Here is a 57,671-nt window from a genome sequence, read left to right on the forward strand (position 1 = left end):
AGCCCGACGATTTCAAAGTAGTGTTTTTTGAAGAACAGGAAGTTGAAGAATTTGTTACCGATTTTACTTTCCTCCACCAAACGATGATCAACAATGAAAGCCCGGTTAATAAACCACTTTCATTGCGTTTTGCTCTGGAAGAAGAATACATAGGCATGGGAACTGTTGAAACAAAAGCCATTTGCGGCATTTCAATGGAATCGATCGCCGCTGAGTACGACAACGACCTGGAGTCTGATCTCATGCAATTTGCCTTCGATAATTTCTGCTGTGAAGGACATAAGATCGGCGGTTTCGCCTATTTTACTCAAACAGATCCCCGCGAGTACAGAGAAGCGTTCCGGGATTACGTGTTGCTGCTTCAGATAGATTCCGATAAAAATATTATGTGGGGAGATGTTGGTGTTGGCAACTTCTTCATACATCCCGATGATCTCGCTAAAAAAGATTTCTCCAAAGTAATGTACAACTGGGACTGCAGCTAGGCAGGTCTGTCTGCAAAGTTCTTTTATTTTACAAGTTCTTTAAATGCGTGCAAATCAACCTGCGCCTGCATTATCTGTTTCTTGATTTCGGTAACCTGCTTTTGCAGTTGTGCCCGCTTGTTGAGAATATGTTGTTTCTGTTGCATCAGGTTTCCGTAGGAAGCTCTGATCTCCTGCTCTACCTGCAATTTCAATTTATCTGCCTCTTCGATAATATTCAGAAAAGAACGATTGAGCAGATTGTTGTCGGGATGATACACAAACTGCGATGCCATCTGCCGCTGCCAGGAAAACAATGCCTGTTCATACTTCGGTCCGATACCCTGCACTTTGATGCCCGATAGTTTTGAGATATCGGAAGCATTGTAGATCCCTGCATTTTGCAAAGTTTGCCTGCGGGCTGCGCCAACGCCGGCAATGGCGTGATCTTTCAGCAGAAACTGTTGCAGAAACCCATGCAGTTGCTGGTTGTAATGTCTTTCTTCTTCCGTTCTTTTCTTCAGCTGAATATCTTTCGGGATTGTTGTGTACTTGCTCACCAACTGCGCTATTCTCTTTCCCTGCTGTGCATAATTTTCAGCGTCCTGCGGGCTGCGATACAATGCCACTGCCTGTTGCAGTTGCTGATTGAGCTGCTGATATCGGTCTTTTCTTTTCTTCAGTTCTTTGTCGATGGCGTGTTTCCAGGGCATCACCAGAAAAAGGATGGCAGACACAACAATGCCGGTTACCCCGGCTGCAACACTGAAACAGAATAACAGGGCGCTGATAACAAGCAGCACCACCGTGGCAATATGCTGGTACTTTCTGAACTGTTTGTATTGTCCGCTTAGCGGAGAAGGTTTGAACGATTGTTGCGGAGGGGATGATAAATCCAGTTCCGGAATAAACAACGGATCAATTCTGAATCCCTGCACAAACCTGTCAAAGTCTTTGCTGATGCTGGCTTCAGCCGCTGAGCCATCGTCGAGGAAATAAAGAATATTGCGCTGGCTTTTGAACTGACACCACGGGCAGGAGGCGAGCTGTTTCGGATAGCTGTGCAACTTGCTTCTGTTGCAGGTGGTCATCTGCTGCAGCAGTTGTCTGGTTTCTTTGATCCACTCTGCAGGAAGCGGCCGTTTGTCGGTTGTCTCGAAGCTGAGATGGAATAATTGAATCAACCCATCGGGGAGGCTGCGGATTTCAAAACTGTCTTTCGGCGGAGTAAGCAGTTTCTGGTTGCTGCGGATCGAGTAGGCAAACAGTTTTCTTTGAATGGCTGCTTCTTCGCTGATATCTTCATTGGTATGATTGATGCCTGCAAAAGGATGGCGTCCGAGAAAGAGTAACTGAAAAATCAGGATAGACATCGAAAAAGAATCCGTGGACGTGGTTCTTTCCACATTCTCAAAAGAGTGTAATTGCAACAGTTCCGGAGGGGTGTATCGGGGAACACCAACCTCGCAATAGTAGGTGGTGTTTGCGTCGGAGAGTTGAAATGAATCGCAATCGATGAATGCCACCATACCCTGATTGTTCACCAGCAGGTTCCCTTCGTTCACATCTCCCACTACCAGGCCGGCCGCATGAAGAGAATGAAAAGCCGATGCGATATTTCCTGCCACATGCACCAGAAAATTATAGCCTTTGTCCGGAAAAATTTTCTTGCGATCCATCGGACTGAAGAGCATGTGTAGCGGCACATAGCTATCGAGCTTTTTCATTACAAAGCCGCAGGGTTTTCCACGTTTATCCGTTACCAGATCGATGGGCCAGGCGGCGTAAGTCTGCAATGCATCTGAAGATCGTTGCACCATCAGCTCCAGCTTGCGTGCTTTGGTTGCAGTGAGTGGTTCGGAATAAATCTTCAACACTTGTCCGGGATGATCTTTCAGCTCATACACTTCTCCTTCGCCTCCTTTGCCGAGGAGGCGGGACGTGATGTATTGATCTTTCCTTCCGGAAAACTGCTGATGGATCATATCAGATACGGGTTGCGAGGAATAAGGTTTTATCGTCGTCGGTTCTGCTGTTGATGAGATCGCTGTTCAGATACTCGCCGAGCTTTCGGTTGAGCACAGCAAGATGCTCTGCTTCCGTTGCTTTGCGCAACCACTTGAACAGATCGGCAAAGAAGGGTTGATGCACGCTCATGCTTTCGTTGTTGAGCGTGAGCAGTTGCAGCCCGTCTGTAAGAATGGCAATTTCTCTGATGCTTTCCTGCAGGGTGGTGATTCTGAGGTGGCTCATATTCGCATCATCCACCAGAAATGAGGTAGAGTTGGAGTACTCGCCATTCTGCGGCCACCATATGGGTGCATATCCATCATTATTGTCTTCTCTGATGAGTGCGCCGTCTCCTACCTGAAAGAAGATGGCTTTTTGTGAAGTGATCACAGCGCCGAGCAATGTGCAGGAATACTCATTGATATTTTCTTCGGCTGCTTCGGCCAGTTGCAACAACTGGTCGTACACAGATTCCAGAATGGTGAGCAGTTGCGCTTCGTCAACTTCAATGCCCGATTGCATCAGGCTGCCTAACTCAGCACAGGTCTGCGTTGTAGCCAGCTTCGAGGCCGCTGCTGCATGTTTTGCGCTTCCTGCCCCGTCGCTTACGCAACAGATCAATGCCGGTTCTCCGGATGGGAGCGTGAGTTGTGCATATGCGTGCGCATCTTCACAATCACGTGCCGATTGAAGATGTGATGTGCCGGTAACTGATTGTGCAATTATTTTCCAGCTCATACTTCTGCCCAGCCGGTGGGAGGTAATAAGTTCACTTTATTGCCGGGGTTCTTGCTGCTCACAGATTTGAGTGATCCGGAGAGCCAGATGAAGAACTCCCGGAACATCAGTCCTTTCAGTTTCAGGGGCTGACGAACGGAGATCTCGCGGAGAATATCCATGTTCGCATCTTCCACACCAATGGCGAAGAATGCGAAGGAGCTCATCGCTTCTCCTTCTCTCACCATCATTGCTGCTTTTGAATGGCTGTCTGTTGGAGCGCCATCGGTGATGAGGATGATCCAGGGTTTGTAGTACCCGATGCCATGCGCTTTGTATTCGCTTTTGCGGCGGGTTACCATATCGATGCCAAGCTGAATGGCGGCGCCCATCGGCGTATCGTTCTCGGCCATCAGTGGTCTTGGGAAAAAATTATTGACGGTGATGAAATCAGATTCAACCGTAACCGGACCAAAAGTAACGGTAGCGATCTCCACTCTTTTCGACGCCAGCGGATCGTTGAGCAATTCTTTCTTCAGTGTCTGAATGCCTTCATTGAGTTCTGCAATCGGCTTTCCGCTCATGGAGCCGGAAGTATCGAGCAGCAACACACAGGGACAACGCGGTTCCGGGTTGTCTGCAAAACTCTCGCTGCCGAAAGGGATCTGTTCAAAAGAAATATACTCGTCCATGGTTTGTACAGGGTATTATTGGAAATAAAAGTAGCAAATAGAATTAATATCAACATGCTTTCTGTAGCTCCTCATATGCTGTCTGGAGTGATTTTATTTCAGTTTAGGGAATTTTGTAATTCATGAACCTCAGTGATGAAAAAGGAAATCAGAGTTTCATTTTCATGCCAAATTCACGGATAATGCTGAGCATGGCTTCTGCATTTCCAATGGCATCATCAACAGGATGGTGTGTATGTGAAGTTCTTCTCAGGTACTTGAAACTTTTGCTATAGTCTCTCACAATCCCTTTGAAGAGGCTGCCAAGGTTTTGAGAACTGAATCCGAAAGGGTTCTTCCCTGTGAAATGATGAAAGTACCAGCAGATGAACATCCAGTCGAAACCATTGTTGTCGCTGATGAAAATCGGAGTACCCTTGGTAACTTCTTTGATCCAGCTGGCGAATTGCTGCATTACTTCCGCCGGATCATCAAATAGCAAGGTCTCTTCTCTTGTATGTCCTGATACAGCGAGAGCCTCAGGAATGAATTTCTCAGAAATGGGTTTTAGTTTTCCATAAAACGTTTTGTCCAATTGATGATCTACGAGAACGGCTCCGAAAGAGATCATGGAATAATCTCCGGGAATTGGTCCATCGCTTTCGATGTCTACCATAATAAAAGGCATGTTTGATTTGATTTTAAATGATTGATAAATAAAGTGGATTGAATAACAGGCCGAAGCCTCGGCTTTATTTTGTAAATTTATTTCCCGGAACACCGGGGTGCAGAAGAAGCACAAAGTTCGCATAAATAAAATTACCTGAGCAATTCATGCAGGCAGATATTCATACGCTGTTTGAGTCAGACTTTTACCGTATCCTGGATTTCAAATGCCGGTGCACGGAATGTACTACGTCCAAACCGGAGTACAGCAATGTCTTTTGCATCAGCTTCGTAAGAAAAGGCAACTTCCTTTTCAATGTATTCCGGCATTCGCTCGATAGCTACAGCGGATGCGTACTGATCACCAAACCCGGATCTGAACGTACTGTTACGCACGCGCATGCAATACCCGATGAGTGCACCATCATCGAATTCAAAGATGATTTCTATCCCGTGCTGAGCGAACAATACAAAGGAGCAGGATTCCTTCACGATAACGATTGGCAGTCAACACTGGTACGAACCAATGCTTCAACGGAGTTTCTACATTACATGATCTGGCAACTGCTTCAATCCCGAACGGGCAGCAAACTGCATATCGACCATCTTGTACTGGAAGTACTGAGAAAAGTGATGAGCGAGATCACCGACTATTCTCCCGATCCGCAGATCAATGCCCGGATGAAGAAAAATCATCTGCTCACTATCGAAAGAGCCAAAGATTATATTTCAAATCATTTCACTGAGAATATATCCCTGTTGGAAATTGCGGAGCACTGTTATGTAAGTCCATTTCACTTCAGCAGAATATTCAGGTCTTTTGTGAAAATGCCGCCACATCAGTATCTGGCGGACATACGGCTCGAAAATGCTGCACTGCTGCTGAGAACCAATTCCACGCCAGTGGCTGACGTGGCCTTCAGCAGCGGCTTCAACAGCATCGAATACTTCAATGCGGCGTTCAGAAAAAAATTCTCCTCCACTCCATCTGCATACAGAAAAACATTTGCAGGCCTGCTTCATAAATAGCAAGATTTCTTAACTGCTCCTCTGTTGGTGATTTTAGCTTTGCGCTATAAAATGAGATCAGACATGAAAGAACAGTTGCTGAACCTTACAGATACATCCAGAAAATACACACTGGATGTAGCCGCGGCAATGCCCGAAGGCAAATACAATTTCAAACCTGTTGATGAGGTTTGGAACTTCAGGGAATTGCTTCATCACATAGCCTATGGCATCGAATGGTGGGAAGCCAATTATGTACTCGGACTGGAAACAGACTGGGCGCCGCCTGCCACAGGAAAAAACAAAGAAGAAGTGATGGCGTATCTGGAAAAAGCTTACGACAGCTTGCAGGTAGTTATCAAAACACAACCGATGACTGAAAGTGCAGTGAAAGGTGTTCATTCCGCACTGGATCATATTACACATCATCGCGGACAAGCCGTGTTGCATTTGCGATTGAACGGTATAGAACCTCCGGCATACACGTATTGAGGTTCTGGTTTTTGTTGATTTGTACAATTCAGGGAACTCCGGTGAGCGGGGTTCTCTGGTTGTTTGTGGCCTACTCCGCTTTGAATCCGATTAACCTGTACACATAAAAATACCTTGCTGTTTTCCCTCCTCTTATTTGTGGGATCAATTCAGCTTCCGATATTTTTTCAAATTTCTTTTTCAGTTCCTCCGGAACAGGGTCATTGAAATTTGAAATGCTGATGAAGTAAGCGTCTTCACCGTTTTTCAATTCGGGTAATTTTTTATTGAGCCATGCGAAGTGATGGATGTCGTGAAGATTTCCAACTGCTTTCAGCTGCAGTCCCAGCGGCCTTGCTGCGTAGTAGTCGAGATGTGCAGCAGGGAACCAGTAATTATTGAAGATGAACCGCGGATGCATCGTTGCAGAATCTTTGTGATACAAAGCAGCAAAGTCTTTTCCGAAAGCCCGCCATCCACTCATATCGAGTGTTACATCGTGTTTGCCGAATTCATGTTGTTCTTTACTTCCTAATGTGCCGGGCCAGTAATTGATGAGGCAGATGCTTGCTGCAAGCGCAACCGCCGTAATACCCATGCTCAATCTCGTAATGCCCGTAGAAAACGACAATGATTTTTCTGAAAGATGTAATGCTGTAACCAGTATCAGCGTGGTATATCCGGGGCCGCTCCAATGTGGGAGCGTATCATTGAATAAAGAAAGGAATAGCACTGTGATGATCAACGGAACACCCAGCCAGAGCAAGATTGCTACAGACTGCCATTTTTTTCTGAAGGCGATCAATGCACCGATCAGCAAACTCACGTTCACCGGACCGTTGTAAAAAAATGAGCCAACTATTTCTCTGATGAAACTATCCAGCTGAAGATGACGGATGGTTACTCTTTCGCTATGATAATCGTATGTACCCATCTGATTGCTGAAGCTCCACAAAAATGAAGGCGTGATAATGGCAATGGTGAGCAAGGCGCCGAGATAGAGAAAAGGGTTCTTCAACAGCTCTCTTCTGCAAAACAGCACATAACCGCCAAATCCAAACCAGCAGAACAGGCCATGCACTTTGCTGAGAATGCAGAACCCTGCTGCAAGACCAAGGAAGATGAGCCGGAGATTTACCTGCTTTCTGTTTTTGTGCTGAACAATTGTTACGGAGAGATACACAAACAGCATCCAGAAAGTCAACTGTGGGGAATCAGGAAGTATCAGCAATCCGGCAATCACACTGCTGTAAAAAGAAGCGGTGAAGAGACAGGCGGCGATCCAGCCGGTGCGATTGTCTTTCAGTTTTTTTCCGGTTAGAAAGATCAGCCATGTAGAGATGGCTGCACCCAATACAGAACCCATCCTTACAAAGAACTCGTTGTTCAACTCAAGTGATGCAGTGAAGAATTTGATCCACACGGCCACCATCGGTGGGTGATCGAAATAATTCCACTGAAGGTACTTCGCGTAGGTAACGTAATAGACTTCGTCGTTATTCAGTTCTACGATACTGCTGAGCGCTAATCTTATCAGGGTAGTGATTGCAATAAGCCACAGGGTGTATTTTCTATAACCCGATCGCGGCTGATTGTTCATATGTAATGGACGAAGCGCGTTTGTTTGTCTTGTACTTTGTAATGAAGGATTGATAGCCATACTCGATAATCATTGCTGTTGCGATGCCTGTGATAATTCCTGCGAGCACATCTTCCAGAAAATGTTGTCCCAGGTACATGCGGGAATATCCTACCAGTACTGCCATCCAGAAAACAAGTACGGCCACTATCTGCTTGCGGGAGTTGCAGGCCAGTATCGCGGCAGCTGCAAATGCTGTGGTAGTATGTCCTGAAGGAAAGCTGGCATATCCGCCATGGGTAACACCTTCAATAAAATGGCTGTAAAGATTTTCTGCAAAGAATGTTCTTGGTCTTGGTGCATGGAACATCTCTTTCAATAGCTGAACTACGAGTCCTGAGATGAGATAGGACAATAATAATTTTATGGCGATGCTGCGCTTGCGCATTACCCAGCAGGCGATGATCAGGGCTGCTACAACTATGCCATCTCCGAGATAGGTATACCAGGTGAACATGGTATCGAGCCATTGGCAGTGATAGAAATTAGCTGCAACAAATGAAGTGGATTTAGTGTAAATGCACACTACAATCAGCAACGGGCAGATCAATGCCAGCGTAAACTGAAGGAATAATTTCCAGTTGGGGTTATTGGGCATACAGTTGAGTTGCTGCAAAGCTATCCTTCGTATGCTAACTTAATTTTATGCGATAATTAAACAAATATTAGGAATGGATTACCGCAGTGTTAAACCTTTCGGCTTCATGATTTCTTAACTGAAATAATGATGAAGCAATCATTTCGTTCAATGGCAGAAAAAAAGGCTGCCGGTTGGCAGCCTCGATTAACCTTAGTTGTTTCTTAGAACTTTTATCAGCGATGAGATGCGGTTTTGTCCCAGCCCTGCTTTTCTCCCTTTGTCGAAGAACTCCAGCAGAAAGGTTGGCATGCTGGCATCGCTATTGGCTTCTCTGGCCTGGCGCACCATCAGCTCAAAACTTTGCGCGCAAATATCGATGGAGCTTTGCGGGTCTTCGAACCTGCCTGCATCGATATCGTTGCCGGTATCCTGAATCATCTGAGCGAGTACGGGCGCGATGTTTACGATCATGTTTCCGAGGTCGGAGGGTTTCAGTCCTTCAGCTTCCATCATTCTCGCTCCGTGGAGAAAGCCAGTCATCATGCCAAACATATTGGTGAGAACAGCAAGGTCCCATGCAGATGCTGCGCCTGCTGAATCGCCCATGTAGAGCAGCCCTCCTCCCAAAACTTTCAAAATGTCTTCACTTTTACTGAATGCTTCAGCATTTCCGGAAAGGAAGATCGGGGTATCCGGGCGACCCATTTGCGATGGGGTAGCCAGAATAGCTCCGTCGATATAAGATGCTCCACGGTCAATAAATGCAGCACTCATGGTTTTCGCATCTTTCGGCGTTCCTGTGCTCAACTGGATGATGGTTTTGCCTTCGAGCGAAACGCCATTCAGCAATTCATAGGTTGCCTCATAATCTTTTACGCAGATGATCACGATGGATGCTTCGCGAAGGGCTTCATTAATATTGGTGGTTGCTTTTGCTCCTTCAAGTCCGGGTTGATTGAGTTTGCCAGGTGTTCTGTTCCAGACAGAGACGTTCAGTTTATTTTGGATCAGCAGTTTGGCAAGCACTACGCCCATCGCTCCCAATCCTATTACAGCTACTTGTTTCATCGAATGATTTTTTATGAATACAAAATGAAAGCATTTGCAGGGGCTGGCCAATATGGGAGTTAGTTTTCGGGTATGGATAATTTTTTCCCTATGGGATAAATTATTCCTCTATCGTACATTTGGGAAGCAAAAGAGGATGCATATGTACGAGAGAAAAATACCTAAGGACTTCAGCTGCGGAATGGCTGTTTTGATGGAGATCATCGGAGGCAAGTGGAAGCCATACCTGATCTTTCTCATCAATGGCGGAACCCGCCGTCCGAGCGATATACAGCGCGCCATACCATTGGCCACCCTGCGAGTGATCAATATGCAGTTGCGCGAACTGGAGTTTCATGGAGTGATCAGAAGAGTGATCTATCCTGAAGTGCCGCCGAAAGTAGAATACTATTTTACCGAATTCGGAGAATCCTTGCTGCCGATTGTGAAAGAGATGGAAAACTGGGGCATCGGACATCTGGAAAATTTCAGACAACTGATGGAAGAAAAACAGGAAGGAAGTACCATTTCGAATTCATCTGCTGCCTGATGTAGGAAGCTTCAGATAAAAGACTTCATAAGAAATCGCTGCCGGTGCATAACCGGCAGCGATTTTTGTATGAGATGGATTAATCGATGGCTACAGGTTTTTTCTGCTCGTCGATGGCTACGAATGTGAATTCGCCACTGATGGCTTTATCTCTTTCCTGCGAATACATCTGCTCGATAAATACTTCCACTCTTACTTTCAGGCTGGTAGTACCTACTAATGAGACTTTGCCCACCAGTTCGATGATAGTTCCTGCGGGAATGGGTTTGGTGAAATCGATCCTGTCGCTGCTCACGGTTACCACTCTTTGACGAGTGTATCTGGTAGCAGTGATAAAGGCTACTTCATCCATCAGCGCCATGGCTGTTCCTCCGAACAATGTGTCGTAGTGATTGGTGCTTTCGGGAAATACTGCTTTGAATATCCGTGTAACTGATTGTTCGGCTTTTTCTTTATTCATCTTATTGTGGTTAGAAGCCTGGCGGACCGGAAGGTCAATCCGCCATGCTGTTGTTTATGCGTTGGCTGAAACGGTTGCTCTGAGCGATTTTGCTGCCTCAACCATTTCTTCTAATGCAGCTTTGGTTTCAGGCCAGCCGCGGGTTTTCAGTCCGCAGTCGGGGTTCACCCAAAGTTGTGAAGAAGGGATTACGGCTTTTGCTTTTTCCATCAGCTGCACCATTTCGTGTTGCGAAGGTACCCGTGGTGAATGGATATCGTACACTCCCGGACCGATATCATTGGGATAGCTGAACGCAGCGAATGCATCGAGCAGTTCCATTTGGGAGCGGCTGCATTCGATGGTGATCACATCTGCATCCATATTGGCGATATGTTCGATGATATCGTTGAATTCCGAATAACACATATGGGTGTGGATCTGCGTTTGGTCTTTCACACCGCTGGCAGATATTCTGAATGCCTGCACGGCCCATTGGAGATAATCGTTCCAGTTGCTGCGTCGCAATGGAAGTCCTTCACGGATGGCGGGTTCATCGATCTGAATAATGGCGATGCCCGATTTTTCGAGGTCCACTACTTCGTCCCTGATGGCAAGTGCTATCTGGGTGCAGGTGTCTCTGCGGGGTTGATCGTCGCGAACAAAACTCCATTGAAGAATGGTTACGGGCCCGGTGAGCATGCCTTTTACGGGTTTGCTGGTGAGCGATTGTGCGTAGGATGTCCAGCGGACGGTCATTGCAGCCGGCCGGCTTACATCGCCAACGATCACCGGAGGTTTTACGCAGCGTGTGCCATAACTCTGCACCCATCCGTTTTGCGTGAAAACAAAACCTGCAAGTTGTTCGCCGAAATATTCCACCATATCGTTTCTTTCAAACTCGCCATGAACGAGTACGTCGATACCGGTTTCTTCCTGCCAGTGAATGGCCTGCGCGGTTTCTTCGGCGATGAATTCGTCGTATTGTTCCTGTGTGAGCTGTCCTTTTTTGAGTTGCTGTCTCCAGTTTCTCACTTCAGCAGTCTGAGGGAAAGATCCGATGGTGGTGGTAGGAAACAGGGGCAGATTCAGCGATCGCTGCTGTTTTGTTTTTCTTTCAGCAAAAACATTGTTTCGATTGGCATCGTTGGACGTGATGGCATTTACTCTTTGCTTCACGGCCGGATCATGAATCAGCGCAGATGTTTTTCTGTTTTGATGTGCAGCAATGTTTTCCTGCAGTTTTATTTGTGCCGAAGCATTGATTTCGCCGGAGGCGAGTTGTTTTAAATTAACCAGTTCGTCGATCTTTTGTTTTGCGAAAGCCATCCATTGTTTTATCTCAGGAGTGAGAATGGTATTGTTGGTTTCGAGATCGAGATCGCAGGGAACGTGCAGCAGTGAACAGGAGGGGGCAATCCAAACCCGTTCTGCTCCCAGCTTTGCAGCAGCTTTGCCAATGAGGTGGAGCGATGTTTCGAAGTTGTTCTTCCAGATATTTCTTCCATCGACAACACCGAGGGAGAGTATCTTTCTCGATGAAGGAAGATCGGTACTGAGAATGTCGTCGAGCTGCGATGGGCAACGCACGAGATCCAGATGCAGCACATCTACAGGAAGAGCGAGTGCAGTGGAAAGGTTGTTTCCATAACATTCGAAATAATTGGCAAGAATGATGCGCAATTGTGTTTTGTTTCTCAGCTCCTGATAGGCTTTTGCAAATACCTGTTGTTCTGCTTCTGTGAGATCGAGTGCGAGACATGGCTCATCGAGCTGAACATAATACGCGCCTGCATCTTCCAGTTTTTTCAAAACTTCGATGTACACGGGAAGCAGTTTTCGGATCAGCTCAAGGCGATGAAAGCCCGGCTCTTTTTCTTTGCCTAGCAACAAAAATGAAACCGGACCGATCAGCACCGGTTTAGCTGCAATACCCTGCTCTTTTGCTTCGATAAATTCGTTGAGCACTTTGTTGCTGAACAACGTGAATTGCTGATTGGCGCTGAATTCCGGCACAATGTAGTGGTAGTTGGTGTCGAACCACTTGGTCATTTCCATGGCGGTGATATCGTATCCTTCTTTCTGATATCCTCTGGCCATTGCGAAAAGGAGATCGATGTGAGGCAGTTGCCTGTTGTGCATGAGATCATGATAGCGCTGAGGAATAGCGCCGGTCATGAGACAGGTGTCGAGCACCTGATCGTACAGGGAAAAATCGTTGCATGGAATGAGGTCGATGCCAGCTTCTTTCTGCAGCTGCCAGTTCTGTGAACGGATGCTGCTTCCGGTCTGCATCAATTGTTGCGCGCTCAACTTGCCGGCCCAGTATTGCTCGGCTGCCTTTTTGAGTTCCCGTTGGCTGCCAATCCGCGGGTAGCCCAGGTTCTGTGTTTGCATGGTGATTGCTTTTAAAATGATTGAATCAATTAAAAGCCCTTTGCTAAACCAGCAATGCCAGTAAAAAGAGGAGGATGAAATGTGCGCACGGAATTGCTCCCTGCCTGAGGAGTGGCCGGAGATGTGCATATCAGATCAACAACTGCTTCTTTCCACGAAAGCATTGTCAAATACAGTAAAGGCAGGTCTCCTGGCTTGTAACATTCTTACCGTCCTTCCCATCCCCACAAGTTTTGTGAGGGACAGTGGACAACAAGGGTAAGAATTGAGGTGGTTACTTACAGTTGCGGGACAGCTTGTGATTTGCACACAATTCCCTATTAATCCCGGTGCTACCGGGAACCTATGCTGTTTGATAGATATAGAAAAGAACTTGAGTGCAAGTTAGGGGAATTATTGCTCCTTTGTGAATATCAGGTAATCGATGAGTTTCCAGGATATGCCGTCTTTGCTTGTTTCGAAGGTCATTTTAAAAGAAGTATCACTGGATTTTTCATACTTGAAATGCTGGAAAACAGGGCCTGTTGAACTATTGCCGATGTGCGTGAGAATTAGTTTATCATCCACCCATCCGTTGCTTACGAATTTCCGGTTGCCTTTGTCGAATATGAATGCAACAAATTGTCCGGTTTGGTTATCGATGCCCCACAACGAAAGCGCTTTGTATGTGTTGGGGAGTTTGTCTGTATGTTGGTATTGGATCCATGAGCTGTCGGAAGTGAGTTTGAAAGACAGGTTAGCGGAGATTTTTCTGCCGCTGGCAAACTCGCCGTCGCCGGTCCAGTCACCGAGGAAGAAGTGGAGGAAATCGTTTGGCAGCTTATTTACAACAGTGGATTGTTGCGCTTTGAGTGAAGTGAGAAGAAGTAAGGGTAAGATAAGAGCAAGCAGGATAGGCTTTCGCATTTTTTATTTCAAATGTCAGATTTATTAGTGCATAATCATGTACCGCATATCATATCTGTTGCACCTGTAATGGATGAATGGAAGTTGGAATGTAATCAAAACAAAAAAGGCGGATGCATCATCTTGTGATGTAACCGCCTTGTCTATTGAGCAATGTTGAAGCCATCTGGATTCTGTATGCTCAACAGGCTCGCTAATCTTCAACTACAGCAGCATCCGGGGCATTCTTCTTAACAGACTCAATGCCGTTTTCCATACCTGCTGCAGACTCATACATTTCGCTGCGTCCGATTACCTGACCGTTACCGGCCTTGAGGTTGAAGTAATGTTTGCCGTTGGTGGAAGTTAAGCGATCGAATTTAGAATCATCTTTGGCATTTGTTTTTACGGAATCAATGCCGTTCTGCCTTGCAGCGGTAGTGGTATAACCTTCACTGGAAAGGATGACCTGTCCGTTATCAGCTTTGAGGTTAAAATAAAACTGACCATCTTTTCCGGTTTTTGTTGCAAATTTTCCCATAGATGATGTTTTTAGTTCATATAAAAATAAGGGATTGGAAAGAAATCACAAATAAGGGAAATACTACAGCAAGCTATGAGTTGCTGGTTGGGAAGAACTCTGTTCCAAATTCGTATATTGATAGAAATTGTGATATCATATGAAGGAGAATAGCACGAGGTTTTGCTTCATTGCCGGATTGATCGGCTGCCTTATTCTCTCCGCAGGATGCAGTACGATGCCTGCAGATAAACCTGAGAAGAAAGCCACTGCTTCTGATAGTAGTTTATTATCCGTCTCCGATATGCAATCCGATTTCTCTGCTCTTTGGTCTGCTATTAAGGAAGTACATCCGGGATATGGGATATATGTTTCCGCAGACAGTCTTTCAAAGAAGTATGACGAAGTGATGGCTTCACTTGCTACTCCAATGTCGGAGGACGATTACATTGTTCGTATGTATCCTTTCTTATGTGCGTTGGGATGCGGGCATACGCAGATAAAGCATGCCGAAAATTATCATCCCGCTCAGAAAGAAAATAATTTTCCATTGCCGTTCAATGTTTTGGTTCGCGGAGAAAGAGCATGGGTAACAAAGTCTGGTACTGAAAAATTATCAACAGGCGATGAGATCATCAGTGTGAATGATGTACCTGTTTCTGCCATCATTCAAAATGGGAGTTCGCTTTATTGCGGAGATGGATTTGTGAAGTCGTTCAAAGAATTGTTTTTGTCTGAATATGATGGATTCGCGGATGCCTGCATTAAATATTATCATTGGAATGCCCCCTATCATGTTTCAATTCGTACCATCTCCGGCGAACTGCAAAACATTACAATAAATAATTTTGATACTGCTCACATTCCTGCTGTGCAAACTATAGATAAATATGCATTATGGACTAAAGCCGAAGGAACAGAAACGTTGGGCTTATACTTTCATAAGAATGCGAATACAGCTTTGCTCAAAGTGCCACAGCTTGTTTATTCGGACACAACTGCCTACGGAAAATGTTTCAGTGAAATTTCGAACAAAGGAGTGCATAATCTTATTCTCGACATGCGCCACAATGGTGGCGGAGACCTGAGAATTACAATCAGATTGATGTCTTATCTCATGAATGCTGATTTCAAAATTATCAGGGATCTGTATTCCAGATTACCTGACCCATCGATAAATAAGTTTTCAGTGCTTTTCGATTCATCACTTACTGAAAATTTCAGAGCCAGTTGTAAGCCGGGAAAGAAAGTGGATACCCATTATCACATGGATGTTCGTCCTGAATTTGGAGAAGTGTATGGGCCAGTTCATCCGGCAGCAACAAACAGATTCAACGGGAAATTAATTGTGTTGATCGACGGAGCTACGTTTTCGTCGGCTTCACTTTTTGTGTCGGCACTTAAAGCTCAGCGAAGCAATATTGTATTTGTTGGCAGAGAAACTGCCGGCACAGAAGAAGGATGCAATGGTTTTTCGATGCAGTTGCTTACCCTTCCCGCAACACAGGCTCGTGTGCAGTTTCCGTGGTTGCGTGTTGTTTCGATGGCGAAGGCTTCAGTGCACGGAAGAGGACTGATGCCGGACTATCCGGTGGAGTATACACCTGAGGATATTGTAAAGGGACGCGATCCGGATCTCGAAAAGGCCATGAATCTGGTTCGCTAAATATCCTTTTCCCACTTTGTTATATCCCACCTATCTCCAATGGACAAATGTTCATGGGTGCCTCCTGCCTGAAAAGGCATCTTCAAACGGTATAAAAAATATCATCAGAACTTTCATCCTTATTCCGACCATTATTTTAAAGTTAACAACGTTCTGAAGTATAAGAAAGCGTCGTTTCCGGAGACGCAGCGGTTTATTAAATAAACCAGGCATTTCAGGATAGGGCAGAGCATACTAACGGTGTATGAAACACGCTAACTGAAACTAAGGTGAGTGGGTATATCGACGAAATTCTTAATCGCAATATGCCTGAGTGGATTTTAAACGAAATACCTCCTAAAGCCCAAGGGTACAAGCATTTATATAATCAGGATAAGTATGTAAAAGCCATTCCGAATCATAAGGAAGAATAAATTGAACTGAAACTTCGGTGATGGATAACATTTAGTCATCATCATGATGATTAAAACCATATCCGCCGGTTCGACTTGTTACATAATAAATGTATTTTCGCCCCGTTTTACCAATAACCAATCTTTAAAATTTAATTCTTATTTACCCTCTATCCGATACCATTCTTGTAAACTTTATTTAATTATGAAAAAAACAACTGCATTGCTGTTGATAGCAGCACCGTTCGTATTCAGTGCATGTAAAAAATCTAAAGACGCTGAACCAGAACCCAATCCACCCATTTATGAATTGCCCTACAATAAAGAAGGTGTAACCGCGAATAAAGCCTTTATGGAGAATGAAGGGCGTGATTTCGTGAAAAAAGTTAATGACTTGAGTTCCAATACAGCTATAGATGCTTTGGAAACCTTCAATTCACTGGGAGCTCCTGACGTAGATGTTACTGTAAATGCCCTCTCAAATATGGGAGTTGGATCACAGGAAATAGCAGGCATTAAAAGTGTACTAAACACAATAACAGCGCCTGTTTCAGAAAAGAAAGCATACAGACTGAGCAAGGCGTTTGGAATTTATAAATACAATCAGTCAACAAAACTGTGGGATCTTACTCCTTCCAGCGACAAGATTGAATTTCAGTTTCCAGCTACAAAGAATGGAAATACGAACAATACGATCCTGACTGTTACGTATAAGAATTCCGGAAAATCTTATGTCTTCAATAGCAAGTACTATAGATATAAATATGATCCTAATACAGGAAATGTTGATGTTACTGAAGTAAACCTGGAAGAAACCTACGAATTGCCTTCTGAGGTATTGGCCAAAATGACAATTGGTGGTTCGGAAGTATTGAACCTGACTTCAACCTATGCTTATCACGATGATAAGCTCCCCAAATCAGTTAATGCAAGCCTTTCACTCGGGTCATATGTTGCGAAGTTCGAAGTGAACAACGACAATAAGTTGGTGGCAACTAAATTTAGTTTTGCCAAAGGTGCTGAAACCTTAATTGCATTGAACGCCAACACCAACTTCAGCGCGCTTTCGTATGACAAAGTATTCAATTCGAAGGATGATGAAATATTCGATCTGTTCACTTCTGCCAACACAACGTTTGCAGTAGGTAACTTAACACTGGGTGGACAAATTGATTATAAAGCGATGCACAGTGAGCTGAAAGCAGCCCGCGCTAAAGCGCCTGTTAGTCCAAACTGGGAGACTTATTTCGGAAGCATAAAGTATCCTAATCGGAATGATTACAGTACTGTGGAAGCATATGAGAATGCAATCAGAGAGTATAGCGTGAAATGGGAAGCTGCAAGTAAACTTTACAATGCTGCTTATGATAAGTATCGTAGCGATAATGAAAAGTATGAAAAAGACTACTATACATTGTTGGCAAACCTGTTGAACAAAAACGGTGCGGCAGTAGCAGTAAATACAAAAACAAAGACGAAAATAGCATCAATAACCTTTCAGCTGAAGGATGATGTATATCAATGGGGTAATACTACAGTTCATGAATACAATATTGAACCATTACTCGTATTTGGTGATGGCTCAAAAGTTAGCTTTGAAGTATTTGGAGATACAGGTTTTGAAAAACTGATCGACGATATCGAAGCTCTGCTGGAGAAATTTGAGATCTAAGCGCGAGGCGCTTCGTTAAATAATAAAAAAGCCATCACGTTTTGCGTGATGGCTTTTTTATTTAATGGTAAGTTTGTCAACCGATGCATTGGCACCATACCAGATACCTGCAGCATTACCTTCAATATTGCCGGAAAAATTCGAAGAGTAGTTCAGGAACGAAAGCTGAAGGCCTTGTTGCGCAACAGCTGACCACAAAGTGTAACTTGATGCGGAAACATTAGACACCTTTATTGCTATCTCATCCCCTTTTGCATAATATCTGGAAGAGCTCGTGGAATCGAGCAGTGATCGGCTCCTCGTCAACGCTACTGTAAATTCTTTGCCTGCCTGATCGATAGCCTTGATTCCTCTGGGAGCACTTGGGTAGAAGTCTGGTTGCGTAACCAGCTTAGCAAACAGCAGGTAATTGGCTTCGGGATTTGCATTGTCGATATTTACTGCAGGTTGAGCTTTTTCCGGATCAAGCCATTCGTAGGAGACGCCCTTTATTGCAGGCTTATGAAGCGGGATCTCTGTTTCGGAAAGAAAAATGTCGTTATTGTACTTTACTTCCAGTTTGTATTTCTGTCCTGCCTTTCCTTTCAGGGAATTTCCAACATAAAACAAATAAGGAAAAACTTTATCGTTGCGCGTCAATGTCAGAAACTCCTCTTCTCCACCGCCAGAGACCTTTACACTTGCCCAACGCACAATAATGGCTTCCAGTTGCTTCTCGTCGATAACGAAATTGGAAGGTACGTTGTGCATCACTTTCACAACAGGAACTTCTCCATTTTCGATAATGCCTTCCACTACAAATTTAGGGACGAATTTCTTCGGAGCCCCTTCCTTGATGCATGCAGAAAACAGCGTACCTGTGATGATTGTTACTATTAGCTTTTTCATAGTATTTCTAATGAATAAGTAAGGGCAGGTAAGAGCGGCAAATTAGGACCATCTTTTTGGATCATTTTAAAGGCATTGTTCTTTTCGAAATAATCCCGATCGTAACTCTGGTAAATATAAATTGGATTAGAGTGGTTGTAAATATTGATAATTGAAATACCCAGGGTTTGCCGGCATTTGCTGGTTTTCTTCAACAACAGGTCGATGCCTGCATCCAGCCTGTGATAGGCATCCATCCGGTTACTGTTTTTGCTGCCATACTCCGCCAATACGGAATTGCCAAAATAAAACATCCCTACCGTAGGAGTATATGCGCTTCCGCTATTGTACATGAAGCTAACAGAGAAAGATATTTTCGGAGAGATCTTATAAGAATTTACAATACTTAAATTGTGCGGCCGGTCGTAAATATATTTATACCATTCTCCGTTATTGATCGCATCAAATTTTCTGAAGCTTCTTGAATAAGAGTAGTTTACCGTGAAGTAATTGCGTGGAGTAGTTAATCTCACAAAAAAATCGGCTCCGTAGGTAACTCCCTTGCCATTTTCTATTTCACTGGTAATATCATCGCCTTTATTTAATGAGATGATGTTACCGTTAAATTCTTTTAAGTCGGACAGCCATCTGTAATAAACATCGATGCTAAATTCGATCCTCGATCCCGCGTGGCGGTATCCGCCAGAGACTTCCCGGATCTTCGACACAGAAAGATTCCGGTTGGCATGAATAACGTAATCAACAGGCAGATTGATATTTGTTAGACCAACCTGATGTGTCGGCTGATAAGCCATCGATAAACTGTAAAAAAAAGTATTCCTTGCATTCATCAGCCAGGATACTGAAAGTGCCGGATTAATAATAAACGGAGGCTCAACTGCTGACACTGTAGAAAGGTTCAGAGAGCCTTCCAGTTCAATTTTTTCTGACAATGGAGATTTGGCGTTCAGAAAATACTTGAATAATTGCTGGTTACTTTTATACCGGATATTGCTGCCGGATTGATCAGCTTGTCCTTCATTCTGGAGGGTAGTGCCTAAGTCGTCCAACATATAAAGGAAGCCGGTTTCTACCGAGCGGCGCGATTTTCGATAAGCCAGAGTAGAGCTTATGCTGAGGGTATTTTGATGATTGGTTAGCGCAAATTCTTCGCCGAACAGATCAAATGCAACACGGGTTTTGTACTTGGAATAGCCAATATTGTTTTCCCATTTAATGTATCGCCGGAGATCTGCAGTATGAGTCATCCCTATAACCAGATTTCCCCAATCCATACTATTCTTAGCCCTCTTCTCGTATAGATCGAACATCGCTTTATCTCCTCCGAGGTAAAAGAAAGCCTTTAATTCACTCTTGTTGAAAATCCTTTTGGCGTTTATGTTGAGGTCGAACAGGTCGTATTTCATACTTTCCAAATCCTTTCCTGATTTGCTTAGTACAGGCCATAGTGTTTTATTCATAAAGGTATTCCTCCAGAATATTTCCACCATTTGAACGGAGTCCCGTTCAATTCTGGCCCCTACGCCAAGATGCGCCAGAGAGGCTTCTGCTTTAATAAGGGTAGTATCTCTGACTTGCCAGTTGCTGTTTATGTCGATGTAGCCGGATAATTTCCCAAAATACTTTCCCGGAACCACGCCCGTGTAGAACTTCAGGTCCTCAACAACATTATTATTGAATAAAGGGAATAAGCCGAAAAGATGGCTTGGATTATGAACGAGCACTCCATTATAAAAATAGCCATTGCTTCCTGAAGGCAGTCCTCTGTACTGCGCACCGGTATTGGCATCGCCTCCATTGCCAAAGCCAGGAAGGAAGCGTATTGATTTTAGAGGATCTGCGATCCCCATTATTTTCGGTATCGCTTCAATTTGCTTTACACTTAATGTAAGCCTGTTCACACCATTGATTAACTGCTTTTGCCTGGATACGGTTACAGTATCCATGTTTTTTATAGTGTCCACTACAGACTGGCCATACAGGAGATTGCCGAAGAGCAGAGACAGGGTAAAGGTTAGTCTGGTTTTCAAGAATTCAGTTGATGACGAGTTAAAGACAAATTGAGGTGAAAATACAATTTTTAGGCTTTGGTAATTGCAGATGAAGTTTTGAAAGCCAATTATGGGTGGGGTGTTGCTGCTTTTAAATTGAGAAAGGAGGTATGAGGAATGAGTGGCTCTTGTTGTTGGAAGCCAGGGTGGCTGATGTACGGCAGAAAGGTGAAGTGTGACCTTAGTGCGAAGCAGAACTTACAGCACGTTTCAAAATCACGTCCCGCAAACGGTCCTGGTTTGCATCACCCCATTGCCCAAGTGCGCCAATCACAGGTATCAATGTTTTACCAAATTCGGTAAGGCTGTACTCTACTTTCGGAGGCACAACAGGATAGATTTTTTTCGTAACTAATTCGTGGTCTTCTAATTCTTTCAATTGCACATTCAACACTCGCCTTGTGGCATCAGGGATTTTTCGCAGTAATTCACTGGGACGTTTGTGGCCCTGATCAATAAACCATAATAAACGGATTTTCCATTTGCCGTAAAGCACTTCGCCAATCAGATCAAGTCCGCAATTCAGGTTGGGTGATGTCTTTCTTTCATACATGTTACAAAGTTATACATATAGCTCATTTGCTGCAATAGGGGATAAATTTATCCCTATGTGATTCGTAACTCCGTACTTGTTCTGACAGCCTTTACGTCTCAATTTTGCCCTATTATCAATTTTTAAAACAGGACAAAACAATGAAACAGTTCAATTTCAACGATGAGTTATCAGGTAAGATTGCCTTGGTAACCGGCGGTACAAAAGGCGCCGGAAGAGCTATTGCAGAAAGGCTGGCACAGGCTGGTGCAACGGTGATTATTACGGCCAGAAATGCTCCGGAAAAAGGAAACAGCCAACTGCATTTTATTGCTGCCGATTTAAGCAATGTAGAAGGAGCTGCAAAAGTAGTAAGCGAAGTTTTATCGACTTATGGAAGGCTGGATATTCTTGTGAACAACCTTGGTTCTTCAACAACACCGGCCGGTGGTTTCGCGTCGTTAAAAGACGAAGACTGGATATCAACCTTGCAAGCTAACCTGCTTGCGCCGGTTCGATTGGACAGAGGATTTTTACCGCAAATGATCGAACGCAAAAGCGGCGTCATTATTCACATTGCGTCCATTCAGGGCAAATTGCCTTTGTATGATTCCACTTTACCTTATGCTGCTGCGAAAGCTGGCTTAAGAAATTACAGCAAAAGCTTATCCAACGAGGTCTCACCAAAAGGTGTTCGGGTGCTGACTGTTTCGCCAGGCTGGATAAATACAACAGCATCGATAGCCTGGTTGGGCGAGATCGCAAGAAATGCTAATAGTACTGTAGAAGAAGCACAGCAAAACGTTATGGATGCATTGGGTGGAATACCATACGGCAGGCCCGCCGAACCGGAAGAAGTAGCCGAATTGGTTGGCTTTTTGGTTTCCCCAAGAGCTGCTTATTTAACGGGAACGGAGTACGTTATTGATGGCGGCACCGTACCAACCATCTAATCACTATTTAAAGCTTACAAAATGAACTTATCTAAAGTAATATCCAATTTAGTAAAGGCACAAAACGATTTTGACAGTAAAGCCTACGCAGATTGTTTTTCCGAAACAGCCGTGGTGTTTGATGAGGGAAAAACCCACACCGGAAGAAAAGAAATAGAACATTGGATCGATGATGCAAACAAACGATACAAGGCCATAATGAACCCAGTAGGCTTTGAAGAAAAGGAAAATGAAAGCCTTTTGAAGGCAGAAGTTTCGGGTGACTTTCCCGGAAGTCCAATTGTGATGACCTATCATTTACAAATAGCCGATGAATTAATAAAGTCATTGAGAATTACAGGATAGACGGAATGACTAGTTTAGCCATTCCTTTTTTTAACCCAAGAAAACAGGGGCCTCATGTCTTATTGCCCAGCCATAGAAACTATGCAGCCTGCTTTGGGAAAAAGAATACAGCTCTTTTGAAAATGGCTGAAACACCATCAGCCGAAAACCAAAGAAGAATGGGTGAAATTATTTAAGAAGACATTCCGTTTTGCAGGTGGCGAAATTGTCAATGAATTTCTAATGAGCATAGGCTATTTTCCAGGAGCGATTAGCTCTTCGACAATCGTGCTGGCAAATTGCTGGTAAAAAACGAAAAAGGCCGCTGACGCGACCTTCCGAGTTGCAGCTAATTTGTTGTATTTCGTGGTCAAATCCAATCATTTTCTGACGGGAAATAAGCGTATAGCCGCGTTTAGTTCCTTGAAAAAAACGGATTACTGTATGGGACAGGATGGAGTAAAAGTATCGCTGACAATGCTTTGGTGGCTCTCACACCGATGATTGCTGAGAGCAAACCTGATGAAAAAGAAATAAGACACAGGAAGTTGTAAGTCTTATTAATGGATATAACTAACCGGATAAAATAAAAAAGGGTTTCAACAAGTGAAACCCTTTAGTCAAATCTGCTCCCCCTGCTGGACTTGAACCAGCGACCCTCTGATTAACAGTCAGATGCTCTAACCAACTGAGCTAAGGAGGAATTTCCCACCTACTTTTGAACTCTCGTTCTTGTCGTAAGGGGTTGCAAAAATAGGGATTTTTATTTCACCACAAAAAGCATTTTCAATTTTTTCCAGAATTATTTTTCTGTGTCATAAATATGGAGAAATTTTTTATACTAATTTAGTATTGAAGACTTTATACCAGTCTCCCTATTCAAGTATTAAATATCCCATGAAGACGTATCGTCCAATATTATTTGTGCTGCTTTTCGCAGTGGCAGGGGTAGTGCTTTTCCTCGTCACTTCCTGGAAAGACAGTCAGCGTTTCAAACAAACCCAGTACTGGATCAATCATACCAATGAAGTGATCCGGCAACTGGATCTTATTTTCAATACTGTCCTCGCAGAGGAATCTGCTGTCAGAGGTTATACCATCTCCGGCAACAATATCTTCATTTGGGATATCCCTGCCAACAATCGTAAGATCCTTGGCACTATCGATCATACTTCAGATCTCGTTCAAAATAATCCTGAACAATCACTCCGCCTCCATCGAATCCGCACCCTCGTTCAGGAAAAAATGAGTCACCACAATACGCTCATCGTTCTCAAAACCAACAATCCCGATTCTGCAAGATCACTCGTTTCGAGCCTTCACGGCAAAAAGATCACCGACAACCTCACTGCAGTACTCAGCGAAATGAAAATCGTAGAGAACAAATTATTGCAGGACAGAATCAACCATAACAAAGAGATCGCTGAAAAATCTTTCAGTAACAGTCTGATCGGAGCTTTGCTCATCATGCTGTTCATCGGAATTCTCTCCTATCGCCTTATCCGCGACATCAAGCTTCGTCTAATAGCCGAAACACAACTCAAGGAAAGCGAAACTAGGTATCGTCAATTTGTAGAGAATGCAGGAGTGATCACCTATACCACCGATCAATCCGGAAATTTCACTTTTATCAGCAATCAGGTTGAAACACTTACCGGATACACAGCCGACTACCTTACCGGAAAACATTTCACTACCCTCATCCCGCCCGACTGGACACCCATCGTAGCAGAAAAATATTACAATCAATTCAAGAACCGCATCCGCCAAACTTCGCTGGTATTCCCCATCATCCATAAGAACAGCGATATGAGATGGGTGGAGCAGGATGCCATTCTGCTGGAGAACAACAATATGGTCCGCGGATTCCAATGTGTTGTGAAAGATGTTACCGAAAGAACCCGTGTAGAACAGAAGCTTCGCAAAGCCGAAGAAGAAAAGAACGAACAGCAATTCAGAATTCAGGCGATCCTCGACAATACGCCGCTCGTTATCTACATCAAAGACCTCGAAGGGCGATACACGCTTGTAAACAAACAGTTCAAGGAAGTATTCAAGGTTACCGACGAGCAGGTGATCGGAAAAACGCTCGAAGAGATCGATAATCACCAAAACCCAGGAGCAGGGGACCGTTACAAAGGAGCAGATCTCGAAGTGATCCACACCGGCCGGCCAGTAGAACTCGAAGATGTACTGAAACTGGACGATGGCGTTCATCATCTTCTCACCATCAAGTTTCCACTCTTCGATAAATACAATGAAATCTTCGGTGTCAGCGGTTTCATGAAAGACATCTCCGAAATGGTGCGGTATCGCGAAGCGCTTATCGAGGCCAGAAAAGCAGCCGAGTCTGCAGAAATGCTGCAGGAGCAATTCCTCGCCAACATGAGCCATGAGATCAGAACTCCCATGAACGGCATCATCGGAATGAGTAACCTGTTGATTCAAACGCCATTGCAGCATCATCAGAAAGAGTATCTCGAAATCATCCGGGCCTCTTCCGAAAATCTCATGGTGCTCATCAATGATATTCTCGATCTGTCGAAGATCAAAGCTGGCAAGATTTCCATGGAGCAGATCGCTTTTGATATCGATACGATCATTCAGCCGCTTATTGCAACTTTTGAGTTGAAAGCGTCTGAAAAAAATATTGGTTTCTCCGTATCGCTTTATCCTGATGTTCCGAGATTTCTCATCGGCGATCCGTATCGTTTGAATCAGGTGCTGAACAACCTGCTCAGCAATGCTTTCAAGTTCACGGAAAAAGGATTCGTTACCATGGAAGTGAGTCTCCACCAGCAGGATGATGAAAGAGCCTGGGTGCTTCTTCGCATAAGCGATTCGGGTATTGGCATCAAAGACGAACAACTCAATTATATTTTCGAGAGTTTTGCACAGGCGGCGTCTGATACAACGAGAAAATATGGAGGCACGGGCCTCGGTCTCGCCATCACTAAAAAGCTGGTAGAGATTCAGGAAGGCAATATCACGGTTACCAGCCAACCGAATGCAGGCACCACTTTCAATGTGATCATCCCATACGGAATTGCAGATGAAGCTCAGGTGAAACAAACCTACAGACCCGATGTGATGGCCAGTGACCTTACGCATGCTTTCAGCGGCAAGCGTGTGCTGATCGTAGAAGACAATGAAGTGAACCAACGCGTATTGCAGCTCAATCTCCAGAAATACAATATTCATGTATCGATAGTAGGAGATGGAAGTGCGGCGGTTGACTGGCTCAGCAATCACCGTGATATCGACTTGGTGTTCATGGATCTTCACATGCCGGTAATGGATGGATTGCAGGCCACCACCTGCATCCGCAAAGACCTCGGTCTTACGCTGCCCGTAGTGATGCTCACTGCCGCCGCCCAGAAATCCGAACAGCAGAAATGTCTGGATGCCGGCGCCGATGCATACATCACCAAGCCCATTTCGCAACAGGAACTTTTCAATTGTCTGGAAAAATATCTGCTGAACCATCAGCAGCAAACCGATTATGCAATTGAAAACAATCAGCATTCCGGATACACCGAATTCAATATCGCTGAGCTAATGCAGTTGGGCGACGCAGAAAGCATTGTAATGGTGTACGAGCTTTTTGAAACCACTGTTCCGGCCGGACTGGAAAATCTTGAAGAGGCCGCAATCAGAAAAGACTGGAAAACCGTATATGAACAGGCACATAAACTGAAGAGCAGCCTTGCCGTAATTCAGGTAAAGGGAATGCTCGCAGCTATGAACACCATTGAGAACAACGCAAAACAGGGAGTAGAACTGGCCTCCCTTTTGCCTATGATACAGAACAGCACTGCCTATATCAAAGAGGTAATGCCGAAAATCCGTGAGGCGATAGAGAAAGAAACCGCCTCCTTATAAATCATTGTACTTTTTTGAAAATTGATGATATGAAGATCCTGGTAGCAGAAGACGAACCCATCATGTTGAAAACGATAGAGCTTCGGTTAAAAAAAGATGGATACGATGTAATCGCCGTTTCCGACGGAAGAGAAGCCCTCAAGCAGATCAGAGAGAACACGCCTGATCTCCTGATCACGGATATTATGATGCCTTACTCCTCCGGCCTTGAGCTGGTAGGTGCCGTAAAGCAGGAACTGGCATCGCCCATTCCTGTGATCATCCTTTCTGCCATGGGGCAGGAAGAAGTGGTGGTAAAAGCATTCAAACTGGGAGCTGATGACTTCCTCAACAAACCTTTCAGTCCGAATGAACTGTCGTTGCGCGTGAAAAGACTCTTCGGTAAAGTGCAGCAATAACTGCCTTATGCCGATTACGAATTAGCACATGAAATGCTGATCATTTATCATAATCGAGATCCTTATTAAAACCGTATTTGCCGATATTTTCCTGTTCGCCAGATTCATCCGGCCCGATCAACTGTACTTCGCTGGCGCCTGCTGCATTATTGTGGCCGGGCTTGTTGTGCTGTATTGTCTGTACTACAGCGCAAGAAGAAACAAGTTCCGCAATCAGAAATTACGTATCAAAGAACTGATCGATCCTTATATCAGTCAGAGCATTTTAACTTCCATGGAAACGGAAGAAACCAATCTGCGCCTCCCCGGATTTGAAGAACTGCAGCAGCGCTGTCATAATGCCTATAACCGAAAGGTGATCATTGAAGAACTGATTCTGGCAAGAAAGAGTTTATCCGGACAAGCAGCTGAAACAGTCCGGCAGCTATATACCTCCCTTCAGTTACAGACCGATTCCGAGAAAAAACTAAGCAGCTACAAATGGCATAAAAAAGCCAAAGGCATTCAGGAATTGTCGCTGATGCAGCAAAGGCAATACTGGAAAAACATCTATCGCCTTACTGATCATCACAACGAGCATGTGCGTATGGAAGCACAGGCCGGGGTGGTAAGGCTGCTTGGTTTCATCGGACTTCGCTTTTTGAATACTGCCTCCTATCAACTAACGGAATGGCAGCAGATCAATCTGCTTTATCTGCTGCAATCTATGCCTGCAGCGGATTTCAAAGGAATTGAAAGATGGCTTCACTCGCAAAATGCCAGTGTGGTGATATTCGCATTGAAACTGGTATCGAGTTTCAGAAGGTATGAACTACACGATCTGGTGATGAAATGCCTGCATCGCAGAGAGCCGGCCATCAGAATGCAGGCATTCAGAACACTTGGAAATATTTACAGAGAAGACACAGCGGAGCGCATCATTCATCAATATGCCGAAGAAACCTACGACAATAAACTGGAAGCATTGAAAACGCTGGGCAAGATCGGAGCGGAAGAAGTAGCACCGTTTCTGGTGGAAGAAACAGGAAATGCAGATCAGCAGATCAGGATGGAAGCTGCGCGCGCACTGCTGCAAAGCACACCGGCCGCAAGTGAGGTATTGCAGCAGAAAGCGATCGACGATCAATCATGGAACACTATTCTTGCACAACTTGAAAACGAAATAAGGGCATGAGCTGGCAGCAGGTTGTATTTGATATTCTTACCTACGGGATACTGGGTTACTCGGTGATCCTGCTGCTATCCTATATTTTCATCGGATTATACTCAATCGGAGAAACGAGGAAGTATCTCCACAAAAACAGTTTCACAGATTACGCATTGCTGGCGGTTTCTCCGGAAACACCGGGCATCAGTATAATCGCTCCTGCTTACAATGAAGGAGCAACCATCGTAGAAAATGTTCGGTCTCTGTTGAGTGTGTACTATCCCAATCTGGAACTGATAGTTGTGAATGATGGAAGTAAAGATGATTCGCTCGATAAACTGATCCAGGCATATCAGCTCGAACAGGTTCCGGTACATATCCATGAGCAGATCCCTACCAAACCCGTGCGTGGGGTATACAAAAGTAAAAATCCGGTTTTCAGCAAACTCGTTGTGATCGATAAAGTGAACGGAGGAAAAGCAGATGCATTGAACGTTGGCGTTAATCTCTGCACCAAACCTTATGTGGTTTGCATCGATGTAGATTGCATTCTGGAAGAAGATGCACTGCTGAAAATGATCAAACCGTTTCTCGAATCCACCAACAAAAGAGTGATCGCTTCTGGTGGTGTGGTGCGCATTGCCAACTCCTGCGAAATAGAAGAAGGAAGACTGGTTAAAGTGCATCTTCCTCAACAATACCTGCCCCGCGTGCAAACGCTCGAATACATCCGGGCCTTCCTGCTTGGCCGCATGGCATGGAGCCGGTTGAATGGACTGCTGCTGATTTCCGGCGCCTTCGGCGCTTTCGATCGTGAGATCATGATCAAAGCCGGAGGTTACAATCATGATACGGTAGGTGAAGACATGGAGCTGGTGGTTCGCATGCGCCGGTACATGGAAGAACAGAAGATCCCCTACAAAGTAACTTACATCCCCGATCCGCTTTGCTGGACGGAAGCTCCCGTCTCATTCAAGATCCTCGGCCGCCAGCGCAACCGCTGGACCCGTGGCACCATCGAGACATTAAGCTTCCACCGAAAACTATTTTTCAATCCACGATACGGACTTCTCGGACTGATCAGTTATCCTTACTGGTTCTTCTTCGAATTCCTTGCGCCGCTGATCGAAGCATTCGGGATGCTGGTATTTCTGCTGTTCGCAATTCTCGGACTGGTGGACTGGAATTTCTTTTTCGCACTCCTTGCCTTTATCGCGGCATTCGGATTCACTTATTCCGTATTTGCCATCTGTATGGAAGTACTCACTTACAACCAGTATAAAAAAAGATCGGAAGTGTTGAGGCTGTTCTTCACTGCACTCACAGAGCCTTTCTTTTTCCATCCGTTTGTGGTGTGGTCGGCCATCAGAGGAAATATCGATCTGGCGAGGAAAAAGAAAGCCTGGGGCGAAATGACAAGACAGGGCTTTGCAGGCGCGGCACCTAAAAAATAAATCAAACGGATCAGGCATGGAAACTGTTGATACAACCAGTGCAGGTACAGGAACCACTTCGGAAAAGATCACTGTGATCTTGCGGAGATTTGCATCATTAGCTCTCGGCTGGCTGATTGTGCTGGTTGCGCTGCGATTACTCGAATGGCTCTGGAACGGATTTTCCCATCAGTTTCCGGAAGAGCCGGTACTGTTCCTTTTTAATGCGCTGCTCACCGATTTCATTTTCTTCTGCAAGCTCAACTTTCTGTTGCTGCTGCTATTTCTGGTAATAAGTTTTGCTTCGCGAAGAGCCGCAGCGATCACTTATCTTGTACTCGCCGTATTGTTTACTCTCGGATATCTCGCACTCATTCAATATTTCAACAGCACGCTGGTTCCGCTTGGCGCCGACCTCTACGGATATAGCTGGAAAGAAATCAAGCTTACTGTTGGCGCATCCGGCAAACTCAACTTCCTCACATTATTGCTGATGGTGATTGCCATTGCAGCCATCATTACAGCGCTGATCTGGTTAACGAAAAAGATCCGGCCAGGGAAAGTTGCATCATTTATGTTGACTCTGCTGGTAGTGGTCACTTCATTGTTTGCATTCTCTGCGGGCTTTACTCCGCACGTATTTCAGAACGAATACAGCAATAACCTTTCTTACAATAAACTCGATTATTTCCTCGGAGCTTCATACAACCATTTCTATCCCGAAGAACTGGAAACCGATATCTATGCAGATTCCTACATCGGAGATTATGGCGAGAACACAGGAACTGGAACCATCGCCAGTTTCAACTATACCGATGAAAAAGATTATCCGTTCCTGCATGGAGACAGCACCGAAGATGTGCTCTCTCCATTTCTGAATAAATCTGCCACGCCTCCCAATATTGTGATACTGCTGGTTGAGGGGCTTGGTCGCGCATTCACCAATCAGGGTGCATACCTTGGGAACTTCACGCCATTTATCGATTCATTATCGCAGCATAGTCTTTACTGGGAGAATTTTCTCAGTGGAGGAGGAAGAACCTTTGCTGTATTGCCTACAGTGCTTGGCTCGCTTCCTTTTGGGAAAAATGGATTCAATGAACTGGGAGAAAAGATGCCTCCGCAACTCAGCCTCATGAGCCTGCTGAAAAAGAATGGATACAATACCGGGTTCTATTATTGCGGTGATGCTTCATTCGACAACATGGATATTTTTCTGAAGCATCAGAATGCCGACAGAATCAGAGATAAATCCACATTCCCTGCGGGCTATACGCAACTCCCTGCCAGTAACGGTTTCAGCTGGGGGTATGGTGATAAAGAACTGTTCCGGTTCTTATACGCAGATCAGCAGTCAACTTCGCAACCAACCTTGCAGGTGCTGCTGACGGTTGCTACGCACAGTCCATTTTTAATCAACGAGCAGGAAAAATACAATCAGGCAGTAGAAAAAAGAATGGATGAGCTGAAGCTGACGGGCGATCAGAAAGCAGAACGACGCCAGTATAAAGCGCAGTTCGCCTCTATCTTATACGCGGATGATGCATTGAAGCAATTCTTCGCAAAAGCAAAAGAACAACCCGGCTACAGCAACACTATTTTCCTGATCACTGGAGATCACCGGATGCCCGAAATTCCGATGAGCACCAAGATCGACAGATACCATGTGCCGCTGATTCTGTACTCACCTATGTTGCAGCGAACAGCGAAATTTCAATCGCTCTCCACCCATTTCGATATCGGCCCAACCCTGCTTGCTTACCTCAAAAACAGCTATGCTTTAAAGTTGCCATCGCTTCAAAGCTGGATGGGTAGCGGGTTAGATACCGCACGAAGCTTCCGGAATATCCACGCCATTCCGCTGATGCAAACCAAAACCGATCTCATTGATTTTGTAATGGGGCCTTTTCATCTGAACGGCTCAGATGTTTTCAGAATCAACAACACGCTCAATGAAGACAGGATAACTGACCCTGCAATCATCGAAAGCATGCGCGGGGCATTCGGCAAATTTCAGCAAAAGAATCAACGATTCATTCAGGGAGCGAAGCTGATTCCGGATACCTTATTCAAAACATGGAAACCATAGTGTTATTGCTCGCGGTACAACTCATCGAGAATGGTTGTCATCAAAGGGCGGTAGTAATTCCAGAAGAAGCTTTTCCGCTCCATCGGATTACTGGAATCGTAGAATAGAAATTTGAAGAAAGATATTCCCCTGAAATAAGAACTCCCCATTCCTACCGGGTTGTCGCAGAAGTCTGCGGAGAAATAATAGAATTTGTAATCCTTGCCGGTATGTTGCGTCACTGCGGGGAACATCGCGGGGATGTTTCTTGCTTTCAGTAGTTTCATGCCTGCGTCGTTCGCATCGATCCTGAACTGAGCGATCACCTGATTGATGCTGCTGTCTGGCTGCACCACATCGAACCAGAATGAATATTTGATGGAGGATGGAAGCTGATAAAGCGTTTGCCCTTTTATGCCTGTGATGATATGTGGCACTGCTTCGTTAAGATGTGTGCCTGCTTCGAGAATTTCAATTTCATCTTTGTCATTCACAAACGCAACACCGCCATTTTTGAAGCTCCACTGATTGTTGTGTTGTTTGAGATAGTTGCCAACCAGCCATTGCGGAAGCTCTTTGTTGGTGGTTGTATCCAGCGATTCGAAATATCTTCCGATCCATCCGGTCCACTTCAGTCCGAACATTTGCTCGAACTGCTGTCTTATTTCAGGAGCCGTAGGAGAGCCGATGGTATTGAATTCTGTGATGATGGTCTTGTGTTTGTCTTTCATCAGCTGCAAAAGCGCAATGTCTTCTTTGCTCATTCCTCCGTACACGAGGCCTGATCGTTCAGTTACATTCTTATGTGAAAACCATTCATTGCTGAATACGCCGTAGGTGTCTGTGTAGTAGGCCGCTTTGCAGTCGTTGCTGAGTTGATCGAGTTGAGCGGGAGTGAATCTTTCCAATCCTTTTACACGGAATTGCTCGCCTTGTTGCGGAAAAAATCCAAAATAATCCTGGGATACATGATACGGCTTGCTGCTTGTTTTGGTGTATCGCTCCTGATTGAGCACCCATGTAAGCGATACGTGTTCCTGACCCTGTCGGCTGATTTCCGTTTTATCTACAATGGCAACCACCAGTTTTTTCTTAGGTGTGATCAGCCAGGCGGTCCACATCCAAACGGGAATCAGCAAAATCATTCCTGCAATGATCAATATGTTCCTGGTTCTTTTCTTCACGGGGCGAATTGTTTAGAATCTGCGCTGGTAGCCGATTCCGGCTGTTATCTGATTGTCTTTTGTTTCAGGAAGATACTCCACGCGTGCATATCCGAGGTTCACGAGAAATACGTTCAGCTTTTTATGTGTGAAGCGATAGCCGCCGGAAATTTTATGCGTGAGCAGTTTGTAATTGCTGTTGAGCTGGATGGCCTGCGCTCTGTCGTCCGGTGAAATACCTGTGCCGATGGAGATATGTGCAAAATCATCTGCGCCTCCGAGATAGTAGCGGGTAGTGAATGCGTAGGAATGTGAAATGCGATCGTGATTAGGCGTAACATATGCGCGGAGGTTAAACCAGAAGCTCTTGTAGTATTTTCCTATTGAGCCGGTGTAGATCCATGTGTCGCTTCCGAAGTTGAGATAGCGAAACCCGGCATCTGCTTCAAATCCTTTGGGAAGATTGGCGTAGAGAGAGAATCCGCCACGGTATTTCGGAAAAACAGATTCATCGGGCGAGTAGCCGAAATTCATGTATGCGTAGAAATTTTTAGCGATGCTTGGATAGGCGTCCACTTCAAACTGAACACCGTTTGTTTTGAAACGATTGGTGTAGTTGACTCTTCCGATCACTGATCCGTATTTGGTGCTTCTGCCGTAATCGAGACTTACGAGATGCCAGGGATCATCGAATTGTTTACCGAAATGAGTATAGTCGTAGGAAATACCGATTCGATTGGTGGAGCTGAAATCTCTGATACGGGCTGCGAGAGCGCGTGCGTCTGTATTCTTTGGATCTATGCCGATCAGTGTATCGGTGATCTTTGCTGCGTATTTGTATTCGCGGGTGGCTGTAAGGATCTTCGCTTTCTGCAACAACAGGTCTGGCGATTTGGGATGATGCTGCAGGCCGGTTTCGCAATAATCCAGCGCCTCTTTGTACCGGTCGGTGAAGTAGGCGATGCTGGCTGCAGCAAGCGCTGCATCTTCATGGCCGGGATTTTCTTTCAGTGCGCGATCGAGCGTGAGGCGCGAACTGTCTGTCTGATCATTCCAGAAATACAGCCTTCCGAGGAACACGCGGATATCAGTATAACCCGGACTGATGCTCAATGCCTGACGGCAGATGGCGATTGCCCTGGGATAATCTTTCTGCTTGAATGCAGCCTCGCGCGCCTGTACGAACAACTCATCGGAAGATAATTTCTCCTGAGCTGTCAACGTATGGGCATACAGGATAGTGATGGCCGTGAGGAAAGCCGGTACGAATAGTTTTTTCAGGATCATCGGAAATATCCGTTAAAATATACAGAGTAAATTAATCTATTATGACCAAATAATGGGCAGATGCCCCATGAATTCTGTGCAGCAAAATCAGAGCCAGCCGAAAAGTCCGCTTTCCTCGATGCCGAGAAAGATCCCTTCTTCGCTGATATTTACAGGATAGGTTTTGAGATAGTATCCTTCCCCGCTGGTATTGCGGCCATTCTTCAGACTGAACTTGTAACGATGAAGTGGGCACACCACATTGCCGACGGCGTCGATATAGCCATCGGCCATAATACCTCCCGCATGCGGACATTTAAACGCAAACCCATACCATTCTTCCTGGTGTTTCGCAATGCAGATCTTCTTTCCCTTCACTTCCACCACGGCTACGCCATTGCCAGCAAAGGCAAGCTCTGCCTCACTTACAGCTATCTGATGCCATTTGTATTTCTTCTCAGACATCAGTAGTAGAAAGATGTTTTGTAGGGATAGCGGATCTTGTACATATCACGCACTTTTTCGAGAATGGTAGTGCGAAGCGTATCGATATTCGTTCTTTCGATGGCAGAGATGAATACGCAGTTGCCCTGCAGTTCGTTCTCCCATCTTTCTTTGAGTTCGTTGAGGATCTCCACTTTCACTTCTTCTTCGAGCCAGGGATCGAAAGTATTCTTCTCGTACATATCCATCTTGTTGAAGATGGTGATCATCGGCTTGTCGAAAACTTTCAGCTCCTGCAGGGTGCTGTTCACTACGCCGAGCTGATCTTCGTACTGCGGATGGGAAGTGTCTACCACATGCAGCAGAATATCTGCTTCGCGCACCTCATCGAGTGTGCTCTTGAAGCTTTCCACGAGATGGTGAGGAAGCTTGCGGATGAAACCTACGGTATCGCTGAGCAGAAAGGGCGTATTCTCAAACACCACTTTGCGGGTGGTGGTATCGAGTGTAGCGAATAATTTGTTTTCGGCAAATACTTCGCTTTTACTGATGAGGGTCATGATAGTGCTCTTGCCTACGTTGGTATAACCTACGAGGGCAACACGGATGAACTCGCCGCGGTCTTTGCGCTGAACTGCGGCGATCTTGTCGATCTCGGCCAGTTTTCTGCGAAGCAATGCGATCTTGTCTTTGATGATACGACGGTCGGTCTCGATCTCCGTTTCACCCGGACCTCTGGTTCCGATACCGCCCCCAAGACGTTCAAGGTGTTTCCACATCCCTTTCAATCGGGGAAGAAGGTATTGGTACTGCGCCAGTTCCACCTGTGTTTTGGCCTGGGCGGTTTTAGCGCGGCTGGCAAAGATGTCGAGGATCAGGTCGGACCGGTCGATCACCTTTACATTGAGTACTTTTTCAATATTCTGGATCTGTGAGCCACTGAGCTCATCATCGAAAATTACGAGGTTGATATCCTTGCCCTGGATATATTCAAAAATCTGCTCCAGCTTCCCTTTACCTACAAAAGTGCGGCTGTCGGGATGCGCCAGTTTCTGAATAAAATGCCTGACGGCCTTGGCTCCGGCGGTTTCTGCCAGAAACGCCAGTTCTGCGAGATATTCTTTTACCTGTGCTTCTGTCTGGTCTTTGTGAACCAGACCCACCAGTACTGCTTTCTCTTCGTTCTGAATGTTATTCTTCTTATCTAACAATGATGCTGTTTTGCAGCAAAGGTAAATCATTAAACAGCGCCAAAACAAAACGGGCGGCCCTGATGAGGCCGCCCGCTGAATATTTTGAGGGATCGCTTACAATCCACTGATGGAAATACCGATCTGGAACGGACGGATACCGTCTGGCCCCATACCGTCTTTGATGAAGTTGTTCATCTGGTAAGAACCATACAGTCCGAATACGCCATAGCTGATTCTGCCGGTAAGGCTGATACGGGTGCTCTCAAAGAAACGTTTCGCTTTTTCCTTGCTGGTGTAGGCATTGATGGTATTGCCGTTCTTGTTCTGAAGCGTTTTTCCTTTTACGGAAGCACTCATGAGGGTTCCGATCTTACCACCCACCGCAAATTTCCAGCTTTTGTTGGTATTGGTTGGGTTTGAGGCAAAACGCAGTTCCACAGGAGCTTCCAGGTAAGTGGTAGCCAGTTTGTATTTCTTAAAATGGTTGGTATCTGCTACGTTTTTGAACGTGAGTTTGTTAGAACGTTTTCCGGTGATGTCGATATCTGTTTTATCGAAATACATATTGTCTGTGCCGAAACCTGCACCGATACCGATGCTGAAGCGGGGATCAGACTTGAAAGGGAAGTCGAACATAAAGTATACGTTCAGGCTTCTGGGAATTCCTTTTGTATTGATGGTATCTGGTGCTGAAGCCCATCCATTATAACCGAGTTGGATCATCAGGTGATCATTGGCGCGGTTCCCGAGGGTGACTTTGCTCCAGTCTTTTTTCTTCTTAGTGGCAGTTGAGGTAGAGTCCTGGGCATTAACAGCCGTTACACAGGCTACAGTGAGAAACAGAAACAGAATTTTTTTCATACCAGTTAAATGATTGATCAAAAGTATCTTTCCCGGGTTAAATGAAATGTTAAGGTTGGCAAAGAAACAACAATTTATACGGTTTCACGGGATTTTATTGGAAAGGAAGATTGGTCGATCCTGAAAAAGAACTGGTCGATAAAGTCGGGGAAAAACAGCAAATACCTATACCATTATATAAGGAGTGATGGCAGGGGCTGTCAAACTTAGTGACCAAAATAGTGACCCAAACAAGTAACAGGCACGATGTTGAAGAAGCATAAAATAAAAAACCCGCCATGAAGGCGGGTTTAGTCTGGTGGACCCTGTCGGATTTGAACCAACGACCCTCTGATTATGAGTCAGATGCTCTAACCGTCTGAGCTAAGGGTCCGATCTCCTCACGGAGAATATCTTGATTGTTAGCTTTCACTTTTAGAGAGGGGCAAAATTAAAACAAATAGCCTTCAACCTGAAAATTATCTTTCTGAATTTTTCCGGTAAATTGTGTGTGATCACTACTATTAAACTGTTTTAGCGCCTGGTAACCCAGTGGATACGCGTTCCAACCATACCAAAGAACTGCAAAGACGCATTGCTGTTTATGATGATCCGCTGGCATACAGGGAACTTTTTTATCTTTTCCATCCCCCATTACTTCAGTTTGCACAATCATTTGTTCGCTCACCCGAAATGGCTGAGGAAATTGTGTCTGACGTGTTTATCCGCATCTGGGAGCGGAGAGCCCAATTGCAGAACATCGATAATCTTGCCGTATACCTTTACGTGAGTACCCGCAATACAGCACTCAAATATCTCATGCGCCATCAGAAACAGGCATCCATTTCGCTGGACGATCTGAAGGTTGAGCTCGAAAGCCCGCACCAGGACCCGGAAAAAATTCTGCTCAGCGCCGAAATGACCAAAAAAGTGAAAGAAGCCATAGATCACCTGCCTCCCCGCTGCAAAATGGTGTACAAACTGATCCGCGAAGACGGACTCCGCTATAAGGAAGTAGCCGAAATTCTCAACATCTCCATCAAAACCATCGACAATCAGCTGGCCATCGCACTGAAAAAGATTGGCAAGGCCATCAACGTGAACCTCCGGAAAATACTCAGTCTCTGATCTGAAAATTTTTTTCGAACGCCTTTGGTAGATCGGCTCCGTTTTGGGATCCTTCCTTATACAATATTAATTATGTCTGCCGATCGTATTTGGGAACTCATAGCCAGAAAGCTCGCCGGCGAAGCCTCCGATGCCGAACTGCAGGAGCTTGCCCGGTTACTGAAAGATAACCCGGACCTGCATTTCCCCTTGCAGGCCATCACTGAACTCTGGCAACAGGACGAAGCCAAAGACCTCCACAAAACCGAACTCGCTTTTCACCGGCACCTCGAAAGAATGAAGAAGCAGGGCATCAGCTTTGCAACGCCCGATGAAACAGCAGAAGAGTCTGCCACTTTCAGCATCGAAAAGTATCCCAGACGTCGAAAACTGTGGACTAAAATTGCCGTTGCTGCGACGCTATTGGCAGCAGCTTCGCTCATCTGGTATTATTTGCAGCCAGCTTCCACTACCAAAGGCACGCAGCTTGCGAAAACAGATGCAAACAGTGAGATCGTTACCCGCAATGGCTCCCGAACTATGGTTTCACTCCCCGATGGCAGCAAGGTTTGGCTGAATGGCGGAAGCAGACTGAACTACAATAAATCATTCGGTGTGCATCATCGTGAACTCACATTGACCGGCGAAGCCTACTTCGATGTGGTGAAAAATGCAGAACAACCATTTGTGATACACACTTCACGCCTCGATGTGCGAGTGCTGGGAACAACGTTCAATGTAAAAGCATATCCCAACGAAAAAACAACGGAAGCTGCGCTGGTAAAGGGAAGCATCGAGGTGTTGATCAGAAACAGACCTGCTGAGAAAATCATTCTCAAGCCAAACGAGAAGATAATAGTGAGTGGAGATAGCACACATGCTAAAGGAACAGGTTCAGATTCCGGGAGCAGAACATCATCCCCTGCGCTGGTCACTATCAGAAATCTTACCATCAGCGAAACCGACAGCGCCGTGGTAGAAACAGCCTGGGTGCAGAACAAACTGGTTTTTGCTGAGGAAACATTCGCCGAACTGGCAAAGAGAATGGAAAGATGGTATGGTGTTACAATCGTATTCACTGATCCCAGACTCGAAGCAATCCTATTCACCGGATCATTCGAAACCGAAACATTGCCTCAGGCGCTGCATGCCCTGAAGCTCACTTCTTCGTCGGACAAACTGAAGTTCAATTACGCATTCAGCAACAACAATAAAACGGTTATCATTTCTATTCAATAGAACACCCATTGATCACGAAAACAAAACTCGCCATGCCAACTGCAAACAGCTCCTGATTACATCATCACATAATGAAAGCGGGAAATGCGCCAACATTCCCCGCCCGAATAAGAGTATCGGTAAAAGGCCCCCCTTGCCAGGTTGCTGATTTTACCAATTGTAAACCCTTTTCAATGCTTAAAGTATGAAAAAATACAGGATTTGCCCCGATTTTCCGGGGCGGCCTATCATAACTCAGCTTGTCCTTATCATGAAATTGACGTTTGCCATCATATTAATTGGCTGTCTTCATGTATCGGCGAATGTTCACTCGCAGTCGAAGGTGACGCTCAACATACAATCTTCCGATATCAAAAAAGTGCTGGCAGCCATCGAAAAAAAGACCAGCTTCCGATTCCTGTACAGTTCAGGACTCCTTGCTTCACAACCTAAAGTAACCATCACTGCCAAAGATGAAGATGTGCTCTCCGTAGTGAATAGACTACTGGTTAACACCCTCCTCTCTTACGAAGTGCTCAACAATAATCTGGTAGTGCTGAAAAAAGAGAATACCATTATTCAGCAGGCAACGGTTTCGGGACGTATCACCAATGAAGCGGGCGAGCCGCTTGCTTCCGTGTCCATTCGTGTGAAAGGCTCCAACGCAGGAACTTCCACGGATGCAGAGGGACGATACAGTCTCACCGTTCCCGACAATGCCGTACTGGTGATATCTTCTGTAAGTTATCTCACGCAGGAAGTAACGGTGAATGGAAGAACCGAGATCAATATTGTGCTTCGTGCCTCCAACACCCAACTCGAACAGGTAGTGGTGATCGGATATGGTACTGCCCAGAAAAGAGACCTCGCCGGGTCCATCGCAAAAGTGAGCGGGAAAGAAGTGGCGGATAAGCCCAATACCAACCCAATCGCATCATTGCAGGGGAAAGTAGCGGGTGTGTCTATTGTAAATACCGGATTGCCCGGACAGGAACCAGATATTCGCATACGCGGAACCGTGAGCCGAACACAAACCAAACCGCTCTACGTGGTTGATGGTCTCTTCAACGACAACATCAACTTCGTTAATCCGGCAGATATCGAATCGGTGGAGATCCTGAAAGACCCTTCATCACTGGCCATCTTCGGTGTTCGCGGTGCAAACGGTGTAATTATCGTTACCACCAAGAAAGGAAGAACCGGGCAACTCACCGTTAACCTCAACTCAAGTATCGGCATCAAAAAAATAACAGACAAGGTTAAAATGACCGATGCCGCCGGATTCAAAACGCTCTACGACGAACAGCGCCGAAACCAGGGTAATGTACCTTTTGGATTTTATGATCGCTATAATGGCAATGCAAACTGGCAAGACCTGATCGCCAACAAGAATGCCATTATGTGGAACAACAACGTGAGCATGTCGATGGGAACCGAAAAGAACAAGTTCTACTTCGGCGTTGGTTACATCAAAGAACAGGGACTGATAAAACACGAAAACCTCGATAAAATTCTGCTCACGGTTAATGATGAAGTGCGTGTGTCGAAAGGCATCAAACTCGGTTTCAACCTGAATGGTTATCGTGCTACACCTCCCGCTACTAGCGACTTTATCAGCGCCATCAATGCTACGCCAATTGTTACGCCGTACAATGCCGAAAGAAAAATGTACAACAGGCTGCCGGACGAAATCGGTGGTCCGCAGGTAGCCAATCCATTGATGCTGGTGGATGAAAAAAGAAATACCGATCTGCAACGGGAATACCGCGTGATCGGAAGCGTGAATGCCGATATCAATTTCCTGCGCGATTTCAATTTCAAAGCCACTTACTACATGGATCTTGGTTTCAATAACCAGCGCAGGTACACGCCGCAGATCAAAGTGTACTCGGCAGATCTGGATAAGGAATCGTTCCAGAATCAATACCAGACCACGAGAGTGTTTCAGAAAGAAAATACTTTCTCCAAATTTCAACAGGAGTACCTGCTGAGTTACAAGAAAAAATTCGGCAATCATAACCTCACTGCAATGGGAGGTTTCACTACGTATTTCAGCAGTTATCAGGAAACCAATGGTTCTGTATCCCAGAAGCCAAATGGAACGCCTATTCCAAGAGATAAAAGATTCTGGTACCTCGATAATTTCTTCGGCGATCCCGATTCAAAAATTTCAGGAATCAGTGAAGGGAACGATCTCTTCGACAATCCTAAACCACTGCAATGGGAAACGGCTACCGTTTCCGGATTGTTCAGATTGCTGTACAACTACGATGGCAAATACATCTTCAATGCAAGTTTCAGAAGAGATGGTTCGTCTGAAATGGCTTCTACCAACCGGTCGCAGAATTTCGTTGCATTCGGCGTTGCGTGGGATATGACGAGAGAAAAATTCATGTCGCGCCAAACTATATTCGATCACGTAAAACTGAAAGGGTCATGGGGTATTCTGGGAAATCAGTTCACTGAGATTCATTATCCATTCTATCCGCAGCTGATCAGCGGATCCAGCGCTGTATTCGGCGATAATGTGGTGGCTGCACTTACTCCAAGTTATATCGCCGACCGTGATCTAAAATGGGAGTCCGTTAATTCCATCGAAGGTGGATTTGAAATCGCAACCCTGAAAAACAGACTTCGTGTGGAAGCTGTGTACTACAACAAAACTTCCAAGAACGTGCTCACCAATTATCCCGGCATCAGCGGAACCAAGCCCGGTATCACCAATGCGGGTGAGATCAGAAATAAAGGAATAGAAGCAAGTGCGACATGGATCGATAGAACACCCGGTGGTATTGGTTATTCGATCAGTGGAAATATCACCACGCTCAACAACAGAGTACTGAAGATCTACCAGCAAGGCTTCGAGATCATCACCAACAGCAGTAAAGTAACTGCAGGTATGCCTATTGGTTATTTCTTTGGATATGAGGTGGAAGGCGTGTATCAATCCTATGCAGATAAGATGTCTTCTCCGAATGCAAGTTTTCTGGGTGAGTATGGACCCGGTGATCTCAAATACAGAGATATCGCAGGGCCCAAAGGCCCTGATGGCAAACTTACCGGGCCGGATGGAAAGATCGACGACAACGACCGCGTAATGATCGGCAATCCCACTCCCGACTTCATTTACGGCTTCTCTCTGTCTGCCGATTACAAAGGATTTGATGTGGGCATAGACGTTCAGGGTGTGTATGGCAATGAGATCTTCCGCAGCTGGGGAAATGGAAACACCTATGCTGTGTTCAATTATCGTGAAGACAGACTGAATCGATGGAATGGCCCCGGTACCTCCAATTGGGAACCACAGGTAAACGATAACAGAGTGATCAACAAACAGAACTCCACTTATATGATCGAAGATGGAAGTTATCTCCGAATCCGCAATGTGAATATCGGATACAATGTACCGGTAAAAAGAAACGGGAAGAGCGCCATAGTGAAATCGCTCAGGGTTTACGTGAATGCACAGAACCTGAAAACTTTCAAAAAAAGTTCTGGCTTCTCTCCTGAGTTTGGAGGATCGGCCATCGAGTTCGGGGTAGACAGAGGATCGTATCCGCTTCCCGCCATTTTCTCATTCGGCTTCAATGCAACATTCTAAAACTAATTATCATGACACTCAACAATAAATGGATCGCAGTGCTGTTGCCGATTATGCTGCTGCTTGCCGGAGCAACAGGCTGCAAGAAATTCCTCGACAGAAAACCACTGGGCGTAGGCACTGAGGACGATATCGTACAGGGCGGTCTCGAAGGAAAAGTGTTTTCGTTGTACGGCGAGCTTCGCAAAGATGGGATGAGCGGATTTCCTACACTCGGCTTTAAGAACATCCGGTCCGATGATGCACTCAAAGGAAGCACCACCGGTGATGCATCTTTCATCACTACCATCTTCGATAATTTTCAATACGATGCTGCACAGGGCCAGGCTGCAGTTTACTGGGATGATCATTATTATGTAATTATCCTCTGCAATGCCGTGATCCATGATGTGGATTCTCTCAAGCTCACCGATCCTGCAAGCCAGACCAATCGTGGAGAAGCTGCCTTTATTCGTGCATTGACCTATTTCGATCTGGTGCGCGATTTCGGTGACGTGCCAAAGATCGATTTCAAAGTGAACAGACCCGAAGATGCCAATATTGCCAAATCGCCTGCGGCTGAGATCTACAACCTCATCGATAAAGATCTCGACTTCGCACTGTCTACGCTTCCTCCGGAATGGCCTGCGCAATTTATCGGAAGAGCAACAAGAGGAGCTGCCATTGGTCTGAAAGCAAAAACAATGCTCTATCGCCAGCGCTGGGGAGATGCTTTGGTGATGGCCGAGTCTGTGATCAGTTCCAACAAATACAAACTGATAGAAGAGTACTACAAACTCTTCAAGGAAGATGGAGAGAACTCTGAAGAATCGTTGTTTGAAATTCAGATGTATGTGAACGCTACTGGTTCTGTAAATCTTGGCAACAATCATAATCAGGTGCAGGGAGTTCGTGGTTCGGGAGACTGGGATTTGGGATGGGGCTTTAATGTTCCTACCAAAGATCTGCTCGATAGTTACGAAGCAGGTGATCCCCGGAAAGACGCCACCTTCCTGTATTCCGGACTGTCTGATGGCGGATCATCTACCGGAGGTTATGGCAGAACATTGCCTCCGATGCCTCCGCTGGCGCAGCCTTACTGGAATAAAAAAGTATACACCGACCCTGCCCGCCGAGCGAAAATAACCATTACAAAAGACGATCCGCATTTCAGCAGGTGGCTCAATATCGGCATACTCCGTTATGCAGATGTATTGCTGATGGCGGCTGAAGCTGCCAATGAAGTAGGTGGTCCGGCCAATACCACTAAAGCACTCAATTATCTCGAACAGATACGCGCACGCGCGAGAAAGAACAATGCAGCGCTTCTTCCTAAAATCACCATTACGGATCAGAATCAACTGCGCGATGCTATCAGAAAAGAAAGAAGAATAGAGCTGGCTATGGAGAACGAGAGATTCTACGATCTGGTTCGCTGGGGAAAAGCACTGGAAGTATTGGGACCATTGGGATACAAGGCCAGGAACAAACTCTATCCGATTCCGCAAAGTGCCATCGATAAATCTGGAGGCAAGCTGGTACAGAATCCGGATTATCAATAACGGAACCGAAAATGCGCAATCAATTTTTCATCTGAAAAAATTGTCTATGAAATTGAATCAATTGCTTAGCTATATATTTTTCCTGCTGGCGTTTACTGCAGGATCATCCTGTCAGAAACTCGACAGGCCGGGTATGCACGATTTCAAAAATGACCCCGATAACCCCGGAGGCATACTCAAATTCTATACTGCATTCGACAAAACCGAAGTGGACAGCATCAAAGCCAATTTCGGGACCGCAGTGAATGCTACTTATGTGGATGGCGTACTGGGCAAGGCTTACAAGGGAGCTTCCAATGCGTACATCAACTACCCCTCTGCCAATGATTTTGCTAATGCAACCAGCTTTACCATTGCATTCTGGATGAAACAAACACCACATGATAACGGGGCAGAATTCATATTTGCACTTCCTACCACAGCCAACGAAGATCTGAGAAGTGAAGTATTCTTTCTGGTTGAAAACAAAGGACAGAGTACACCTGAACTAATGACCGGTAAATTCTTTTTACAGGATCAGTGGTTTGTGTTTGGAGGCGATCAACGGCTGAAGAACATCCTGAACGATCAATGGCACCATCTGGCTTTTACTTACGATGAAGCCACTTCAAAGCTGGGCACCTTCGTAGATGGTGTTGCCCTCACCGGATTGCCACCGGGCCTCACTGATGTGAAGAAAGGAGGCGCACCCAGAGGCAAACTGAGTTTCGATAAAGTATCCGGATTCATTATCGGGGGGCCTGCCTCTCTGGCGCTGAATAAACCCTATGATAGCTGGCAGACCAACTATACAGGATCACTCGATCAGTTCAGGATTTACAATAAAGTGCTGTCAGCTGCAGAGATCGCAGCATTGTACAACAACAAACAATAAGTGGGGATGAAACCCCTGTATGTTTTGTTATGAAGGCAATCACATTCTTGATATCAGTGAGCTGTTTTGCTGCTTGCGGCAAAAGCAGCTCAGGCGCTGATTCCGGACCGGGACCAAAACCTGCTCCTGCCGATTTCAGCTTTTCTTACTGGACCATCGACAACATCCCTGCACAAACCATTTATTACGATGTGAAGCGCCAGCCCGTGATCAGGTTCAAACTTCCGGCGAGGCTCGATAGGTCTACAGTGAATGCTTCTGTAGCGTTGAAAGAAAAGCAGGGCAATGCAGTAACTGCACAATTAAGTTACGAACTCGATGATAGCATGCTCGTGATCCGTGCAGCAGAGCCGCTGAAATTCTTTACCCGCTATACAATCGACGTAGCCGGCACACTTAAAACCGGTGATGGAGGGAAACTGAAATCACCGGTACAATTGCAATTAGTCACATCATTGGATTCTTCTGACAAATTTCCGCGTATCAGCGACGATGACCTGCTTACCAGAGTGCAGCAACAAACTTTCAGGTATTTCTGGGACTTCGCACATCCGGTGAGCGGCATGGCGAGAGATAGAAATACATCGGGAGATATTGTTACCACGGGAGGAACAGGCTTTGGCATCATGGCCATCATCGTTGGTACGCACAGGAAATTCATCACGCGCGAAGCGGCATTGGCACGCGTGGCAAAAATCACCGGCTTTCTTCAGAATGCACAAAGAATAAAAGGTGCCTTCTCGCATTGGATCAATGGAGCAACCGGAGCAATCGTGCCGTTCAGTGCAAAAGACAATGGAGCAGATGTTGTGGAAACTGCGTTTCTGATGCAGGGGTTGCTGACAGCCCGGCAATATTTCAATGGAGCAGATGCCGTAGAAACCGCGCTGCGCGCGAATATCAACCAACTCTGGCAGGATGTGCAATGGGACTGGTTTACGCGCAACAATGAAAATGTACTCTACTGGCATTACAGCAACGAATTCAACTGGGATATGAATCTGCGCGTTCGCGGATGGAATGAATGCCTCATTACTTATGTGCTGGCGGCGGCTTCACCTGCTCATTCAATTCCAAAAGAAGTGTATACTCAGGGATGGGCGGATAACGGAAATATCTGCAACAATGCATCTTACTACGATCTTCTACTTCCACTGGGACCAGCGATGGGCGGTCCGCTTTTCTTTTCGCATTATTCTTTCCTCGGCCTCAATCCGAACGGATTATCTGATGCGTGGGGTAATTATCAGCAACAGGTAACCAATCATTCGCTGATCAATTACAAACATGCAGTGGCAAATCCCAATAAATATTTCGGTTACTCTGCTCAGTGCTGGGGCTTTACAGCCAGTGATATTCCTGATGGTTATGCAGCATCTTCTCCAACGAATGATCTGGGAGTGATTGCTCCTACGGCTGCGCTTTCTTCTTTTCCTTACACGCCGGATGAATCGATGGCAGCGTTGAAATTTTTCTATTACGTGCTGGGCGATAAACTTTTCAAAGAGTATGGTTTTGCAGATGCCTTCTCATTGAATGCAGGATGGTTTGCAGATAGTTTCATTGCCATCGATCAGGGACCAATAATTGTGATGATCGAGAACCACCGTAGCAAACTGATCTGGGATCTGTTCATGAGTTGCCCTGAAGTGAAAGCAGGCTTGCAGAAACTGGGATTTCACGGCCCCGGCATTTAAGCGCTTAAAAATTTGGAAACATGAAACTACAATCAGGCATAATGATGCTGGCATTGCTGATGGGCTGTTGCCTTTCAGCGGATGCGCAGAAACGATCGAATAAAAAAACAACTGTTGATACGGTCAGCACCGCCATCATTCCCAATCTCACAGACGATCAGTTGCTCGACCTTGTGCAACAACAAACCTTCCGGTACTTCTGGGATTTTGGACATCCTGTATCGGGCCTCGCGCGCGAGCGAAGCAATATCGCATACGACTACGGTGCCGAAGTGGTAACCACAGGCGGAACAGGATTCGGCATAATGGCTATACTGGTGGCAGCAGAAAGGAAATGGATTTCGCGCGATTCAGCATTGCACCGACTGTTGAAGATGGTGCGGTTTCTCAGCAAGTCCGATCACTATCATGGCATTTTCCCACACTGGCTGAATGGATCAACAGGCAAAACAATTCCTTTCAGCAGAAAAGATGATGGCGGAGATCTGGTGGAATCATCCTTCCTTTTTCAGGGATTGCTTTGCGCGAGACAGTACTTCAACAAAGAAACCGCAGAAGAATCGCAGCTTCGCAATACCATCAACTGGTTATGGAGTGAAGCGGAATGGGATTGGTACACGCAGGGCGGAAGAAATGTGCTCTACTGGCACTGGAGTCCTAACAACGGGTGGGCAATGAATCACGAAATCCACGGATGGAATGAATGCCTCATCACCTACGTGATGGCGGCTTCTTCTCCCCGGTATGCAATCAAACCCGAAGTATATCATCAGGGATGGGTTAACAGCTGGTTTTTCAGAAACGGCAAATCGTTCTATGGATTCGAGCTGCCGCTGGGCTTCGATTATGGAGGTCCGCTTTTCTTCACACATTATTCTTTTCTCGGCCTCGATCCGCACGGACTGAAAGACCGCTATGCAGATTACTGGATACAGAATACGCGCCACGTGCAGATCAACCGGCAACACTGCATTCAGAATCCGAATAAGTTCAAAGGCTACAGTGCAGACTGCTGGGGGCTTACAGCCAGTGATACCTACAATGGCTACAACGCACATTCGCCGGAAAACGATAATGGAACTATTTCTCCAACAGCAGCGCTGTCTTCTTTCCCTTATTCACCTAAAGAATCGATGCAGGCGCTGCGGCATTTTTATTACAAACCCGGCGCTAAGATCTGGACCCAGTATGGCTTTGCCGATGCTTTCAACGAAACGCAGAACTGGGTGGCGGAATCGCATCTGGCCATCGACCAGGGTCCGATTGTTGTAATGATCGAAAACTACCGGAGCGGATTGATCTGGAAATTATTCATGAGTTGCCCGGAAATTCAAACCGGATTACTTAGACTGGACTTTGAAAGTCCTTACCTTAAAGAAAAGAAATAACTCATCCCAAATACTGAGTCACATGATCAGAAGAATATTATTGAGCTGTATGGTGTTGATTGCCATTAATGCAAGCGCGCAACAGCCAACAATGGATCAGTTTATCACAAAGCTGATGCAGCGCATGACGCTCGAAGAAAAACTCGGACAACTCAATCTGCCTTCGGTTGGATTTGATGTTACCGGTCCGATTTTAAGTGAGGATGTGGAAGAAAAAATAAAGAAAGGATTGGTAGGAGGAGTGTTCAACACCTTCACTCCTGTAGCAGTTCGCAAGTTGCAGGACCTGGCCATTAAAGAAACCAGGCTTAAAATTCCACTGCTCTTCGGATATGATGTAGTGCATGGGCATCGCACAATTTTTCCGGTACCACTTGGCTTATCAGCAGGCTGGGACATGGATCTCATCAAACGTACTGCCATCGCTGCAGCAGATGAAGCCAGTGCCGATGGCCTCAACTGGACATTCTCTCCGATGGTAGACATCGCGCGGGATCCGCGCTGGGGGCGCGTGAGCGAAGGATCCGGTGAAGATCCGTATCTCGGATCACAGATCGCAAAAGCCATGGTGCAAGGCTATCAGGGAGATGATCTCCGGAAGAACAATACCATCCTCGCCTGCGTAAAACATTTTGCATTGTACGGCGCATCCGAAGCAGGAAGGGATTACAACACAGTAGACATGAGCCGCATCCGCATGTACAACGAATATCTTCCTCCATACAAAGCTGCAGTAGATGCAGGCGTTGCCACCATAATGACCAGCTTCAATGAGATCGAAGGCATTCCGGCAACTGCCAATAAATGGCTGCTGACAGAGCTGCTTCAAAAACAATGGGGCTTCCATGGGCTGATAGTTACCGACTACACAGCCATCAACGAAATGATCGCACATGGCATGGGCGACGAAAAGAAAGTAGGAGAACTTTCTCTCAATGCAGGGGTGGATATGGATATGGTGGGTGAAGTATTTATCAAACATGGTGCGTCTCTCGTGAAGGAAGGCAAAGTATCCATCGCGCAGATAGATAAAGCATGCAGGAGAATACTCGAAGCTAAATACAAACTCGGATTGTTTGAAGATCCTTACCGTTACATCAGCGAAGAGCGGAACAAATCGGCCATCATGAACACCGATAAAATTGCGTTGAGCAAAGAGGCGGCCATCAAAAGCATGGTGCTGCTGAAGAATCAGTCGCAGACACTTCCGCTCGATGCCACAAAAAAAATTGCTTTCATTGGTCCGTTGGTGAAAGATCGGCGCAATCTGATCGGAAGCTGGAGCGGTGCCGGCGATTACAAAAAAGCAGTGAGCATCTGGTCTGCGCTTGAACAACAAAACGGCCATAAATTTCTTTACGCAAAAGGATGCAATCTGATAGATGATCCTGCGCTTCGCAAGCGGCTGAATGATCATGATGGCCAGATTCAGGCTGAAGCTGCATCACCGGAGCAAATGATCGCCGAAGCAGTACAAACAGCACAGCAATCAGAAATTATTGTAGCAGTATTGGGAGAAGCCTTTGGCATGAGTGGCGAAGCTGCCAGCCGGAGCATGATCGGCCTTCCGGAAAATCAGCAGACACTGCTTCGTGCACTGAAGGCTACCGGAAAACCAATTGTGCTGGTGCTGATGAATGGCAGACCACTCACGCTTCAGTGGGAAAATGATAACTGTGATGCAATTCTCGAAACATGGTTTGGAGGAACGCAGGCAGGGCCGGCCATTGCGGATGTGCTGTTCGGAAAAGCAAACCCTTCGGGGAAGCTGAGTATGAGCTTCCCGCGGAACACAGGACAGATACCGGTTTACTACAACGCAAAAAATACAGGAAGGCCGTTTGATGAGAATCAGAAATACACCTCGAAGTATCTCGATATCCCTAACACGCCACTCTATCCTTTTGGGTATGGACTGAGCTATACAAGTTTCACCTATGGAGAAATTTCGCTCGACAAAAAAACGATCACGGCAAAAGATAAAATACAGGTATCTGTTTCAGTTACCAACAATGGGAGTTATGATGGAGAGGAAACAGTTCAGTTGTACATCAGAGATCTGGTGGGAACAGTAACGAGGCCGGTGAAAGAATTGAAGGCTTTCAAAAAACTGATGCTGAAGAAAGGTGAGACGAAGGAAGTAAGCTTTAGTATTTCTGTGGAGGACCTGAAATTCTATAACAATGAGCTGAAGTATGCGGCAGAGCCGGGGAAATTCAAGCTAATGATTGGGGGAAACTCGAAGGAGGTAAAAGAAGTTGAGTTTGAGTTGAAGTAAACGTAATGCATAAATCTAGTATCCGACGCCTTCACGGATACTAATTGTTTTAAGAGAGTCAGCTATTCGTCCGGACAGCTGATTTCAATTTCAGGATAGGCCCATCGGGGTGATCTGGATGAACAACCATTTGCTGTCTTTTTGGGTCGATAATTACATCGAGGGCTTCCATAGGGATGGCTCCCAATAAAGGTTCATTGTCACCCGGTAAAACAATAGCTTCACAAACAGTGTCACGGTTTTCGAACCAGAGTTCCACAGGAGCTACTACATCATACACTTCGAATCTGCCATCAGCTAATTGAACTCTTTTTTGTCTGACTACAGGTAGCTGAAGCACCTCCTGAATGTTTTCATTGATTGTCAGATAATATGCCCCGGAATCTACCAGCATGCTTACCCTGATTTTTTTGACTTCGTCAATACAAAACTGACTTTTTCGCGCAAGGCCTGATTCGAGGCCATTAATTAACTCGATCTCCGCATAAATTAAACCCATTGAATAGACTTTTTAGTAAATGAATAAGGTTAACATTAATAAAAAGGTATACTCCAATCCTATTCCCGGATACCTTTTAACTGAAGTCAGTTGCCTTTTGGGCACCTGATTTTTAGTTTATGCTATCCTTAATTGGCCGGTTACTCTCCCCGGTAAGGGAAAATAGATCTGAGTTGGGAGACTGCGCCTTCTGGGTGTTCAGGGTGAATAATCAGCTCCTGCCTTTTAGGATGAATGATCACATCCATTGCCTCCATAGGAATAGCACCCAATAAAGGTTCTGTATCGTCGGGCAATACGACGGCCTGTGTCATGCAGATTCTGTTTTCAAATCTGATCTCTACGCAGTTGACAACATCACAGGTGATAATAGACTCATCAGCAAGCCTGATTCTTCTTTTGTCGGCCACAGGGAATTGCATTATTTCCTGAATTACTTCATTAATGGCCATTTCCGTAGCTCCGGAATCGACCAGCACTGTTGTGTGCATACGTCTGACTTCGTCCTTGTCTATCAAATGCTTTTTGGCAGCTTCCTGTTGCCATGCATTAACCAGCTCGATGTTTGCATAAACTAAACCCATTGAATAGAGTTTTAAAAATGAATGAATAAGGTTAACACTAATAAAACAGCAGCCGGTGTTTTTTGTACTAGTCAGCATCAAAATATATTTTCGAATATACCTCACCGGTACTATCAATGTTTCTTCATCATTTCACAACAACCCTAATTCCTTTGCATTTTGTAAATTTGACAGATGCAACCTATCAAAAACATCATCTTTGATCTCGGCGGTGTGCTGCTGAATCTCGATATTCCCAAAACCACCGCAGCATTTGAGCACCTCGGAGCTCCCGAATTCAAGAACCTCTTTGGTCTCGGCCGCGCAGAATCTTTTCTGAAAGCATATGAAGTGGGGACAATCAATGATGATGAATTTGTGTCAGACCTGCAAAAGCTTACAGGTGGCAAGAGCCGTGAATCTGTGGTGGAAGCATGGAACGCCATGCTGCTCGATTTCCCTAAAGAGCGTTTTGAATTATTGCAACAGCTGAAAGAGCGCTATCGCATATATCTTTTCAGTAATACCAACGCTATCCATCTTACGGCATTCTCCAAAACATTTTCGGATACATTCAATGGGGCTTCGCTCGATGATGAATTCACCAAAGCATGGTACTCGCATCTCATCCGCATGCGCAAACCTGATGTTGCCGCATATGAGTACATTTTGAAAGATGCACAACTCAATGCAGGAGAAACAGTGTTCATCGACGATGCGCTGGTGAATATCGAAGGTGCGCGCAAAGCTGGGCTGCACGGCATTCACCTCGAACCCGGAAAAACCATTCTCGATATAAACTGGAATCTCAGTTGAGCGATCATTATTTCACTTCTTCGAAATCGATATACTCTCCGGCTTTCCCCTGAGGTTTTTGCTGTGAAGAAGACGCTGCAGACTGATTGGTGTTGTATTGTTGCTGAGCAGCCTGTTGCTGTTGCTGCGCAGTGTTCATGGCATTGTGGAATTCTTTCACCTGTTGTTTCATTTTTCTGGACACCACAAAGAGAGGCAACAGGAACCTGAAGATGAACCTGAATGCCAGATAGCCGATTATTATCCAGAGAATTACTGACCAACTCATGTTGTAAAGATACTAAGCAGGGTGCAAAAAACTGTTAATGCACTGCAAAAGCAGTGGCTATTTCTTCCCGAACCAGCGCTCCATCAGCTTTTCAAGGCCTGCGGAGATCTTTGCCGAGATGATGGGAAGAAATTTTTCGAGGAGCAATTGAATGCTTTCGGTTCCCAGCAATCCCTGCACAAATCCGGTGGAGAAGCTTCCTTCCTGCTCTTCCCTTCTTTTTCTTCTGCGGAAGCTGAACACTGAGTTCCAGCCCATTTTGTAGAAATTATCATGAAGATGATCGAAGCTGTCGTCCAGTTTCAGTTCTATGTCCTTGGCTTTAAGCTGAAGCTTGAAAATTTCTTTCTCCAGGTCGTAAAGGGTTTGAATGCTGCCGTTCGATCTGGCCATATGCTATGATTTGAAATGAGGATGGATGATTATTCTTCGTCGTCCCGATCGCGCATGCGCACTTCTTCACGGGCGCGGACGATAATATTTTTGATGATAGGATTCACAAACAGTTTTTCTCTGAAAACCGCCAGCGCTACGAAAAAGAGTACGAGAATTCCTGTGGTGATGCCGAATCCCTTTACGTAACTTTGTGTGAGATCGGAGAGCCAGAAGCCCAGAACCAGACCGGCAAAGATGAGAATGAGAAAGGCGAGGAAGGCGGCAATGACCATCCAGGCGAGCAGTCCCATCGATTTGGAAAAGATCCGGATGGCCTGCAGCCGGAAAATCTCCGACTTTGTTTCCACATACACTTTCAGCAGTTCTTTATTTTCCCTGAAGAAGTCTCCCAGATTATCCGGTTGATTCATAATGCAATGGATTTATTTTAAAGTTAGTAACTATTGCCTGAAACCGATTTTAAAATCTATCCATATAATTTAATGCCAGAAAATTTTGGCATTTGACCAGTTTTTTGGAAGTAATACCCTATTTACCTTACCTTTGCCTCGGCAAAAGATGAAGTAGAAGGGAACGGGGTCCGTTCCCTTCTTTATTTCCCTGCAGTAACGGATTATATGAGTACGGAAACACAAATTCAGGCAATTGAGAAGTTGGTGAGTGAAATTATCGCCGAAGATCCGGCGGTGTTTCTGGTTGAGACCAGAATAAAGCCCACCAATAATGTGAAAATTTATTTAGACGGAGATGATGGCATCACCATTGAGAAATGCATCGTTATCAACCGCGCGCTGTTCAAGCTGGTAGAAGGTTCGGGGCTGTTCCCCAATGACGATTTTTCGCTGGAAGTATCGTCGCCGGGCCTCGATGAACCCCTCAAACTGCCCAGGCAGTACAGGAAAAACATCGGAAGGCTGGTAGAAGTGAACCTGCTCGATGGAACGAAACTCGAAGGAAAGCTTGCCGAAGTGAAAGAAGACGCAATCACAGTAGAAGAGATCAAATCCAAAGCACCAATATCCCAGAAACATCGCCCTACCGCCAAACAGGTGGAACTGGTAATGCGTGAATTACCGCTGAACACAGTAAAATCAACAAAAATTCAAATAACATTCTAAAAAAACAGGCCACAGTATAGAGGCCCCAAAGAGCCGGAACCTTTTTCGGCTTGCTGGCGCATCGGGTGGCATTTAATTCCGGAAACCGGATTTATAAATTGTAGTATATGGCAAGTATCAACCTGATTGAAGCTTTCCAGGAGTTCAAGGAAGCTGAAAATATTGATCGTCCCACGATGATGAAAGTAGTGGAGGATGTGTTCAAAACCCTGCTCCGTAAGAAATACGGCAGTGATGAGAACTTCGACGTGATCGTGAACGCTGAAAAAGGTGACCTTGAAATTTTCCGCCGCCGTATGATTGTGGAAGACGGTGCAGTAGCTGACCCGCTCGCAGAGATCGGTTACAGTGATGCTGTTAAGATCGAGCCCGACTTTGAAGTAGGGGAAGAACTCTACGAAGAAGTGAACATCCTTGATTTCGGCCGCCGCGCTATCCTCGCAGCCAAACAAACCCTCGCCAGCCGCATCAGCGACCTGAAAAAGAACGTACTGGTTAAAAAATATGGCGACCGCGTAGGTGAGATCATCAGCGCAGAGGTTTATCAGGTTTGGAAAAAGGAGATCCTGCTCCTCGACGAAGAAGGTAACGAATTGATTCTCCCCAAGTCAGAGCAGATTCCACAGGATTATTTCAAGAAAGGTGAGAATATCCGTGCCGTAGTGAAAAAGGTAGAATTAAAAAATAATTCGCCGGTAATCATACTTTCCCGCACTTCCCCCTCATTTCTTGCTAAATTGCTGGAAATTGAGGTTCCCGAGATTTTTGACGGCCTGATCGTAATCAAAAAGATCGTTCGTGAACCCGGTGAAAGAGCGAAAGTAGCTGTTGAATCCTATGACGACCGTATCGATCCTGTAGGCGCCTGCGTAGGTATGAAAGGCAGCCGTATCCATGGAATCGTACGTGAACTGAAGAACGAGAACATCGACGTAATCAACTGGACCAATAACATCAACCTGCTGATCCAACGTTCCCTGACCCCTGCAAGGATCACCAGCATGGACCTGAACAACGACACAAAACAGGCGAATGTTTTCCTCAAACCAGACCAGGTATCACTGGCCATCGGTAAGAAAGGTGTAAACATTAAGCTGGCGCAGGAATTGACCGGATTTAGCATCGACGTTTACCGCGACACTGAAGGCGAACCGCAAGAGTTCGATATCGACCTCGAAGAATTCAGCGATGAGATCGAAACATGGATCATCGATGAGTTCAAACGTATCGGTTGCGATACCGCCCGCAGCGTGCTCGATCTTACTCCGGAAGAACTCGAAAGAAGAACAGACCTCGAAAAAGAAACGATCGACTCTGTTAGAAAGATCCTGAAAGAAGAATTTGAGAAAGAATAAAACACTGTGAGCATGAAACGGTAGAGGTGCAACAGCTGATTTTTCTGGCTCAGAGACAGCTAACAAACTAAAAAATTGTCTTACAATAACGAATGGCAGAATTAACAACACCCAGATTAATGGCCGCAGCCAAGGAATTCAACGTAGGGAAAGAAACCCTGGTTGATTATCTGGTAGGCAAGGGATTTAGCAAAGACGATCTCAAACCCACGTCGAAACTGACGGAGGATATGTATCGTGCTTTGCAGCAGGAGTTCCAGAGCGATAAGGTGGCGAAGCTTAAAAGCGACCAGATCGATCTGCCTAAAGGAAGCCTTGAGGCCAAGAAAAAGAAGGAAGAAGAAGCTACCTTATTCAAAAAGGAAGGAAAGAAAGAGGCGGGCGATGAGCCGAAAAAAGAAGAGCCTGTTCAGCCAGTTGCACCTGCGGTGGAAACTGCTCCTGTGGTAGTGGAAGAAGTTCAACCCAAACAGGAAGAAGTTGCTCCAACTCCCGTTCAGCCTGAGCCGGAGCCTGAAGTGGTGAAAGAAAAGGAGAAAGAGAAAGAAGAAGCAGCGCCCAAAATCGAAGGCCCTAAAGTTTATGATAAGATAGATCTCTCCGCCATAGATTCTTCTACCAGACCCAAGAAGCCGGCTCTCAAGAAAAAAGAAGAGCCTGCTGTTCAGCCTGAAGTGGTGAAAGAAAAAGAAGAGAAAGCCGCTGAACCTGCACCTGTAGTAGCAGAAGAGCCGAAAGCAGAAGTGAAGAAAGTGGAAGAGAAGCCAGCTGAGAAACCTGCCGAAGTTCCGGCAGAACCAGTAACACCACCGGTTGTGGCTGAAGAAAAGCCCAAAGCAGAAGAGAAACCGAAGGAAAAGGAAGAAGTTAAACCGGTACCTGAAATTGTTGAAGAACCCAAAGAATCTGTGTCTGCTCCTGAAGAGGAAGCCGGACCGGTTATTGAAAATATTAAGGCAACAAAATTGGAAGGTCCAAAGATCCTGGGCAAGATAGAATTACCGGTTGGAAACGACAGGAACAAGTCGAACCAGGCACAGCAGCAACAGCAACAACAACAGCAGCAGCAGCAACAACAGGGCGAAGAAAAACGCAAACGCAAGCGTATTCCCATTGAAAAGAGAGACCAGCAAACGCCTCAGCAGAAGGCGGCTCACCTTTTCAAGAAACCCGAAGGTCAGCAGCAGCGCCAGGGCGGCGGTCATCAGCAAGGTGGCGGTCAGCAGGGTGGATTCAATCGCGGTGGACAACGCGGCGGCCATGGCAATCAGGGCGGTCAGCGTCACGGCGGAGGAAGAACCATCCAGCGCGAGCCTAAAGAGATCAACGAAAAAGAAATTCAGAATAAGATCCGTGAAACTCAGGCTAAACTCGCCGGCACAAGTGGCCGCGGTAAGAGCCTGAAGGCAAAATACCGTCGTGAAAAACGTCAGGGTATAGCCGACAACATGGGTGATGGCGATATGCAGGATAGCAAACTGCAGGTAACGGAATTCATCAGCGTAAGCGAACTCGCCAACCTGATGGATGTAAGTTTCGCAGATGTGATCTCGAAATGTATGAGCCTCGGTCTGATGGTAAGTATCAACCAGCGTCTCGATGCAGAAGTAATCGAACTCGTGGCCAACGAATTTGGATTCGATGTTGAGTTTATCGACATGGAAAAACAAATGGCCATGGAAGAAGAAGAAGAAGCCGACAACGAAGAAGATCTGCAACCACGCGCTCCGATCGTTACCATCATGGGTCACGTTGACCACGGTAAAACATCGTTGCTCGATTATATCCGCAATGCCAACGTAGTAGCCGGTGAGGCAGGTGGTATCACCCAGCACATCGGAGCTTATGAGGTAACTGTAGCGAATGGCAGAAAGATCACCTTCCTCGATACTCCAGGTCACGAAGCGTTTACGGCCATGCGTGCCCGTGGTGCCAAAGTAACCGATATCGCAGTGATCGTTGTAGCCGCTGACGATGCAGTGATGCCTCAGACAAAAGAGGCTATCAGCCACGCACAGGCTGCAAACGTTCCGATGATCTTCGCCATCAACAAAATCGATAAAGACGGAGCCAATCCGCAAAAGATATACGAACAACTCGCTCAGATGAACCTGTTGGTTGAAGACTGGGGCGGTAAATTCCAGAGCCAGGAACTCAGTGCCAAGAAAGGTCTCAATGTAGACCTGCTCCTGGAAAAGATCCTGCTCGAAGCCGACCTGCTCAACCTCAAAGCCAATCCAGACAGGGAAGCTACAGGTACCATCATCGAGGCAACGCTCGACAAGGGCCGCGGTTACGTAACCACCGTACTGGTACAGAATGGTACCCTCAATCAGGGCGACCTGGTGGTGAGCGGTCAGTTCTACGGACGTGCCAAAGCGATGTTCAACGAAAGAAACAAACGTTCCGACGTTGCTCCGCCTTCAACACCAGTGCTGATCCTCGGATTGAATGGTGCACCACAGGCCGGTGAGAAATTCAAAGTATACACTGACGAGTCTGAAGCCAAAGACGTGGCTAACCGCCGCGCGCAGATCCTGCGTGAACAAGGCCTCAGAACCAAGAAACATATCACG

At 45.7% G+C, this 57,671-nt stretch carries 49 protein-coding genes, 2 tRNA genes and 1 riboswitch (2 of these 52 only partly in view); of the genes, 25 read left to right on the plus strand and 26 right to left on the minus strand.

The features are described 5' to 3' along the window. On the plus strand, nt 1-485 hold the 3' portion of the coding sequence (locus HHL16_RS04365) for a DUF1963 domain-containing protein (RefSeq protein ID WP_169423916.1). Its footprint begins 478 nt before the window's first position; 485 of the gene's 963 nt are visible here — the last part of the coding sequence; its start codon lies off the left edge, out of view; the stop codon is at nt 483-485. Nucleotides 486-508: 23 nt separating this feature from the next. Here the strand turns inward: HHL16_RS04365 and HHL16_RS04370 are convergent, their stop codons facing one another. From HHL16_RS04370 to HHL16_RS04385, 4 genes are all read right to left on the minus strand, one after another. Beyond that, on the minus strand, nt 509-2,449 hold the full coding sequence (locus HHL16_RS04370; RefSeq protein ID WP_169423917.1) for a protein kinase: 1,941 nt from the start codon (nt 2,447-2,449) through the stop codon (nt 509-511). A gap of 1 nt (nt 2,450) precedes the next feature. After that, nucleotides 2,451-3,212 (minus strand): PP2C family serine/threonine-protein phosphatase, encoded by a 762-nt coding sequence (locus HHL16_RS04375; RefSeq protein ID WP_169423918.1) that lies wholly within the window; start codon nt 3,210-3,212, stop codon nt 2,451-2,453. Further along, nucleotides 3,209-3,883 carry a VWA domain-containing protein gene (locus HHL16_RS04380; RefSeq protein ID WP_169423919.1) on the minus strand — a complete coding sequence of 225 codons (675 nt, stop codon included), beginning with the start codon at nt 3,881-3,883 and terminating at the stop codon, nt 3,209-3,211. The genes HHL16_RS04375 and HHL16_RS04380 overlap by 4 nt, the downstream gene beginning before the upstream one ends. Nucleotides 3,884-4,031: 148 nt before the next feature. Next, nucleotides 4,032-4,550: a 3'-5' exoribonuclease gene (locus HHL16_RS04385; RefSeq protein WP_169423920.1), complete on the minus strand. Its 519-nt coding sequence runs from the start codon at nt 4,548-4,550 to the stop codon at nt 4,032-4,034. A gap of 146 nt (nt 4,551-4,696) precedes the next feature. On the opposite strand from HHL16_RS04385, the gene HHL16_RS04390 reads away from it, so the two are divergent. Both HHL16_RS04390 and HHL16_RS04395 read left to right on the plus strand, forming a co-directional pair. Continuing rightward, complete coding sequence (locus HHL16_RS04390; protein WP_169423921.1) at nt 4,697-5,557, plus strand: AraC family transcriptional regulator; 861 nt, start codon at nt 4,697-4,699, stop codon at nt 5,555-5,557. A 63-nt stretch (nt 5,558-5,620) separates the two neighbouring features. Further along, nucleotides 5,621-6,028, plus strand: coding sequence for a DinB family protein (locus HHL16_RS04395; protein WP_169423922.1), 408 nt, complete (start codon nt 5,621-5,623; stop codon nt 6,026-6,028). 70 nt (nt 6,029-6,098) lie between these two features. Here the strand turns inward: HHL16_RS04395 and HHL16_RS04400 are convergent, their stop codons facing one another. From HHL16_RS04400 to HHL16_RS04410, 3 genes are all read right to left on the minus strand, one after another. After that, the gene (locus HHL16_RS04400) at nt 6,099-7,667 is read right to left on the minus strand and encodes a glycosyltransferase family 39 protein (RefSeq protein WP_169423923.1); all 1,569 of its coding nucleotides are present in this window, start codon (nt 7,665-7,667) and stop codon (nt 6,099-6,101) included. Further along, complete coding sequence (locus HHL16_RS04405; RefSeq protein WP_169423924.1) at nt 7,579-8,244, minus strand: phosphatase PAP2 family protein; 666 nt, start codon at nt 8,242-8,244, stop codon at nt 7,579-7,581. Before HHL16_RS04405 ends, HHL16_RS04400 begins: the two co-directional genes overlap by 89 nt. Before the next feature lie 192 nt (nt 8,245-8,436). Continuing rightward, a complete protein-coding gene (locus HHL16_RS04410) occupies nt 8,437-9,345 on the minus strand; it encodes an NAD(P)-binding domain-containing protein (protein WP_277349336.1) in 909 nt (302 codons plus the stop codon). A 91-nt stretch (nt 9,346-9,436) separates the two neighbouring features. Between HHL16_RS04410 and HHL16_RS04415 the strand changes: the two genes are divergently transcribed. Further along, on the plus strand, nt 9,437-9,823 hold the full coding sequence (locus tag HHL16_RS04415) for a helix-turn-helix domain-containing protein (RefSeq protein ID WP_169423926.1): 387 nt from the start codon (nt 9,437-9,439) through the stop codon (nt 9,821-9,823). A 79-nt stretch (nt 9,824-9,902) separates the two neighbouring features. On the opposite strand, the gene HHL16_RS04420 is transcribed toward HHL16_RS04415, so the two are convergent. The 4 genes from HHL16_RS04420 to HHL16_RS04435 all read right to left on the minus strand — a co-directional run bounded on the left by HHL16_RS04420 (nt 9,903) and on the right by HHL16_RS04435 (nt 14,085). Next, entirely contained in the window at nt 9,903-10,283 is a 381-nt protein-coding gene (locus HHL16_RS04420; protein WP_169423927.1) for an acyl-CoA thioesterase, read from the minus strand. Between the two features lie 54 nt (nt 10,284-10,337). Continuing rightward, on the minus strand, nt 10,338-12,659 hold the full coding sequence (gene metE, locus HHL16_RS04425; RefSeq protein ID WP_169423928.1) for a 5-methyltetrahydropteroyltriglutamate--homocysteine S-methyltransferase: 2,322 nt from the start codon (nt 12,657-12,659) through the stop codon (nt 10,338-10,340). A 162-nt stretch (nt 12,660-12,821) separates the two neighbouring features. Continuing rightward, a riboswitch (cobalamin riboswitch) is annotated at nt 12,822-13,021 on the minus strand. Between the two features lie 31 nt (nt 13,022-13,052). Beyond that, on the minus strand, nt 13,053-13,565 hold the full coding sequence (locus HHL16_RS04430) for a hypothetical protein (RefSeq protein WP_169423929.1): 513 nt from the start codon (nt 13,563-13,565) through the stop codon (nt 13,053-13,055). A 193-nt stretch (nt 13,566-13,758) separates the two neighbouring features. Next, the gene (locus tag HHL16_RS04435) at nt 13,759-14,085 is read right to left on the minus strand and encodes a YegP family protein (protein ID WP_169423930.1); all 327 of its coding nucleotides are present in this window, start codon (nt 14,083-14,085) and stop codon (nt 13,759-13,761) included. A 139-nt stretch (nt 14,086-14,224) separates the two neighbouring features. Between HHL16_RS04435 and HHL16_RS04440 the strand changes: the two genes are divergently transcribed. Further along, the gene (locus tag HHL16_RS04440; protein WP_169423931.1) at nt 14,225-15,730 is read left to right on the plus strand and encodes a S41 family peptidase; all 1,506 of its coding nucleotides are present in this window, start codon (nt 14,225-14,227) and stop codon (nt 15,728-15,730) included. Nucleotides 15,731-16,327: 597 nt separating this feature from the next. Continuing rightward, complete coding sequence (locus tag HHL16_RS04445; RefSeq protein ID WP_169423932.1) at nt 16,328-17,794, plus strand: hypothetical protein; 1,467 nt, start codon at nt 16,328-16,330, stop codon at nt 17,792-17,794. Between the two features lie 57 nt (nt 17,795-17,851). Here the strand turns inward: HHL16_RS04445 and HHL16_RS04450 are convergent, their stop codons facing one another. From HHL16_RS04450 to HHL16_RS04460, 3 genes are all read right to left on the minus strand, one after another. Then, on the minus strand, nt 17,852-18,682 hold the full coding sequence (locus tag HHL16_RS04450; RefSeq protein ID WP_169423933.1) for a DUF4249 family protein: 831 nt from the start codon (nt 18,680-18,682) through the stop codon (nt 17,852-17,854). Beyond that, entirely contained in the window at nt 18,679-20,712 is a 2,034-nt protein-coding gene (locus HHL16_RS04455; protein ID WP_169423934.1) for a TonB-dependent receptor, read from the minus strand. Before HHL16_RS04455 ends, HHL16_RS04450 begins: the two co-directional genes overlap by 4 nt. 202 nt (nt 20,713-20,914) lie before the next feature. After that, nucleotides 20,915-21,286 carry a winged helix-turn-helix transcriptional regulator gene (locus HHL16_RS04460; RefSeq protein ID WP_169423935.1) on the minus strand — a complete coding sequence of 124 codons (372 nt, stop codon included), beginning with the start codon at nt 21,284-21,286 and terminating at the stop codon, nt 20,915-20,917. Nucleotides 21,287-21,426: 140 nt separating this feature from the next. On the opposite strand from HHL16_RS04460, the gene HHL16_RS04465 reads away from it, so the two are divergent. Together HHL16_RS04465 and HHL16_RS04470 are read left to right on the plus strand one after the other, a co-directional pair. Then, complete coding sequence (locus HHL16_RS04465; protein ID WP_169423936.1) at nt 21,427-22,218, plus strand: SDR family oxidoreductase; 792 nt, start codon at nt 21,427-21,429, stop codon at nt 22,216-22,218. 21 nt (nt 22,219-22,239) lie between these two features. Then, nucleotides 22,240-22,563 carry a nuclear transport factor 2 family protein gene (locus tag HHL16_RS04470; RefSeq protein ID WP_169423937.1) on the plus strand — a complete coding sequence of 108 codons (324 nt, stop codon included), beginning with the start codon at nt 22,240-22,242 and terminating at the stop codon, nt 22,561-22,563. A 608-nt stretch (nt 22,564-23,171) separates the two neighbouring features. Here the strand turns inward: HHL16_RS04470 and HHL16_RS04480 are convergent. Next, a tRNA-Asn gene (locus HHL16_RS04480) sits at nt 23,172-23,245 on the minus strand. A gap of 194 nt (nt 23,246-23,439) precedes the next feature. On the opposite strand from HHL16_RS04480, the gene HHL16_RS04485 reads away from it, so the two are divergent. The 5 genes from HHL16_RS04485 to HHL16_RS04505 all read left to right on the plus strand — a co-directional run bounded on the left by HHL16_RS04485 (nt 23,440) and on the right by HHL16_RS04505 (nt 31,491). Then, entirely contained in the window at nt 23,440-26,424 is a 2,985-nt protein-coding gene (locus HHL16_RS04485; RefSeq protein ID WP_169423938.1) for a PAS domain S-box protein, read from the plus strand. Between the two features lie 29 nt (nt 26,425-26,453). Beyond that, entirely contained in the window at nt 26,454-26,822 is a 369-nt protein-coding gene (locus HHL16_RS04490) for a response regulator (protein WP_169423939.1), read from the plus strand. A 166-nt stretch (nt 26,823-26,988) separates the two neighbouring features. Then, nucleotides 26,989-27,996 carry a HEAT repeat domain-containing protein gene (locus HHL16_RS04495; protein ID WP_169423940.1) on the plus strand — a complete coding sequence of 336 codons (1,008 nt, stop codon included), beginning with the start codon at nt 26,989-26,991 and terminating at the stop codon, nt 27,994-27,996. Further along, nucleotides 27,993-29,423 (plus strand): glycosyltransferase, encoded by a 1,431-nt coding sequence (locus tag HHL16_RS04500; protein ID WP_169423941.1) that lies wholly within the window; start codon nt 27,993-27,995, stop codon nt 29,421-29,423. The genes HHL16_RS04495 and HHL16_RS04500 overlap by 4 nt, the downstream gene beginning before the upstream one ends. A gap of 16 nt (nt 29,424-29,439) precedes the next feature. After that, complete coding sequence (locus HHL16_RS04505; protein WP_169423942.1) at nt 29,440-31,491, plus strand: LTA synthase family protein; 2,052 nt, start codon at nt 29,440-29,442, stop codon at nt 31,489-31,491. A 2-nt stretch (nt 31,492-31,493) separates the two neighbouring features. Here HHL16_RS04505 and HHL16_RS04510 read toward each other — a convergent pair whose 3' ends face one another. From HHL16_RS04510 to HHL16_RS04535, 6 genes are all read right to left on the minus strand, one after another. After that, the gene (locus HHL16_RS04510) at nt 31,494-32,654 is read right to left on the minus strand and encodes a hypothetical protein (protein ID WP_346766823.1); all 1,161 of its coding nucleotides are present in this window, start codon (nt 32,652-32,654) and stop codon (nt 31,494-31,496) included. A 12-nt stretch (nt 32,655-32,666) separates the two neighbouring features. Then, nucleotides 32,667-33,920 (minus strand): YaiO family outer membrane beta-barrel protein, encoded by a 1,254-nt coding sequence (locus HHL16_RS04515; protein WP_169423943.1) that lies wholly within the window; start codon nt 33,918-33,920, stop codon nt 32,667-32,669. 87 nt (nt 33,921-34,007) lie between these two features. Further along, nucleotides 34,008-34,364: a Rieske 2Fe-2S domain-containing protein gene (locus HHL16_RS04520; protein WP_169423944.1), complete on the minus strand. Its 357-nt coding sequence runs from the start codon at nt 34,362-34,364 to the stop codon at nt 34,008-34,010. Further along, nucleotides 34,364-35,554, minus strand: a complete 1,191-nt coding sequence (hflX, locus tag HHL16_RS04525) for a GTPase HflX (RefSeq protein ID WP_206022249.1) — start codon at nt 35,552-35,554, stop codon at nt 34,364-34,366. Before hflX ends, HHL16_RS04520 begins: the two co-directional genes overlap by 1 nt. A gap of 96 nt (nt 35,555-35,650) precedes the next feature. Further along, a complete protein-coding gene (locus tag HHL16_RS04530) occupies nt 35,651-36,397 on the minus strand; it encodes an outer membrane beta-barrel protein (RefSeq protein ID WP_169423946.1) in 747 nt (248 codons plus the stop codon). Between the two features lie 296 nt (nt 36,398-36,693). Further along, a tRNA-Ile gene (locus HHL16_RS04535) sits at nt 36,694-36,770 on the minus strand. A 158-nt stretch (nt 36,771-36,928) separates the two neighbouring features. Between HHL16_RS04535 and HHL16_RS04540 the strand changes: the two genes are divergently transcribed. The 8 genes from HHL16_RS04540 to bglX all read left to right on the plus strand — a co-directional run bounded on the left by HHL16_RS04540 (nt 36,929) and on the right by bglX (nt 50,080). Continuing rightward, nucleotides 36,929-37,504, plus strand: a complete 576-nt coding sequence (locus HHL16_RS04540; protein WP_169423947.1) for an RNA polymerase sigma-70 factor — start codon at nt 36,929-36,931, stop codon at nt 37,502-37,504. A gap of 72 nt (nt 37,505-37,576) precedes the next feature. Then, on the plus strand, nt 37,577-38,722 hold the full coding sequence (locus HHL16_RS04545) for a FecR family protein (RefSeq protein ID WP_169423948.1): 1,146 nt from the start codon (nt 37,577-37,579) through the stop codon (nt 38,720-38,722). Nucleotides 38,723-38,972: 250 nt separating this feature from the next. Next, nucleotides 38,973-42,302: a TonB-dependent receptor gene (locus tag HHL16_RS04550; RefSeq protein ID WP_169423949.1), complete on the plus strand. Its 3,330-nt coding sequence runs from the start codon at nt 38,973-38,975 to the stop codon at nt 42,300-42,302. 11 nt (nt 42,303-42,313) lie between these two features. Continuing rightward, complete coding sequence (locus tag HHL16_RS04555; RefSeq protein ID WP_169423950.1) at nt 42,314-43,843, plus strand: RagB/SusD family nutrient uptake outer membrane protein; 1,530 nt, start codon at nt 42,314-42,316, stop codon at nt 43,841-43,843. 46 nt (nt 43,844-43,889) lie between these two features. After that, complete coding sequence (locus HHL16_RS04560) at nt 43,890-44,717, plus strand: LamG domain-containing protein (RefSeq protein WP_169423951.1); 828 nt, start codon at nt 43,890-43,892, stop codon at nt 44,715-44,717. Between the two features lie 29 nt (nt 44,718-44,746). After that, nucleotides 44,747-46,414: a glucoamylase family protein gene (locus HHL16_RS04565; RefSeq protein ID WP_169423952.1), complete on the plus strand. Its 1,668-nt coding sequence runs from the start codon at nt 44,747-44,749 to the stop codon at nt 46,412-46,414. 20 nt (nt 46,415-46,434) lie between these two features. After that, nucleotides 46,435-47,802 carry a glucoamylase family protein gene (locus HHL16_RS04570; protein ID WP_169423953.1) on the plus strand — a complete coding sequence of 456 codons (1,368 nt, stop codon included), beginning with the start codon at nt 46,435-46,437 and terminating at the stop codon, nt 47,800-47,802. Between the two features lie 22 nt (nt 47,803-47,824). Next, on the plus strand, nt 47,825-50,080 hold the full coding sequence (gene bglX / locus HHL16_RS04575; RefSeq protein WP_169423954.1) for a beta-glucosidase BglX: 2,256 nt from the start codon (nt 47,825-47,827) through the stop codon (nt 50,078-50,080). A gap of 58 nt (nt 50,081-50,138) precedes the next feature. Here the strand turns inward: bglX and HHL16_RS04580 are convergent, their stop codons facing one another. After that, complete coding sequence (locus HHL16_RS04580; RefSeq protein ID WP_169423955.1) at nt 50,139-50,579, minus strand: aspartyl protease family protein; 441 nt, start codon at nt 50,577-50,579, stop codon at nt 50,139-50,141. A 140-nt stretch (nt 50,580-50,719) separates the two neighbouring features. Continuing rightward, the gene (locus tag HHL16_RS04585) at nt 50,720-51,163 is read right to left on the minus strand and encodes a hypothetical protein (protein WP_169423956.1); all 444 of its coding nucleotides are present in this window, start codon (nt 51,161-51,163) and stop codon (nt 50,720-50,722) included. Nucleotides 51,164-51,337: 174 nt separating this feature from the next. On the opposite strand from HHL16_RS04585, the gene HHL16_RS04590 reads away from it, so the two are divergent. Then, on the plus strand, nt 51,338-51,958 hold the full coding sequence (locus HHL16_RS04590; RefSeq protein WP_169423957.1) for an HAD family phosphatase: 621 nt from the start codon (nt 51,338-51,340) through the stop codon (nt 51,956-51,958). A gap of 7 nt (nt 51,959-51,965) precedes the next feature. Here the strand turns inward: HHL16_RS04590 and HHL16_RS04595 are convergent, their stop codons facing one another. Genes HHL16_RS04595 through HHL16_RS04605 form a run of 3 tightly spaced genes read right to left on the minus strand, consistent with a single transcriptional unit; the run spans nt 51,966 to nt 53,032 of the window. Beyond that, on the minus strand, nt 51,966-52,226 hold the full coding sequence (locus HHL16_RS04595) for a DUF4834 family protein (RefSeq protein WP_169423958.1): 261 nt from the start codon (nt 52,224-52,226) through the stop codon (nt 51,966-51,968). Nucleotides 52,227-52,283: 57 nt separating this feature from the next. Next, nucleotides 52,284-52,619: a hypothetical protein gene (locus HHL16_RS04600; RefSeq protein ID WP_169423959.1), complete on the minus strand. Its 336-nt coding sequence runs from the start codon at nt 52,617-52,619 to the stop codon at nt 52,284-52,286. A 29-nt stretch (nt 52,620-52,648) separates the two neighbouring features. After that, nucleotides 52,649-53,032, minus strand: a complete 384-nt coding sequence (locus HHL16_RS04605) for a hypothetical protein (protein ID WP_169423960.1) — start codon at nt 53,030-53,032, stop codon at nt 52,649-52,651. Nucleotides 53,033-53,239: 207 nt separating this feature from the next. Between HHL16_RS04605 and HHL16_RS04610 the strand changes: the two genes are divergently transcribed. The 3 genes from HHL16_RS04610 to infB form a co-directional block, all read left to right on the plus strand. Beyond that, nucleotides 53,240-53,740 (plus strand): ribosome maturation factor, encoded by a 501-nt coding sequence (locus HHL16_RS04610; RefSeq protein ID WP_169423961.1) that lies wholly within the window; start codon nt 53,240-53,242, stop codon nt 53,738-53,740. Nucleotides 53,741-53,847: 107 nt separating this feature from the next. Then, nucleotides 53,848-55,095, plus strand: coding sequence for a transcription termination factor NusA (gene nusA / locus HHL16_RS04615; RefSeq protein WP_169423962.1), 1,248 nt, complete (start codon nt 53,848-53,850; stop codon nt 55,093-55,095). A 92-nt stretch (nt 55,096-55,187) separates the two neighbouring features. Next, nucleotides 55,188-57,671, plus strand: partial view of a translation initiation factor IF-2 gene (gene infB, locus HHL16_RS04620; protein WP_169423963.1) — the 5' portion only. It continues 666 nt past the right edge of the window; only the first 2,484 of its 3,150 coding nucleotides appear in the window; its start codon is at nt 55,188-55,190; its stop codon lies off the right edge, out of view.

The organism is Pseudoflavitalea sp. G-6-1-2 (assembly GCF_012927185.1).
Classification (GTDB): Bacteria; Bacteroidota; Bacteroidia; order Chitinophagales; family Chitinophagaceae; genus Pseudobacter.

Excerpts from the sequence above, each read along its gene's own strand:
- HHL16_RS04570 (WP_169423953.1), top strand. The coding sequence starts at position 46,435 with ATGAAACTACAATCAGGCATAATGATGCTGGCATTGCTGATGGGCTGT.
- HHL16_RS04375 (WP_169423918.1), bottom strand. The coding sequence starts at position 3,212 with ATGAGCTGGAAAATAATTGCACAATCAGTTACCGGCACATCACATCTT.
- HHL16_RS04400 (WP_169423923.1), bottom strand. The coding sequence starts at position 7,667 with ATGGCTATCAATCCTTCATTACAAAGTACAAGACAAACAAACGCGCTT.
- HHL16_RS04590 (WP_169423957.1), top strand. The coding sequence starts at position 51,338 with ATGCAACCTATCAAAAACATCATCTTTGATCTCGGCGGTGTGCTGCTG.
- HHL16_RS04385 (WP_169423920.1), bottom strand. The coding sequence starts at position 4,550 with ATGCCTTTTATTATGGTAGACATCGAAAGCGATGGACCAATTCCCGGA.
- HHL16_RS04610 (WP_169423961.1), top strand. The coding sequence starts at position 53,240 with ATGAGTACGGAAACACAAATTCAGGCAATTGAGAAGTTGGTGAGTGAA.
- HHL16_RS04405 (WP_169423924.1), bottom strand. The coding sequence starts at position 8,244 with ATGCCCAATAACCCCAACTGGAAATTATTCCTTCAGTTTACGCTGGCA.
- bglX (WP_169423954.1), top strand. The coding sequence starts at position 47,825 with ATGATCAGAAGAATATTATTGAGCTGTATGGTGTTGATTGCCATTAAT.
- HHL16_RS04440 (WP_169423931.1), top strand. The coding sequence starts at position 14,225 with ATGAAGGAGAATAGCACGAGGTTTTGCTTCATTGCCGGATTGATCGGC.
- HHL16_RS04555 (WP_169423950.1), top strand. The coding sequence starts at position 42,314 with ATGACACTCAACAATAAATGGATCGCAGTGCTGTTGCCGATTATGCTG.
- HHL16_RS04395 (WP_169423922.1), top strand. The coding sequence starts at position 5,621 with ATGAAAGAACAGTTGCTGAACCTTACAGATACATCCAGAAAATACACA.
- HHL16_RS04595 (WP_169423958.1), bottom strand. The coding sequence starts at position 52,226 with ATGAGTTGGTCAGTAATTCTCTGGATAATAATCGGCTATCTGGCATTC.
- HHL16_RS04450 (WP_169423933.1), bottom strand. The coding sequence starts at position 18,682 with ATGAAAAAGCTAATAGTAACAATCATCACAGGTACGCTGTTTTCTGCA.
- HHL16_RS04415 (WP_169423926.1), top strand. The coding sequence starts at position 9,437 with ATGTACGAGAGAAAAATACCTAAGGACTTCAGCTGCGGAATGGCTGTT.
- HHL16_RS04465 (WP_169423936.1), top strand. The coding sequence starts at position 21,427 with ATGAAACAGTTCAATTTCAACGATGAGTTATCAGGTAAGATTGCCTTG.
- HHL16_RS04380 (WP_169423919.1), bottom strand. The coding sequence starts at position 3,883 with ATGGACGAGTATATTTCTTTTGAACAGATCCCTTTCGGCAGCGAGAGT.
- HHL16_RS04445 (WP_169423932.1), top strand. The coding sequence starts at position 16,328 with ATGAAAAAAACAACTGCATTGCTGTTGATAGCAGCACCGTTCGTATTC.
- HHL16_RS04420 (WP_169423927.1), bottom strand. The coding sequence starts at position 10,283 with ATGAATAAAGAAAAAGCCGAACAATCAGTTACACGGATATTCAAAGCA.
- HHL16_RS04585 (WP_169423956.1), bottom strand. The coding sequence starts at position 51,163 with ATGGGTTTAGTTTATGCAAACATCGAGCTGGTTAATGCATGGCAACAG.
- HHL16_RS04490 (WP_169423939.1), top strand. The coding sequence starts at position 26,454 with ATGAAGATCCTGGTAGCAGAAGACGAACCCATCATGTTGAAAACGATA.
- HHL16_RS04605 (WP_169423960.1), bottom strand. The coding sequence starts at position 53,032 with ATGAATCAACCGGATAATCTGGGAGACTTCTTCAGGGAAAATAAAGAA.
- HHL16_RS04460 (WP_169423935.1), bottom strand. The coding sequence starts at position 21,286 with ATGTATGAAAGAAAGACATCACCCAACCTGAATTGCGGACTTGATCTG.
- HHL16_RS04370 (WP_169423917.1), bottom strand. The coding sequence starts at position 2,449 with ATGATCCATCAGCAGTTTTCCGGAAGGAAAGATCAATACATCACGTCC.
- HHL16_RS04550 (WP_169423949.1), top strand. The coding sequence starts at position 38,973 with ATGAAATTGACGTTTGCCATCATATTAATTGGCTGTCTTCATGTATCG.
- HHL16_RS04515 (WP_169423943.1), bottom strand. The coding sequence starts at position 33,920 with ATGATCCTGAAAAAACTATTCGTACCGGCTTTCCTCACGGCCATCACT.
- HHL16_RS04390 (WP_169423921.1), top strand. The coding sequence starts at position 4,697 with ATGCAGGCAGATATTCATACGCTGTTTGAGTCAGACTTTTACCGTATC.
- HHL16_RS04545 (WP_169423948.1), top strand. The coding sequence starts at position 37,577 with ATGTCTGCCGATCGTATTTGGGAACTCATAGCCAGAAAGCTCGCCGGC.
- HHL16_RS04435 (WP_169423930.1), bottom strand. The coding sequence starts at position 14,085 with ATGGGAAAATTTGCAACAAAAACCGGAAAAGATGGTCAGTTTTATTTT.
- HHL16_RS04485 (WP_169423938.1), top strand. The coding sequence starts at position 23,440 with ATGAAGACGTATCGTCCAATATTATTTGTGCTGCTTTTCGCAGTGGCA.
- HHL16_RS04530 (WP_169423946.1), bottom strand. The coding sequence starts at position 36,397 with ATGAAAAAAATTCTGTTTCTGTTTCTCACTGTAGCCTGTGTAACGGCT.
- HHL16_RS04560 (WP_169423951.1), top strand. The coding sequence starts at position 43,890 with ATGAAATTGAATCAATTGCTTAGCTATATATTTTTCCTGCTGGCGTTT.
- metE (WP_169423928.1), bottom strand. The coding sequence starts at position 12,659 with ATGCAAACACAGAACCTGGGCTACCCGCGGATTGGCAGCCAACGGGAA.
- HHL16_RS04580 (WP_169423955.1), bottom strand. The coding sequence starts at position 50,579 with ATGGGTTTAATTTATGCGGAGATCGAGTTAATTAATGGCCTCGAATCA.
- HHL16_RS04520 (WP_169423944.1), bottom strand. The coding sequence starts at position 34,364 with ATGTCTGAGAAGAAATACAAATGGCATCAGATAGCTGTAAGTGAGGCA.
- HHL16_RS04430 (WP_169423929.1), bottom strand. The coding sequence starts at position 13,565 with ATGCGAAAGCCTATCCTGCTTGCTCTTATCTTACCCTTACTTCTTCTC.
- HHL16_RS04500 (WP_169423941.1), top strand. The coding sequence starts at position 27,993 with ATGAGCTGGCAGCAGGTTGTATTTGATATTCTTACCTACGGGATACTG.
- HHL16_RS04505 (WP_169423942.1), top strand. The coding sequence starts at position 29,440 with ATGGAAACTGTTGATACAACCAGTGCAGGTACAGGAACCACTTCGGAA.
- HHL16_RS04600 (WP_169423959.1), bottom strand. The coding sequence starts at position 52,619 with ATGGCCAGATCGAACGGCAGCATTCAAACCCTTTACGACCTGGAGAAA.
- HHL16_RS04470 (WP_169423937.1), top strand. The coding sequence starts at position 22,240 with ATGAACTTATCTAAAGTAATATCCAATTTAGTAAAGGCACAAAACGAT.
- HHL16_RS04565 (WP_169423952.1), top strand. The coding sequence starts at position 44,747 with ATGAAGGCAATCACATTCTTGATATCAGTGAGCTGTTTTGCTGCTTGC.
- nusA (WP_169423962.1), top strand. The coding sequence starts at position 53,848 with ATGGCAAGTATCAACCTGATTGAAGCTTTCCAGGAGTTCAAGGAAGCT.